The sequence below is a fragment of the Amycolatopsis umgeniensis genome (assembly GCF_014205155.1).
In the GTDB taxonomy this organism is placed as follows: Bacteria; Actinomycetota; Actinomycetes; order Mycobacteriales; family Pseudonocardiaceae; genus Amycolatopsis; species Amycolatopsis umgeniensis.
Genome location: NZ_JACHMX010000001.1, coordinates 2,863,294 through 2,919,097, shown reverse-complemented (window position 1 = coordinate 2,919,097; position 55,804 = coordinate 2,863,294). Strand labels below are relative to the sequence as shown.

The following is a 55,804-nucleotide window of genomic DNA, read 5'->3' as shown; positions in this document are numbered from 1 at the left end:
GTCGGCAAGGTGCTGACGACACACGACGAGCCCGCTCGCGCCGTTGAGGAAGGTCTAAAGAGGACACTCGCCGAAGCCGGACTGGACGCGGCCGACGTCGAGCAGTTCGTGCACGGCACCACACTGGTCACGAACGCGCTGATCGAACGCAAGGGATCGCGGACCGCCCTGCTGGCGACAGCCGGTTTCCGTGACGTGCTGGAGATGCGGCGCGAACATCGGTACGAACTGTACGACCTGCTCATCGAGTTGCCGACGCCGCTTGTCCCGCGCCATCTGCGGTTCGACGTCCCCGAGCGGATCCTCGCCGACGGCTCCGTCCACACAGGACTGGACGAGGAGTACGTCGCTCGTCTCGGCCGCGAGCTCGACGCTCGTGGGATCGACGCGGTGGCGATCTGTTTCCTGCACGCCTTCACGAATCCCGCGCACGAACGGCGCGCCGCCGAGGTGCTCCAGGATGTCGCGCCGAGGCTGCGGATCGCGTTGTCCAGCGAGGTCGTCCCGGAGATCCGCGAGTTCGAACGCGCGTCCACCACGGTCGCAAACGTCTATGTGCAGGACCTCACCGAACGCTACCTGCGCGATCTGGAACGGCGCCTGCACGCGGCAGGGGTGCGCCCGTCGCCGCACATCATGCTGTCCAACGGCGGGATCGCGACCGTCGACACGGCCGCGCGCTACCCGATCCGCATCCTCGAATCCGGTCCGGCGGGCGGGGCACTGGCCGCGTCCGCGATCGGTTCCGCGACCGGTGTCGAGGATTTGCTGGCCTTCGACATGGGCGGCACGACGGCGAAACTGTGCATGATCTCCGGTGGTACGCCGCTGGTGACGCACGAGTTCGAGGTCGACCGGAAGTACCGGCTGCTGCCGGGGTCGGGGCTGCCGGTCAAGGTGCCCGTCACCGACATGATCGAGATCGGCGTCGGCGGCGGCTCGATAGCCCGTATCGACGCGCTCGGCCTGCTCACCGTCGGCCCGGATTCGGCGGGGTCCGAGCCCGGCCCGGTCTGCTACGGACGAGGTGGCACCGAGCCCACCGTGACCGACGCCGACCTCGTGCTCGGCTATCTGGATCCCGGATATTTCCTCGGTGGCGGAATGACTTTGGACGCCGAGGGCGCACGCGAGGCGATTCGCGCGAAGATCGCCGGGCCGCTCGGGGTCAGCGTCGAAGAGGCCGCTTGGGGTATTCACACGAGCGTCAACGAGGACATGGCCAACGCCGCGCGTGTCCACGCCGTCGAGCGCGGCAAGGATCCGGCGAAGTTGCCGATGTTCACTTTCGGCGGCGCCGGACCGGTGCACGGTGTCGGCGTGGCGCGGGCGCTCGGCGCACCCGAAGTGGTCGCCCCGCCGGCAGCCGGCGTGCTGAGCGCGGCGGGATTCCTCACCGCGCCACTGGCCTTCGACTTCGTGCGCTCGGAGCGTTCGGCGATACTCGATCTCTCTGGGGAACAGGTCGACGCGCTGTTCGCCGAGATGGAGGCCGAGGGCGGGGAGCTGCTGGAGAAGTCCGGTGTGGACGGTGCGGAGGTGACGCACCGGCGGATCGCCGAGATGCGGTATTCCGGGCAGGGCTACGAAATCCGCGTACCGGTCGAGCGGGGGAACTGGCCGGAGTCGCTGGTCGCCGCTTTCACCGAGACCTATCGGACGCTGTACCGGCGGACCGGGCCGGACGTCGCGATCGAGGTGCTCAACTGGCGGGTCGTTTCCCGTGGCCCGGTGCCCGAAGTCACTCTGAAACTCGCGGACGCGGTGGCCGAAGGCGACGCGCGCAAGGGGAGTCGTCCGGCGTACTTCCCCGCCGACGGTGGCTTTGTCGACACGGCGGTGTTCGACCGGTACCGACTGAAGCCGGGTGATCGCGTCGAAGGCCCGGCCATCGTGGAAGAACGCGAGTCCACCGTGGTCGTTCCTCCGGGCGCTCACTGCGTGGTCGGCGAGGATGCCAGCCTGGTGGTGACGGTATGAGTGTCGACCCGATCCTCGTGGGAGTGCTGGGAAACCGGCTGCATTCGATCCTCGCGGAGCAGCAGAACGCGCTCGTCAACACGGCGTTCTCTTCCGTGGTGCGGGAATCGCTCGATCTCGCCTGCGCGGTGTTCGACTCGCGCGGCGAGATGATCGGCCAGTCCGTCGGCGGGACTCCCGGCCACATCAACGCGATGGCGACCGGGATGCACCATTTCGTCGCCGCGTACCCGCCGGAGACCCTGGCACCGGGCGACGTCCTGCTCACCAACGATCCGTGGCAGACGGCGGGGCAGATCAACGACATCACCGTCGCCACGCCGGTGTTCCTGCGGGGACGGTTGGTCGCGTGGTTCGCTTCCTGTTGTCACGCACCGGACATCGGCGGGCGGCTGGTTTCGGCCGAGGCCAATGAGGTCTTCGAAGAGGGTTTGCGCCTGCCGATCATGAAGTTCCTCCGCGCGGGCGTGGTCAACGCGGATCTCGAATCGCTGATCCGCGCGAACGTCCGCACCCCGGAGGAGACCATCGGCGATCTGTACGCCCAGGTCACCGGGAACGAGGTCGGGGCCGCCAGTTTGGTGCGGCTGCTGGAGGAATTCGGCCTGGACACCCTCGACGACATCGCCGCGGAGATCATGAACCGGTCCGAGCGGGCGCTTCGGGACGCGCTGGCGAAACTGCCGGACGGCGCTTACACCAGCGAGCTGGTGACCGACGGGTTCGAAGACGAGGAGGTCGTCCTCAAGGTCACCGTGACGATCGACGGTGACGAGATCCACCTCGACTTCGACGGCTCGTCGCCGCAGAGCCGCCGCGGGATCAACGTCGTCCTCAACTACACCCGCGCGTACGCCTCATTCGCGGTCAAGGCGGCCATTTCCCCGGAAGTGCCGCACAACGCGGGTTCGTTCCGGCCGGTGCGCGTCACCGCTCCGGAGGGTTCGGTGCTGAACTGCACACCGCCCGCGCCGGTCGCGTCCCGGCATCTGATCGGGCACTTCCTGCCTTCGCTGCTGATCACCGCGCTGCACGAAGTGATACCCGGCACTGCCTTGGCGCACAGCGCGGACGCGTTGTGGATGACGATCTGGCGTGGTATCGACGCCGAGGGCCGCGAGTTCATGCTCAACGTCTTCCAAACCGGCGGGATCGGCGCACGGTCCACAAAGGACGGACTCAATACGACCGGATTCCCGAGCGGGCTGCGGTCCACGCCGACGGAGGTCATCGAGACGATGGCCCCGCTGATCCAGCGTGAACGTGTGCTGCGCACGGATTCCGGAGGCGCGGGACGGTGGCGCGGCGGCCTCGGCCAGTGCACCACGATGGCTGCCCGTGGCGAGATCTCGTGGAGTGTCAACGGGAACGTCGACCGGGTGCGCCGACCGGCGTCCGGTGTGGACTCAGGGCAGGACGGAGCCGTCGGCCGGTTCGAGCTGACGCGAGGTCCCCTGCCGTCGAAGACCCGGGTGAACCTGAGCCCGTACGACGTGGTGAACGTGTTCCTGCCGGGCGGCGGTGGTTACGGCGACCCGTTCGAGCGGGATCCGGAAGCCGTGCTCGCCGACGTCGTCGACAGGTACATCTCGCCGAGCGCGGCGCGCGAGCTGTACGGCGTCGAAGTCACCTATCACGGAGATCCCGAGGCGCTCGTGCGCCTTCCGGAGGACTACACGGCTGTTTCGTCGAGAGGGAGGACATGAGCATGGGTCGGCTGGCAGACAAGGTCGCGGTGGTCTTCGGGGGCGCGAGGGGTATCGGTCTCGCCACCGTGAAGGAGTTCGTCGCCGAGGGCGCGACCGTGTTCTCCAGCGACATCCGCGAACCCGCCGAGTCCGTCGAAGGCGTCACACACTCCCTTGTGGACGCCACCGACGAGGGTCAGGTCGACGGGTTCGTCCGCGGCGTGCTGGCCGAAACCGGCCGGATTGACGTGCTGTTCAACAACGTCGGCATCCACCTCGGCAAGCCATTGTCGGACACCACGCTGGCGGAATTCGACAACATCTTCGCGCTGAACGTGCGGGCGGCCTTCCTCGGCATCCGGGCGGTGCTGCCGCATATGCTCGCGCGGAAGGCGGGCAGCATCGTCACGACGTCGTCCAACGGCGGCGTGATGGGCCGCCCCGGCGACCCCGTGTACAACGCGACGAAGCACGCGCTGGTCGGCATGACGAAGTCGATCGCCGTCGCGCACGCGCACCAGGGGATCCGCGCGAACACGGTCAACCCGGGCGCGATCGACACCGACATGCTGCGCGGCACGCTCGCGTCACCGGAAGAATTCGAGGCCAAGCAACACCAGTTGACCGCGAGCACACCCGCCGGGCGGGTCGGCGAGGCGTGGGAGGTCGCGAAGGCCGTCGTCTTCCTGGCCAGCGACGAATCGCGGTTCGTCAACGGGGTCGCGCTCCCGATCGACGGCGCCAAAGCCGCCGGTGCCATGCCGGGGAATCGGTACAGTCTCGACTTCGAACTCGGCGTCAGGTAACGCTGTGTCCACTGTGGATGCCGAGGAGACGCTTGCCCGCGACAGACCACTGCTCGAACGGAGCGGGACAGCGGAACGGGTCGCCGAGATCCTGCGCCAGCGCATCACCGAAGGCGTCTTCCCACCTGGGTCGAGGCTTTCCGAACCGTCGATCAGCGCCGCGCTGGGCGTTTCGCGCAACACCTTGCGGGAGTCGTTCCAGCTGCTGGCGCACGAACGGCTCGCGGTACACGAACTCAACCGAGGCGTGTTCGTACGGGAGCTGACGGCGCAGGACATCTCGGATCTCTACGTCATGCGGCGGGTCACCGAATGCGGTGCGCTGCGGCGCGCGTCCGAACTGTCCACTGTGGATCTTTCTGCTGTCGCCCGAGCGGTGCGGGAGGGGCGTGCCGCGGCCGACGAAGGCGACTGGCAGGCCGTCGGGACCGCGAGTATCGCGTTCCATCAGGCGCTCGGCGATCTGGCGGACAGCGAGCGGGTCAGCACGACGATGCGCCAGGTGCTGGCGGAGACACGGCTCTTCTTCGTGCTGGCGGAGAACACGCGCGCGTTCTTCGAGCCGTTCCTGGAGCGGCATGAGCGGATCCTGCGGGATCTGGAGCGAGGGCGGTTCGGGCCCGCGGAGACGGCGCTGGAGAAGTACCTGCGGGATGCGGAAAAGCAGCTTCTGGCCGCTTACGATCGCCGCGGCTCGTGAGTGGTGAGGGTGTCTACGGCGTCTGCCGGATGTGGCTGGCGGTGGATCGCACGTCCGTGAAGGCCTCCTTCCCTACGCTCAAGGTAGGGAAGGAGGCCTTCACGGACGGCTTTCGTGAGTGGCTAGGACGGTTCTCGCGAGGCGTCAGCAGTTCAGCGTCGCACCCGCCCAGTCGGCGTGGTCGGAATCGACGCCGTCACCGCCGTCCGTCACGACCAGATCGAGCACCCGCACCCCGCTCAGCGGCACGGAAAGCTTCTGCGCCGCCTGGCCGCGCTTGAGCACACCGGTGTTCGCCAGCCGCTTGCCGTCACCGACGATCTCGAACGCCACACTGCCCCCGGCCTTCTCGTCGTCGACACCGACGGACGAACTGAACGACGCGCATCCGCCGCCGAGGTAGAGCCGGACCTTCGACGGCGCGTGGACGCCCAGCCCGTCTTCGTAGGTCACCCCGCCGATGCTCATCTCGTGCCCGTCACCGGCACTCGATTCACCGTTGCTGGTCCCGCGTTCCACCGGCCCGTAGCCGTTGTCCGCCGTCATGAACGCCGCCTTCGACAGCGCGCTCGTCCCGGCGGCGGGCGGTTTCACGAGGGGAGCGCTTCCGTGGACGGACAAGGATCGCGCACCCGATGACGTCCGGTAGTCGATCCGGCCGGAGACCTCGACGCGGTCGCCGACCGGGGACGACGGGCGCACGGTCCAGCTCCGCTCCCACGACTTTCCCGGCGCGACAGCGGGAATCCTCACCTCGGTGCTGCCGTCCGGCTTCCAGCCCGCTCCGACGGTGAGCTTCACCTTGCCCTCGGTCAGCGGTGTCCTGCCGTCGTTGAACACCTGGAGTGTCGTGGTGAACGGCTTGTCGGCGGCGGCGAATTCGGGAGACCGCAAGGAAAGCGTCGTATGCGGCGCGGCCTTGGGCTGCTTCGACGGCCAAACCCGGAAGGCCGCGGAACCGTGGCTCGGCAGCCCTGCCCGCAGGACTCCGGCGGAATCGGTCTCGGCGCCTGTCCACAGATCCCGGACACGGTAGCCCGCCGCGGCCGGGGCACCGATCTCCTTGGCGGTGGCGGACAGGGTCGCCGGCGCGCCACCGCGATTGAACAGCACGACGACGTTCGAGCCGTCCGACATCGGCTTGGCCCAGACTTCGGTGTCGCCGTCGTCGCGGACCTTGCGGCCCTGCTTGCCGCCCCAGTCCTGGTTGACCGCGAGAAGATCCTTGTTCAGCAAGATCTTCTTCGTCGCTTCGGACATCGAGCGCAGGTCGTTGCCCGCCAGCAGCGGGGCGTTGAGCAGCGACCAGAGCGCGAAGTGGGAGCGGTACTCCGTGTCGGTCATGCCGCCGTTGCCGACCTCGAGCATGTCCGGGTCGTTCCAGCCGCCGGGCCCGGCATAGCCTTCCAAGCCGACCTGCTGGTCGAGGAGGTTCGTCATGCTCGACCAGGTGTCGCTGATGTCGCCGGTGGTGCGCCACAACTGCGCCCCCGCGCCCTTGCCCCATTCCCAGGGCTTGTTCTCGCCCCATTCGCAGAGGGCGTAGACGATCGGGCGGCCGGTCTTCTTCAGCGCCTCACCCATTTTCGTGTACCGCTCCAGCGCGGGACGGCCCTGGTTGTGGCAGTTGTCGTATTTGAGGTAGTCGACTCCCCAGTCCGCGAACGTTTGCGCGTCGACTTCTTCGTGGTCGAGCGAACCCGGCATGGTCCGCGCGCAGGTTTCCGTGCCCGCGCTGGTGTAGATGCCGAGCTTCAGGCCTTTGCCGTGCACGTAGTCGGCCAGGGCCTTGATGCCGCTGGGGAACCTTGTCCGGTGTGGTTCGTATTTCCCGTCGGGGGTGCGGTTCTTCTCGGCCCAGCAGTCGTCGAGGTTGACGTACTGGTAGCCCGCGGCCTTCATCCCGGACGACACCATGGCGTCGGCGGTTTCGCGGATCAGCTGTTCGGTGATGTCGCAGCCGAATTTGTTCCAGCTGTTCCAGCCCATCGGCGGTGTCGCGACAGGTGGTGGGCTTTCGGCCGCTGTCGCCGGGACGGCGCAGAGGGCGGTGAGCGTGCAGGCGGCGACGAGCGTGCCGGCTAGACGACGCATAAGTTCCTCCAGAATGCTCAACTTTGAACAAACTCACCCATCAAGCAACAGGATCGGCCACCGCTGGTCAAGGGCCGATGGGATGGTGTGGGAAATTCACCGGAGGTTGCGGCGACAGACCGGACAGGTCCGCGGCGCGAACTGTGCACGATGGAGTGTTCGCGTCCCGGCCGGATCCGGGTGAGGATGGGGGCACGAGCACGAGGAGGAAGATCATGGTTTCGTCGGCGTCCGCGCGCAATCCGTTGTGGCACCCCTTCGCGGACATGGGGGCGGTCGACGGAGACCGGCTGGTCATCGCCCGCGGTGAGGGTTCCTATGTCTGGGACGACGAGGGGAAGCGCTACTTCGACGCGACCGCGTCGCTCTGGTACGCGAACTTCGGGCACGGGCGCGAGGAGATCGCGCAGGCCGTCGCGGACCAGTTGCGGACGCTCGACTCGTACAACCTGTTCGGCTACAACGCCAACGAGCCCGCGCTGAAGCTCGCCGAGCGGGTTTCCGCGCTGGCACCGGAACCGGGTTCGAAGGTGTTCTTCGGTTCGGGCGGCGGCGACGTCATCGACACCGCCGTCAAGATCGCGCGAGCGCATTTTTCGCATACCGGGCGTCCGGAGAAGGTGCACGTCATCGGGCGGGTGCAGGGCTACCACGGCACGCACGGTTTCGGTACGGCCGTCGGCGGCATCGCGGCCAACGCGACGGGCTTCGGGCCGCTGCCGAGCGACATCTCGCACGTGCCCTACGACAGCGCGGAAGCGCTCGAAGCGGAGATCCGGCGGGTCGGGCCGGAGCGGGTCGCGGCGTTCTTCTGCGAACCGGTGATCGGCGCGGGCGGGGTCCTGCTGCCGCCGGACGGGTACATCGAGACGGTCGCGGAGATCTGCCGCGAACACGGCGTGCTGTTCGTCGCGGACTGTGTGATCGCCGCGTTCGGGCGGCTGGGGACCTGGTTCGGCATCGACCGGTGGGCCGTGAAGCCGGACATGATCACGACCGCGAAGGGCATCACCGGCGGGACGATCCCGCTGGGCGCGCTGATCGTCGCGCCGAAGGTGGCCGAGCCGTTCTTCACCGGCAAGCCGGGCGCGCCGGTGCTGCGGCACGGCGCGACGTACGCGGGGCACCCCGTCGCCTGCGCCGCGGGGAACGCGACGTTGGACATCTACGAGCGCGACGGGCTCATCCCGCGCGGGCGCGAACTGGAGAAGCCGCTGGCGGACGCGCTTTCCGGACTGGCTTCGCATCCGCTGGTCGCGGAGGTCCGGGCCGGGCTCGGCTTCCTCGGCGCGGTGGAACTCGAGGCCGATTTCCTCGCGTCCGACGCGGGCGCGCCGAACCGGCTGCAGCGGACGGCGCGGGAGGAGGGCGTCCTCGTGCGGAACCTCGCCAAGGGGATCGCGGTCTCGCCGCCGTTGATCGCGGGGGAGGCCGAACTGGATCTGCTCGCTTCGGCCCTGCCTCGAGCGCTGGACCGGCTGGTCTGACGGCTACGGGAGTTCGAGCAGCGGCATCGGTGCCGCATCTGGCTTCCAGGTGTTCAGGAAGCCGTCTTGTGCGGAGAGATCGACCAGTTCGACTCGGGCGCCGATGCTGTCGATGCGGTGGTAGAAGTGGTTCACCAAGCAGGTTCTACCAGCGTGACGGGGAAAGGGGAGCCGGGTGGCCGGATTGAGCGAGCAGGTCCGTGACTGGGTCGTGGCGCCGAACTTCTGGCATCTGGCCACGGTGAACCAGGACGGTTCGCCCCAGGTGTCGCCCATGTGGATCGACGTCGAGGGCGAGCACATCGTGTTCAACACCGCCGTCGGCCGCGTGAAGGAGGAAAACCTGCGCCGCGATCCGCGGGTGTCGCTCTCCTGCGTGGACGCGGGCAATCCCTATGACCGGGTCGTGATCCACGGCCGCGCCGTCGAGTTCGTCGAGGGTGACGAGGCGGACCGCTGCATGGACCGGCTGGCGAAGAAGTACGTCGGAACCGACCGGTTCGAATGGCGGATCCCCGGCGAGCGGCGGGTCAAGATCCTCGTCGAGCCGGATCGCGTTCGCCACGTGGTCGGAGTCGAGCCCTTCCGGCGCGGAATCCTGCCGGAGTCCTGAGGCGAGGCGCGAAGTGCCGACGCGATGAAGGGGCCTCCCACGGCGAATTCAGCCGTGAAAGGCCCCTTCATGTCACGCCTCGCGACGTGCACGAGGGCTCGAACTCGGTCATGAGGGGCACAGCCGACGGGACCAGGTCCCTTCATGACACCGCCGGTCTCAGCGGAGACGGAGTTCGTCGCCCTCGTTGTCCGCGGTGGTGATCCACGCGGACGGTCCGGGTGTCACCGGGAGGTCATCCGCCATACCGGCACATGGACCACCCGTCCCGACATTTCCGGGAGCTCATGCCCGCTGACCACGGTGAACCGCCATTTGTCGACGCCGCCGCCGATGATCTCGGCATAGCGCCGGGCGCCGTCCGCGTTGGCGAAGCGCACCTGCTGGCCATTGGTGAGATGGGTGATCTTGACCGCCATCCGTGTCTCCTCTGCTCCGGTGCCGGCCCGCGGAGCTTCCCCCTCCGGGGCCGGCGCGCACAGTAGAACACACGTTCGATAGGCGTGGCCAATCGAACCCCCCGTGCGGGTCATCGCCGCATGGTCACCCTCGGCCACGCGTCCAGGCCACGGGCGATTTCGTGGGTTCGGATGGCTCGCAGACCGTCGGTGAGGTCGTCCTCGTCGAGCGTCGCGAAGCCGAGCCGGGCGTAGTACGGCGCGTTCCAGGGCACCTCGGCGTACGTCGTCAGCGTCAGTCCGGCGAGCCCTTCGCGCGAAGCCCACTCCGCCGCGTGCTCGATCAGCCGTCGTCCGAGACCTCGCCGCGCGTGGTCCGGATGGACGGACACCTGCTCGATGTGGCCGTGCCCGTCGACGACCTCGGCGAGCAGGTACGCCACCGGGCCGTCGCCGGTGTCGCAGACCCAGGCGTGACCGACGCTCTGGTAGGCCGCGAGATCGGCGAGCGAAGGCGGGTCGTCGTCGGCGATCGCGGCCATGCCGAGCGCGCGGAACGGCTCGCCCGCGGCTCGTTCGATGTCCTGGAGCGCGGGCAGGTCTTCGGGTGTCGCCGGTCGGATCACGAGTCGAGTTCTACCCCTCGGCGGGAGCGGTCGCGCGCGAATTAAAGAGAGAACGACGAAACGGCGCGGTGGATCCGGCTCGCGTACGACTGGAGCGCGACGATGGCGGCCCGCTTCGCTTCGTCGCTGATGCGGGTCGCGGGGGCGGCGAGGCTCAGCACCGCGGGCCGGTGCCCGGTGCTCGGGATCGGCACCGAACACGACCAGACGCCGTCGTCCAGTTCGCCCCAGCTGACCGAATACCGGTTGACACCGGCGCGTTTGACCTCTTCCCGCACGCTGGGCCCGCGACGCTGCACGATCGACGAAAGACGTCTTTCGCGTTCGCCTTCCGGCAGCATGGCGAGCAGCATCTTGCCCGACGCGCCGGCGCCGAGCGGGACGGAATGGCCTGGCTGGAACGTGAAGCGCATCGCGCGTTCGCATTCGACCCGGTCCGCGCAGACCGCGGAATCGCCGAAATGCTGGAACAGCAGGACCGTCTCGCCGAGGTCGCGCGCCGCCTCCTCCATCGCGGGACGTGCCAGCCGGGCGAGGTCGTTGGCCAGTTGCGCCGCCCGCGCGAGCGGCATCACCTGGCTCGTCACGTGATAGCGGCCTGTCTTGCCCTCCTCCAGTAGTTGGAGTTCCTTCAGTAGCGCGACATAGCGATATGTCGTGGCCACGGGGGTGCCGATCCTCGCGGCGAGTTCGGCGACACTCGCGTCCCACCGGCGTTCGGAAAAGGAGAGCAGCAGCTGGAGGACTTTGCGTGAGCTGCTGGCGCCGGGGGTGCGTTTCGGGGGAGCGGTGGTGTCCAGGGATCGTGCGGCAGGCGTCATCTCGACCTCTCGCCGGGGCAATCACAAAGAGTCAAGAAAGTAGCACATTGTGTGAATTGCCGACCAGGGACTTTGGTCCACGAACAAACGGACTTCTTGCTAGGTTCGGAGGATGGAAAAGCCATTGGCGGGCAAGATCGCGTTGGTCGCGGGCGCGACTCGCGGGGCCGGGCGGGGAATAGCGGTGCAGCTGGGGGCCGCGGGCGCGACCGTTTACGTGACCGGCCGCAGCACCGGTTCCCGGAGATCCGAAATGAATCGCCCGGAGACGATCGAGGAGACGGCGGCGCTCGTCGACGAAGCGGGCGGGCACGGCATCGCGATCGGCGTAGACCATTTGGAGGCCGATCAGGTCCGCGAGCTGGTGGAACGGATCGACGCCGAACAGGGTGCGCTGGACGTCCTGGTCAACGACATCTACGGCGCGCCCATCGAATGGGGTAAAACGGTCTGGGAGTCCACTTTGGACACCGGGCTGCGGACGCTGCGGCTCGCGATCGACACCCACGCCATCACCAGTCATTTCGCTCTCCCGCTCATGATCAAGAGGCCGGGTGCGCTGGTCGTCGAGGTGAACGACGGGACCACCGAGTACAACTCGGGTAACTACCGCGTTTCGTTCTTCTACGATCTCGCCAAGACCGCGGTGAACCGGATGGCGTTCGCGCTCGGGCACGAATTGGAACCGCATGGTGGTACCGCGGTGGCGGTGACGCCGGGCTGGCTGCGTTCCGAGGCGATGCTCGACGCTTATCAGGTCACCGAAGAGAATTGGCGGGACGCGACGAAGGTGCAGCCGCACTTCGCCATTTCTGAAAGCCCGGCGTTCGTCGGCCGGGCCGTCGCGGCACTGGCGGGCGACGCGGAAGTGGCCCGCTGGAACGGGAAATCGGTGTCCAGCGGTGAATTGGCGAAGGAATACGGATTCACCGACCTCGACGGCAGCCGTCCCGACTCCTGGCGTTATCTCGTGGAGGTCCAGGACGCGGGCAAACCGGCGGACGTCACCGGCTACCGCTGAGTCTCCCGCTGCAAGAACGGCGTGAGCAGGCCGGGCGCGGCCTGTTCCGCCATCGCCAGCCCGGCCGATTCGCCGACGTCGACCACCAGATAGCCGCCCCTGCCCGCCGCGATCGGGGCGGTCACGGTGATCAACCCGCCACGGCGCTGGAAGAACGACCGGCTGACGACGATCCCGGTGAGCCCTTCGCGCCGGATCGCCACCGTCGAGCGCGCCAGTGAACCGGAGCGGCTGACCAGGTACCGGCCGACGATCGCGTGGCCGAGGTTGCGGTAGCCGTCCCAGCCCACGAGCGCCGCGAACGGCACCAGGCCGAGCGCGACCTGCCACATCCACCCCGGCAGGAAATCGATCCACGCCAGGCCGAACAGCGCCGCCGCCAGGATCAGCACGCCGCCGATCGCCCTGGTGAGCCGCCTGGTCAGCGCGCGTCGCGGATGCCGGTTCAGCGGCACGGTGGCCGGGTCGAAGTTCTCCCGCAGCACCTCGGCCGCGACCTCGTGGACCCGGCCGACGGGCGCGGGCGGCAGCAGAAGCCCGCCGCCCTTGTCCCCGCCTTTGCCCTCGCGCAGCCCGCCCGCGATCGCGGTGAGCCGCGCGCCGCCCGCGATCCGCAGCGGCAGCGGTTCCTTCACCTCGACGCCGCGGAGCCTGTCCTCTTCGATGGACACCGAACGCGTGGTGATCAGTCCGCGCCGGATGTGCAGGGTGCCTTCGGTTTCCCTGGTGAGCTTGAAGTTCCAGAACGAGAGCACGTATCCGCCGACGGAAAGCAGCGAGACGACCACCAGCAGGGCGATCGCGGCGACCACGACGATCAGCCAGACCGCGGTGTTCGCCAGATCGTCCATGAGATCCCGCAGCGGTCCGACGTTCTCCGGGGCGATGTTCAGCTGATGCGCGAAATGCCAGACCGCGGCGAACACCGCGCCCACCACGGCGAGTCCGGACAGGGTGAACGGCGCGTACCGCACCCACTTCCGGTCGACCTCCGCCACGATCTGCTCCGGCGGCGGGGCGGTCTCGGCTTCCGCGACGATTTCCCTGCGGTGCAAGAGAACCGTGCGCAGCCGGTGTGCCTCGGTCTTGCTGACGGCGTCGAGCACCAGCTGGTCGCCGCTCGCGCCCTGCCCGATGGAATGCCGTCCGGTGCCGATGCGCACGGCGCTGAGCGAGAACAGGCGGTGCTTCGGCTCCGAGGTGACGTCGACGGTGCGGATCCGGTCCAGCGGGATCGCGCGATGTTTGCGCAGCAGCAGGCCCGTGGTCCATTCGACCTGGCCGTCGGTGATGCGATACCGCGAAGTGAGCACGTGCGAGATGCCGACGAACACGGTCAGCGCGGTGACGCCGAGCCCGATCCACTCCCAGCCGTTGCCCCGGCCGAGGATCACCGTCCCGATCAGCACCGGCAGCGATTTGACGACGTCGAGCACCGGCCGGATCAGCAGCATCCGGCGGTCGAGGCGGTGCCACGGGCCGACGACGGCTTCCGGTGGTGCCTCGGTGCTCATGTCGCGTCACCGGGGGTGGACTGCGTGGTCTTCGTGAGTTCCGCGGCGAGCGCCAGCGCGTCGGCGTGGTCGAGACCGGCGATCTTGACCGGCCCCGCGGCCGACGCGGTCGTCACGGTGATCTTCGCCAGCCGGAACAGCTGCTCGACCGGATCCCGCTCGATGTCGACGGTCTGGATCCGCGAGATCGGCGCGATCCGCCAGTCCTGTTTGAGCCAGCCCTCCTGGGTGTACACGGCCTCGCCGGTGACCTCCCAGCGGTGGATCCGGTAGCGCCACTGCGGCATGACCAGCAGATGCAGGGGACCGAGCACACAGGAGATCGTCAGCGTCACCGTGAGCCACGTCGGCGGTTCGTCGCTCGTGAGCACGAACACCGCCTGCACGCCGATGAGCACCACCCAGCCGACCGCGGCCCACATCGTCCAGTACCCGATGGCGCGACGGCTGACCCGGTTGGCGGGCGGGCGCAGGGTGAGTGTCTCTTCTGTCACCCCTTCAGCCTGCACCACCTCGGCGCGCACCGCCCACGACAACTGTCACGGACCGATAGGATCTCGGCCACCATCGGCGGAATGGATGCCCCCTATCGGGGCGTTGCCACCCGTAGACGGTTGTACGCACGAAACCTGGAGGATCTGGTGGCGCTGGACCCGGAAGACCTGTACGAGGTGGACTCGGACGTCCCTGACCTCGGCGGGGCCGTGCTCCTGCACTACTTCGACGGGTTCATGGACGCGGGTTCGGCGGGCAAGCTCGTCGCAGAGCACCTCCTGAACTCCCCCGAACGCCGCGTGATCGCGCGCTTCGACGTCGACCGCCTCATCGACTACCGCTCGCGCCGCCCGACGATGACCTACTCCATCGACCACTGGGAGGCCTACGACGCCCCCGAACTGGTCGTCCACCTGCTGCACGACGCCGACGGCGTGCCGTTCCTGCTGCTCACCGGCCCGGAACCGGACCACGACTGGGAGCGGTTCTGCGCGGCCGTGCGGGCGCTGGTCGAACGCTGGGACGTCCGGCTCACCACCGGTTTCCACGGCATCCCGATGGGCGCGCCGCACACCCGCCCGCTCGGCGTGACAGCGCACGCGACGCGGGACGACCTGGTCGGCGAGCACCGGCCGCTGCCCAACCGGATGCAGGTGCCGGGCAGTGTCGCCGGACTGCTGGAGTTCCGCTTCGGCGAGTGGGGGCACGACGCGTCCGGCTTCGCCGCGCACGTGCCGCACTACCTGGCGGACTCGACGTACCCGAGCGCCGCGTTGCACCTACTCGAGGCCGTCGCCGAGGCGACCGGGCTGAACCTGCCGGACGGCGACCTGCGGGAGGCCTCGCAGGAGGCGGAAGCCGAGATCGCGCGCCAGGTCGCCGGTTCGGAGAAGGTCGCCGACGTCGTGCGCGCGCTGGAGCAGCAGTACGACACGTTCATGGAGGCGTCCAGCAAGGAAAGCCTGCTCGCGGAGTCGGTCGAGCACATGCCGACCGCGGAGGAGCTGGGGAGCCAGTTCGAGCGGTTCCTGGCGGAGCAGCAGAACGGTGGCGACACACCGGAGCGCTAGTCCGACCGGCGCCGGCTGGTGCCGCGAAAGCCACTTTCGGGACATCAGACGTCCCGAAAGTGGCTTTCGCGGCATCCTCCTCCTGCAGGTGGGCGTGGCCGGGAGTGGAGTCGTGAGGGCGGTTCGGGCTGAGAGGGCGTTGCGAAAGCCACTTTCGCAACGTTGAAGGTTGCGAAAGTGGCTTTCGCGGCATCCTTCCGTGGCGCCACGAGCCAGACGAGAGTCGACGGTGAAGGAATTGGGACGTTGAGTGTCCCAATTCCTTCACCGTCGCGGGGGCATCGAGGTCCGCGAGCTCACCGAGACCCAGGTCAGTGCCAGCCGAGGGAAGCGATGACGCCCCAGGTGCTCTGCAGGCCACTCGAGCTGCCGAGCCCGGAAGTCAGCATGCCCGGCGTCCCGGGAACGGCGGCGAAACCGAGGATCGAGCTGCCCTCGGCCGTCTTCGCCACCTCCGGCGGCAGCGTGTCCTTCCGCCATTCGATCCCGTTCCACACGGCCATCAGGACATGGCCGTCACCGGGCAGCCAGCCCGCGGTCCACAGCTTCCCGGAACCGTCGAGCGCGGCGGCGTTGATCTCGTCGAACGGAACGGACGGCAGGGAACTCCACTTCTGGCCGTCCCAGCGCGTGACGAAGGCGGGGATGCCGGTCGCGTTCCATTCGTTCACCCTGCCGACGACGTAGGCCGAGCCGCGGCCGTCGGGCACGACGTGGTTGACCACCCAGCCGGTGCGGTAGTCCGAAGGCACGGGAACCTCGACCTGCCGCCAGCCACCACCGGTCCGGTGCAGCAGGAACGGCGTCTCCTTCCCGTCGGCCGCCACCGACGTCGCGGAGACCCACAGGTCGTCGTCGCCGGTGCCGCTGACCCGGGTCGGCAGGAGCGGGCGGCTGCCGGTCTGCGGGATCTCGACCGTCTCCCACGTCTTCCTGGTCCAGTGCTCGAGATGATGGGCCGACTTGCCCGTCTTGAGGTCGAAGTCGACCGAGACCAGCCAGACCGAGCTCGGCGAGAACGCGGCGATACCCGCCGTGAACCCTTCCATGCCCGCCGGCGGTTTCGGGCGTGCGATGTCGGTCCACGTCTTGCCGTCCCACCGCTGGACCACGGTGGACGTCGACGCGGCGGCCCGCGGACCCGCCGCGTTCGGCAGTCGCGCGGGCCGACGCGTGCCCGCTTCGGCGCTGCGGTCACCGGCGACCCAGACGTTGTCCGGTGCCGAGGCGGAGATCTCGGTGAACCGGGCGCTGGTGCCGGTGACCGGGGCCGGGGTGGTGTCGGCCCATTTCGCGCCGTCCCACCGGACCGCGACCGGGACTTCGGCGCTGCCGGTCCAGGCACTGCCGACGGTCCAAGCGTCGCCCGCGCCGGTGGCGGTGACGTCGAAGTAGATCCGGTTGCCCGTGCTGTCCAGTGGTTGTTCCAGCCGCCAGCCCTCGCTCGCCGAGGCCGTACTCGTGAGCAGGCCGGACAGGCCGAGGACCAGACCGGACACGGTCAGCGCTGATCGTCTTGCTACGCCTTGCATCTGGGACCCTTCCAGTTGTCGCAGGGAGTGCATGTGAACTCCTTACGAACCACCCGCCCGGAAGGTTGCCCGGTCAGTGGTCGACGGCGACCATTTCCCTCGAATGCCCGGGCCGTTCGATCTCGTCGACCAGCGCGACCGCGAGATCCGCGTAGGAGAACGGTCCTGCGTCCTCCGCGCGCGGCAGCACCCGGTGGTCGCCGCTGCGGTACTCGCCCGTCCGTTCGGCGTGCTCGTCGATGATCGCGGGCGGCGGCGCGATGATCACCCAGTCCAGCTCGCCGCCGGAAGCACGGAGGACCTCCAGTTCCGCCGTGTGCCCGAGCGAGAACTCGCGGTGCGCCGACGGCCAGCCCGGCTGGTCGTGGAACGCGACGCCCGGCGAGATCTCCAACGCCGATCCGACGCCGACGACGACCAGCCTCGTGACACCGGCCTCGCCGAGGCCGTCGATCAGCGCGTGCGCGGCGGCCGGGTAGTACTCCAGCGCGGGGAGATCCGCGCGGTAGACGGAACTGATCGCGGCGTCGTGCCCGGCGGCGGCCTTCGCGACGTCGTCGGCGACCGTGACATCGGCGGCGACCAAGGTGACGTCGGTACCGGCGAGATCCTTGTGACGCCGGGGATCCCGGACAGCGGCGGTCACCTGATGCCCGCGGCTCACGGCTTCGGCGACGGCACGGCGTCCTCCACGTCCGCCTGCCCCGAAAATGACGATTCTGCTCATCGCGCTCCTTTTTCCGTGCCGGTACCCGATCACCGGCGGTGAACGCGATGGTAGGAGCGGACCCCTCGGTTACCGCAACGAAACCGGCTCCCGGGCGTTCTGGGCCCGTTCACTCGAATGGTGCTGGTGTATCGTCCCGGAATGCTTCACCTGGCACCCCATTCAGCCCTGAAGACCTTGGGCCGATCGGCCCGCGGCACCCTCGGCCGGGGCCTGCACCGGCTCGCCCGGCGATTCCATGATCCTTATACCGAGGAACTGAACCGGGTCGCGGCGGAACTGCGCGCGGAGATCGTCCGGCAGGGCGATCGCTGTTTCGATCGCGTCATCGAGTTCGAGATCCGGAGCCGCCGCGACATCATCTACGCCGGCGATCAGGACGCGGCGCGCGAAAGCAACCGGTTCGCCCGTGAGCACCTGACCGGAACCCGTCACTTCGCACGTCCACAAGAGACTCTCGCGTACGCGCTTTCCCTTGCCCCGTCAGGGGGAATGGCGCTTGAATTCGGGGTCGCGAGCGGGAACACGCTGCGTGTGATCGCCAAGGCGCGAGGCGACGTCGAGACCTACGGCTTCGATTGGTTCCAGGGCCTGCCGGAGAACTGGCTCAACGGGATGCCCGCCGGTTCGTTCGCGCGTGAGGATCTGCCGGACGTCCCCGGCGCCGAACTCGTCGTCGGTCTCTTCGCGGACACGCTTCCCGGCTTTCTCGAGCAGCACGAAGGCGTCGTCGATTTCCTTCACGTGGACGGCGATCTGTACAGCTCGGCGAAAACCGTGCTCGATCTGGCGGGCCCGCGTCTGCGGCCGGGCAGCATCGTGCATTTCGACGAGTTCTTCAATTACCCCGGCTGGCAGAATCATGAGCAGAAGGCGTGGCTGGAATACGTCGAACGCACCGGGACCGAATTCGAATACGTGGCCTACACCTACGCCGACAACCAGGTCACCGCCCGGATCACCGGCTAGAGCATCTCACGGACTTCGATCGTCCCGATCGCCGACCAGGGATGACTTTTCGCCGCCTCGACGGCTTGTTCGCGAGTGTCGCAGTCGAGGATGGTGATGCCGCCGATCTGTTCCTTCGTCTCGGCGAACGGGCCGTCGGTGAGCAGTGCCTTGCCGTCGCGGACGCGGACGGTCGTCGCCGATTCGGGCGCGTGCAGGCCCATCCCGTTGACGCGCATGCCGCGTCTCGTCCTCTCCGCGGCCCAAGCGCGGCAGGGCTCGGTGATGTCCGTGCCGAGCGATTCGTCGCCGACGGTCCCGCGGAGCATGAGCAGGTAGCGCACCGGTTCTCCTAGTCCGTGAGCCCGTCTTCGTAGGCCCGCAGCGTATCGATGAACAGCCGGCGCTGCGCGGGTGTCAGCGGCGCGAGCGCCTTCTGCCAGGCGCGGGCGCCCTGTGCGAGCCAGCCGTCGATTGCGGGGCGCATGCGCTCGCTGATGGCGACGATCCGCCTACGCCGGTCTGTCTCGTCCTCGCGCCTGTCGAGAACGTTCTTCTTGGTCAGTTCGCCGACCATCAGGCTGACCGTGGTCGGAGCGACCTCGAGCCGTTCGGCCAGTTCGTTCACCGTCATCGGCCCGTCGAAGAGCAGATACGACAGCAGCGACAAGTGGCGTGGAGCGAGCGACAGCGACTGGAGCTCGTCGGGGATCTTGATCCGCTTCGCGCGGCCGACCATACGCGGCATGAGCAGCAGCAAGGCGCGCACGGCGTCGTCGACTTCCATGTCCTCGGTTGACACCGGGCACCCTCCTGGATACCTTTGCAAGCAAAGAGACTTTGCTTGCAAAGCAAAATAGCTTTCAGGACGATGTTACCTGGGGAGTACCGTGAAATCGCTGTCGATGACCACCGTGGAAGCCGGGACGGGACGTCCCCGCACGACCTCCGTCGCCTGCCGCCGCCAGGGAGGCCGGTACCTGGCGTTCGCGCCGGATGTCGATTCGGCGTGGTATCAGGACCTTCTCGACAGTCCACAAGCGACACTCGAGATCGACGGGGTTCCGCACGCCGCGTATGCCGTCCCCCTCGAAGACACGGAGCGGGGTGTCGCGCTGCATCTGCTGGAAGTCGACGCCGCCCGTGGCCGGGCGATCGCCGATCAGCTGCTCGTCCACCACGGCGAACTCCGCGAAGCGCTGGCGGACGCGCGGGCGGAACTCGACGGCGCGCCGGTTTCGGGTCGGCCTGCCGTACGGCGCGAACTGCTCGGTCATTGCGTGACGTTCTGCAACGGCCTGCGGATGCATCATCTTCGCGAGGACGGCGCGTTCACCGCGATCGAGAAGGCTCATCCCGGACTGGCACCGGCGCTGAACCGGCTGCGTGAAGAACATGAAACCGTGTCCCGCGCGTTGCTCGACCTTGATGATTTGCTGCAAGGCAAGGGGGAGCTCGAAACCGCCGCGTTGCGTGAGGAATTCGAGCGGGTCGCCAAAGGACTCGAGGCGCACTTCGCCTACGAGGAGGCGAATCTGGTCCCGGCCCTCCGCGGAGAGGGAACGCCGTCGCCGTGACCTGGGAACACGTGGTGGGGTTACTCCGAGCGGGTGAGATCTCCGGGCCACCTGGCGGGAGACACTGGTAACGAATGTCCGTTCCTGGGCGACTGATCGTTGTCCGCACCGATCGGCGCGACGCCCCCGACCGGAATAGTGAGAACCGATGAAGCTTCGAAGAGCCTCACTTCTGTCTCTGGTGGCCGCTGTGGCCACGATCATGCTCGTGGCGCCTGCCTCCGCCCTCGCGGCCCCGCCGACCAGCGCCGTGGAGGTCTCGCCGACAACCGTCCAACGTGGACAGACGTTCACCGTCTCGCAGACCGTCTACAACGCCGACGCGACGTCGACCATCGAAGGCGGCAAGGCGACGCTCTACGGCAAGGAATCCTCGCTGCCGGGCATCGTCGACCTGGTGTCCTGCCCCGGCGCGTTCGCCTGCGACATGCTGGGCGGCAGCATCCGCGGCGGGGTCGGCACCGTGACGCCCGGTCAAAGCAAGACCGTGCTGTTCACCTTCCGGGTCAAGGACGACGCCCCGCTGGGCAGCGTCACCCTGCAGCACCAGTTCGTCGGTGACAACTACAGCTTCGAGATCCTCGACGGTCCCGTGCTGACCGTCACCGGCGCGCAGAGCGCGGCGGATCTCGGTGTCACGCTGACGGCGTCCCCGCGCGGGATCCTGACGTCGTCGATCGAGTACACGGTCAAGGTCGCGAACGCGGGCCCGGGCGCGGCGTCCGGTGTCCGGGTGGCGTCGACCCTCGGTAACGGGCTGCGGTTCACCGGCTCGTCCACCTGCTCGAACCCGACCGGTACGAAGGTCGTCAACTGCGACTTCTCGTCGCTCGCGTCCGGTTCCAGTGGTACGGCCAAGTTCACCGTGGCCGCCGGGCTGCTGACCATCGGGCCGGTCAAGACGACCTCGAAGATCACGCAGAGTTCGGTCGCCGACCCGAACGCGGCCAACAACACCGCGTCGTCGACCTGCACCGCGATCACCGGGCTCCTGCTCAGCTGCTGAAGCAGTACGTGAAGGCCTCCTTCGTCGCGCCAGACGCGATGGAGGAGGCTTTTACTGCGCCAGTCGGGCGGCGCGGGAGTGGAGATAGCGTTGGTGCGGCAGGCTCGTGGCGCGCCGCGCGGCCTCCACATAGGACTCGATGGCGCCGGCGGTGTCACCGTCCAGCTCGAGCAGATGCGCGCGGGCGGCGTGGAACCGGTGGTCGCCGGAGATCCGGTCGCCGAGCTTTTCCAGCGCCGCCAACCCCTCCCGGGGGCCTCGGGCCATCCCGACGGCGACAGCGTGGTTCAGCTCCACCACGGGATTGTCGGAGAGCCGCAGCAGGAGTTCGTAGAGGGCCTCGATCTGCGGCCAATCGGTCTCTCCGGCGCTCGGCGCCTCGTCGTGCAGCGCGGCGATCGCCGCCTGGATCTGGAACTGCCCTGTCGGCCCGTGCGGCAGCGCCTCGGAAAGCAGCGCGACCCCTTCCGCGACGTACCCGGCGTTCCAGCGGCTCCGATCCTGTTCGGACATCGGGATCGGGGCACCATCCTGTGCCGTCCTCGCCGGACGGCGGGCGTCGGTGAGCAGCATCAGCGCGAGCAGCCCGGTCACCTCGCTGTCCTCCGGCAAGAGCCGATGGACGATCCTGGTCAGCCGGATGGCTTCGGCGGAAAGCTCACTTCGCGTCAGCTCGGGGCCTGAGGTGCTCGCGTAGCCCTCGTTGAAGATCAGGTACAACACGTGGAGCACCGCGTCCAGCCTCGCCGCCCGCGCGGCTTCCGGCGGCATGCCGAACGGGACACCGCTGCTCTTGATACCGGCCTTCGCGCGGCTGATCCGCCGGGTCATCGTCGACTCGGGCACCAGGAACGCGCGGGCGATCTCCGCCGTGGTGAGGCCGCCGACGGCCCGCAGCGTCAGCGCGATCTGCGACGCCGGTGACAAGGACTGGTGACAGCACAGGAAAAGCAGGATGAGCGTGTCGTCGGAGTCGGCGCCCCGCCCGTCCGCCGCGGGCGCGAGGTGTTCCTCCGGCAAGGCCCGCTGGACGACGGTGTCCTCGCGACGGCGCCGCGCCTGCTCGGCGCGGAGCAGATCCGTCAGCCGCCGCGAGGCGACCGTGATGAGCCACGCGCGCGGTTCGTCGGGCAGCCCTTCGGCGGGCCACTGCGTCGCGGCCGCGAGAAGCGCCTCCTGCGTCGCGTCCTCCGCCAGGTCGAAGTGACCATAGCGACGGACGACGGCGCCGAGGACCTGCGGCGAAAGCGTGCGCAGCAGGTCCTCGATGCCGTTGTCCGGCACCTAGAGCTCCAGTTCTTCGAAGCTGTCGGCGCACGGCCGGATGTCGACGTACCAGTCGCGGCCGAGGTCGGTGCCTTCCGGATACGGGGTGTCCGCCAGCTTGGCCGCGATCTCGGTCGCGCGGTCGTAGCTCGCGCAGTCGACGGTCGTGTAGCCGACCAGGACCTCCTGAGTCTCGGCGTAAGGCCCGTCCGTGACCACGGGAGCGCCGTCACGCAGGGAGATGCGGCGGGCGTGCGCCGGCTGGGAGAGGCCCTGCGCGTCGACGAACTCACCGGACTCGACCAGGTCGTTGTTCCATTTGCCCATGAACTCGTGCAGGGCGGTGACGTCTTCGGCGCTCCACTTGCCGCCGATGCTCTCGAGATCCTGCTGCGACCCGAACATCATGATCATGTACTTCACGGTTCTCTCCTCTCGGCGGGCACCGGCTCGGTGCCTTCTGCCGGAGACGTCGGAGCCGCCGGACAGGACCGGACATCGTTCGCCGAGATTCTCCCTCAACCGCGGTCGGCGGCGGTGTTCATCGCGTCGGCCGGTTCGAGGATTCGCCCGCCGGTGATCTTCGCGTAGAGGTGGGCGCCGCCGAGGACCGGCGGATACTTCGGCGGATTCTCGGGAGAATGGCAGGTCGGAAGGCATTCGAAACGCGCGTCGTGGTCGCCGTCGAAGAAGAACGCCACGCTTCGCCGCCGTGACGGCCCCGGCCCGGACGGGGGCACGACCCGGTGCAGCGTGGAGCGCCAGCGGTCGTTGGTCCACTGCGCGGTGAGGTCGCCGAGGTTCACCACCAGCGCGCCCTCGGCGGGGATGACGTCGTGCCAGACCCCGTCGGGGCCGTGGATCTGCAGGCCGGGGACGGGATCGGCGTAGAGGACGGTGACGATGCCGTAGTCGGTGTGCGCGCCGAGCCGCATCTGCCCCGGCAGCGGTTCGGGCGCTCCGGCGCGGCGTTCGAAGTGATTCACCCGCAAGGTGCGCGTCGGATGCCGGGTGTACGCCCCGAGGTAGCCCTCGGGGAGGTCGAGCGCCATCTCGAAGATCTCCAGCAGTACCTTCGCGACGCGGTGGGCTTCCGCCTCGTATCCGGTGAGCGCGGGCCGCAGGCTTTCCGGCAGGCCGGGCCAGATGTTGGGGGCGAAGAAGCCGTACGGGTCTTCGCCGTCGATGTCCTCCGCGCCGATGACGAACGACTCCGACAGGTCGGGCGGCGTGGTCTCGCCGAGGCTGTACGCCAGTCCTTCGGTGCCCTCGGCCGCGTAGCCGCGATCCGAGGCGCGGTCGGAAGGCGCGGAGCGCAGCTTCTGCTCGACAGAGAGCGCGAAGAAGGCTGCGGTCGCTTCGCGCATCCCGTCGATCGTCGCCCGCGGGATGCCGTGCCCGACGAGCTGCAGGAACCCGACGCGCGTCAAAGCCTCGTCGACGGCGTGCGCGAGCTTCGCGCGGTCTCCGTCGGCCCAGGTGCTCAGGTCGATCGTCGGTACGAGGGTCATGAGTCGACGGTAGTCAGGCCGGAGCCGGTGATCACGGGGCCGCGGTCATCCGATCGGGCGATCCGTTCCGCCCGATCGGCCGTGGTTCCACCCTGGAACGGCGCAGGGCAGCCGCGCACAGCAACCCGAGGATCAGCGTGCCGACCGGGAGCGAGAAGGCGACCTTGACCGCGTCGGTCAGCGCGGCGTGGGTGACCTGAGAGGCGAGCTCCCGTGCCTGACCGGCGATCTCCGGCGGGAGCGCGGGCACGTCCGCGGCGAGGCCGCTGACGAAGCGTTGCCGGAACTCGGGAGGCAACCCGGCCGCGGCCTCGTTCGCTCTGTCGGCGATCGAGGCGCTGGTCCGCGCTTGCAGCACCAACCCGGCGGCCGCGCCGCCGAGGACCCCGCCGATCTGCCGCGCCGTGTTGAAGATGCCCGAGGCGCTGCCGACCAGCGAGCGCTCGACCGAGTTGAGGGTCACGTTGCCCATCGGGGAGAAGATGAACCCGACACCGAGACCGCACAGCAGCAGCCCGGGGATCAAGGCGGGCGGCGAGCTCGCCGGGATGGTCACCAGCGAGAGGACGCACAGGCCACCGCACAGCGAGAACAAGCCGAACATCAGCGGGTACTTGGGGTTCGCCCGGTCCGACAACCTCCCCGCGAACGGCGCGACGGCGCCCGACATCAAGGCCAGCGGTGCGGTGAGCAGACCGGCGCCGGTCGGTGACAGGCCGAGCACCGACTGGAGGTAGACGGCCAGCACCAGGAGCGTGCCGGTCATCGCGAACCCGACCAGCACCGCGGTCGCGGCCCCCAGGGAGAAGCCGCGGTCGCGGAAGATCCGCAACGGCAGCAGCGGTTCACGGCGGTTGACCCGTTGCCACAGCACGAAACAACCCAGCAGCAGCACTCCGGCTCCGGCGCACTCCCAGCCGTATGTCCATCCACTTTGGATTCCGAAGACGACGCCGAAGAGGCCCGCGCCGAACAGCAGGATGCCGAGAAGGTCGAAGCGGTGCGAGTTTCCCGGTCGCCAGTCGGGCACGTGGATGGCGGTGAGCGCCAAGGCGATCAGTCCGATCGGAACGTTCGCGAAGAAGATCCACTCCCAGCCGAACCGGTCGACGAGCACCCCGCCGAGCACCGGACCGGTGATCATGGCGACGCCCGCGACACTGCCCCACGCCCCCAGCGCCGGGCCGCGTTCGTCCGGCGGGAACAGATGCGTGATGAAGGCCGTCGTCTGCGGTGTCATCAGCGCGGCGCCGAGACCCTGCACCGCGCGGGCGGCGATCAGGGTTTCCACGCCGCCGGAAAGACCGCACCACAAGGAAGCCCCGGTGAACACCACGAGCCCGGCGACGAAGACGCGTTTCGGGCCGAGCCGGTCACCCAGCCTGCCGGCGGGCAAGATCGGGACGGCGTAGGCGAGCAGGTACACGCTGGTCACCCAGATCACCGCGGTCAGTTCGGTGCCGAGTTCGCGCACCATCGACGGCACCGCGGTGTTCACGATGGTCATGTCCAGCATGACCATGAAGAAACCGAGGCACAGCGCGAAAAGCGCGGACCAGGGCTTGATTGCCTTCGTCATCGGTCTTCCCGTTCTCGACAGTGAGGGGACGACGAGTGAGGCTCGGGGGCGGACCACTCGCCGTCCACCCCGGTCAGCCCGCCCGCCGGACCATGTCACCGGTGCTTGGCAGGGCCGCCGGGCGGCCGATGCCCTGGTAGGAAAGGCCCGTCCCGGCCACGACGAGCGGATCGAGGAGGTTCCGGGTGTCGATGACGGACCGGCCGTCGAGCCGGTCGGCGATCCGCGCCCAGTCGAGGGCGCGAAACTCCGGCCATTCGGTCAGCAGCACGATCGCCGCCGCGCCGTCCGCCGCGTGATAGGCGGTTCCCGTGATCCGCACACCGTCCGTCACCCCCGGCACCGGGGCGTGGACGCCGGGGTCGTAGCCGAACAGTTCCGCGCCTTCGGCGGCCAGGCGTCCAGCGACCGCCAGCGCCGGGGAGTCCCGCAGATCGTCCGTCCCGGCCTTGAACGTCAAGCCCAGCAGGCCGATCCGGGCGCCGGCCAGTTCGCCGCCGACGGCCTTGCGCACCTTGTCGACCACCAGGTCCTGCTGCTTCAGGTTGGTTTCGATCGCCGCCCGCAGCAGGGCGAAATCGCTGCCGGCCGACTCCGCGGTGCGCAGCAGGGCGAAGGTGTCCTTCGGCAGGCAGGAGCCACCCCAGCCCGGGCCCGGCCGCAGGAACGACTTGCCGATCCGTTGGTCGTATCCCATTCCCAGTGTCACGTCGTCGATGCTCGCGTCGAGGTACTCGCACAACTCGGCGACGGTGTTCACAAAGGACAGACGGGTCGCCAGGTAGCAGTTGGACGCGTACTTGATCATCTCGGCACTCGCGGAATCGGTCACCAGTACGGAAGTGTCGAGTTTCCCGTACAGATCGGCGACTCGCCGGGCGGGGGCAGGGTCACGATCGGCCGAGCCGACCACGATCCGGTCGGGGTTCAGGAAGTCGTGGACGGCGGCTCCTTCGCGGAGGAACTCGGGATTGGACACCACCGCCACGTCCGCCCGGTCGATCAGTTTCGCGACGCGGGCCGCCGTGCCGACGGGAACCGTCGACTTGTTCACCACGACGCATCCGGGCGGCAGCAACTCCCGCACTTCGGCCACGACGAACTCCAGTGTCGTCAGATCAGCCGCGCCGGTGGCACCCATCGGTGTCGGCACGCAAAGGATCACGACGCTCGCCTCGGACACCGCCGCGCTCGCGCCGAGGACGAATTCCAGCCTGCCGGACGCCAGCCCGTCCACCACCAACTCGCAGATACCCGGCTCCCGGATCGTCGCCTCACCGCGGCTCAAGGCGTCGACCTTCTCCCGGTCCACGTCCGCGCACACGACCTGGTGCCCGAGTGACGAGAGGCAGGCGGCCGTGGTCAACCCGACATAGCCCGCGCCGATCACGGCGACCTTGGTCCCGAACATTGCACTCATTCCCTTCGACCCTCCTGTTTTCGATGCCACCGGGCAGGACGGAGCCGTCCTGCCCGGTGGCATCGAGAGATGCGGATTCCGTTTTCGGATGCGTTACTTCGCGTGCGGGATCGCCCGGATTCCTTCGTAGGGCGTTTCCCGGCCGAGGTAGTCCACCGTTTCGAACAACCCGATCGCGTCCATCGGATAGCGGGCGCCCGCCTCCGCCGCGAAGATGCACGGAAGGATCTGCTTCCGCTCCGAAGCGGCGGCCTGGTCGCTCTTGCGGATGTGCTTGTGGGTGTGGATCAGAATGGGCATGTAGCCCCCGCCGAGGAACGACCCCGCCTGCAGGACCGCCCCGCCGACGCAGTCGATCACGCAGCCCTTGCCGAGGATCGCGTCGCGGCCTTGGTAGTAGTAGGAGGGCGTGGCGAGCGTGCCGTGCTCCACATGGAACACGCCGGCCGCGAGACCGATGATCGAGCGGCCGCCGGTCCGCAGCACCGAGCGGTAGAAATCGACCAGGATCGGTCGCACGGTCGTGTCCGGAAGCTGGAACTCCCCGCACATCAGCGTGATGCGCATCAATTCCGCGAGCGTGAGGTTGGTGCCGTTCTCGCCGGGGAACTCCTGATCCCACGGCACCAGGTAGTCCGACGGCGACACCATGGTCGTCCCGACGTCTTCGAGGATCAGCCGTTCCGGCTCACCCGCCGGCGCCGTCTCCTCGACTCCGTTCCCGAGGATCCGCCCGGCGAGCAGATACCGGCTCTCGAGCGTTTTCGCCCTACTGGCCGCTATCAGGATGTTGAGCCTGCCGGTCACCGTGTCCGGGATGTCGAAAAGGTGATCGATGCCGTCGGTGGGGACGGCGATCTTCGCCTGCAGGCCGCGGACGGGCAACGGTTCGTACGAGTCCACGACCTCCTCGAGGGCACCGGTGAACTCGCCTGTTCCGAGCCGGGCGAGCTTCTCCGCGGCCAGAGCCCGGTAGTCGTAAGGGATCGAGGTCGACGTCGAAAGCACGATGTCGGCGAGTTGGGCGCGATACCGGTCGTCGTCCAAAGACTCCGCCGCCAGTTCCAGGGACAGGTAAGGGGAGTCGTCACCGGGGCCGTGGACCCAGCTCGCGGTGAAGGGAGCTTCGAAACGGCACGCCTGCGCGAACAGCGCGCGGGCGGCGGCGTCGGTTTTGATCTGGCTCGTCACCTGCGCCAGTGCCGCTTCCCTGTCCGATACTTCGGCCAGCATGTCCTTGGCCGGTCGCAACAGTGTCGAAAGGTCTTCGATGGTTCGCGTCATACTTCGCTCCCAATCAGTACGGGCTTCTCTTCGTTTTCCCGGTGCTCGGTTTCCGTTGTGCGGGGGAAGGCGCCGGTGGCCATGGCCGAACCCAGCGCCGCGAGGAACCGGTGCTCGGCAGGCCGTATCGCCGTGGTGCCCTCGTCGATGTGGTGCAAGAGTTCCAGCTGGGCCAGGAGTGCCTCCTCGAAATGGTTGACGGCGATCACGGAATGGCGCGCGGCGTTCCGGACGTGGACGACGTGCAGGTTCTTGTAGTCGGGTTCCGAGTCGAAGAACGGTTCGAAAACCAGCGTGACGTGTTCGCCGGAAGCGAGTTCCACGTCGGCGAAGCGATACCGGAACTCGGAGCCGTAGGGAATGACGCCCGGGGTGAGATAATTCCTCGAAACACCTTCGGAGAACGCGAATCCCGCGAGGCCTGCAAAGGCGATGGTTCCGGTCGACGATGTGTACAGCTCGATCTCCGGCAGGCCCGGCGCCGAGGTCCGGACCCGCATTTCCGCGGTCACCGACTCCGGCACCGTGCGCAGGTAGGTTCGATATTGCTCGGCCGGAAGGATCGCGCGCAGAATGCTCAGCATGTGGAAGCCCTCGTAGCCGGCTTCGCCGTACCGGGTGTCGACGAACCTTCCTTTCGCGACGTCGAGTTCCCGGTTCTTGGTGAACTCCACGGTGATCTTCTTGACGGGATCGGATTCGGCGAGTTGCCGTACTGACTCCGCGAAGTGCCGCACGGCCCCGCTGTGGGAGTACACGTCGTTGACGATGATCCGGGCTCGGGGATTCCGCCGGATCATGCGCCGGAGACCGACGAGATCTTCCGGGTAGCAAGCCGGTTTCTCGAGCAGGATGCGCGCATCCGGCTGAATCCGCAGGATTTCGCCGACGACGGAGAGATGCGTGGCCGTCGGCGTGGCGACCACCCAGGCATCGACGCCCGAGGGATCGGGCGCGTGAGCCACCTGATCCCAGTCGGCACTTTTCCCGGTGTCGACGGTGCGGATTCGATGACCCGCTTCGCCGTAGCACGCGGCGTACAACGACCCGATCTTGCCGAGCCCGACGATCACGATCCGCGGTTCATTCGGCGGCGGTGCCTGCATGGGCTTTGCCTCCCCGCGAACGAAGGACGTGACCCGCGGCCGCCGTCCCGGCCGCCCGGCCCAGCACGGCTCCCGCCATCAGTCCGGTGCCGCCCGGATATCCCTGGTCGTAGAGGCCGCCGACGATCACGCCCGCCGCGTAGAGGCCGCTGATGGGTTCGCCACCGCCACGCACTTCGGCCCCGGTGGTCACGGACAGCCCGCCGTAGGTGAAAGTCAGGCCGCAGACCACCGGCATGAACAGGAACGGGGGCGTGTCGAGGCGTTTCGGCGTCTTGCCGGAATTCAGGCGCCGGACTTCGGCGGTCAGGTTCGCGGCATCGATACCGAGCCGCCGGGCGCCCTCCTCGATCGAGGAGACACTCGCCGCCGCCGGGTCGCCGAGGTAGCCGTCCGGGAGCGCGCCGGCCGCGACGACCTTGTCGTCGAAGATCTGAAAGGCGATCTTTCCCGGCTGCTCCTGGATCTTCTGTCCCAAGGTGACGTAGTTCAGGTTGCTGTAGCCGGATTCGTCGAAGAACCGGCGCCCTCGCCGGTTGACCACGATGCCCAGCGGATAGGCGTACCTGGCCAGGCCGTGGGATTTGTGCATCTGTCCCGGCAGCATGTGGTCGGGCAGCTTCACGCCCTGGGGTGTGGTGTGGCACTTTTCCCAGTTGCCCGCGGTGTCGGCGCCGAGTTCGACGGCCGCCGTCAGCGGAGCGCCTTCGTTGAACGGGACGCCTCTCAACTTGACGTCCCGCCAGTCCTCCCCGAGATGGAGTTCACGCAACCGCGTGTTCGCTTCGAAACCGGCCGATGCCAGCACCAGCGCGTCGGCGAGCATCGGGAACGCGGGCCCCGATCCCCGGAGCAGATACCGGCCGTCAGTGGTCCTTTCGAAGCCGGTGACCGCGCTTTCGTAGAAAACCGTTCCGCCGAGCCGCTCGAACCGGACGAAATTCCGGTCTTGCAGGCTTTGGCCGCCGCCGTCGAGAACGATCGGCACATCGCCGGGAAGGGGAGTGGGCCGCGGCGCCCAACGGTGGCCGGAATCGCGCATCCAGGTGATCGTTTCCGTCGAACGGTGAATGATCGATTCGATGAGTGCGACGTCCACCTCACTTCCGGACACGCGCAGCCAGTCGCCGAGATACTGTTCGTCCGTGTATTCCGATCGGCCGGCCAGTATCTCTTCGGCCCGGTCCTTGTCCGCCTCCCTGAGCAGGCCGGAGATGTATGATCTTCCTTGCCAGGAGAAACGCATGGTCCTGGTCAAGGAACTGTTCCCGCCGCGGAGTTCCTTCGGTGCGGCTTCGAGGACGGTGACGGAGGGCGCCCCCGCCTCCAGCGCGGCCATCCCCGCGCAGAGACCGGCATTCCCCGCTCCGACAATGACGACCCGTCTCGCGGCGACATCACTTTGCCCGCTGTGCATCAACAACGCTCCAGGTAATCCGGTGTTCGCCATTTCTGATTGACCGAGTTGGAACCGGGCCGTCGGCAGGCATGCCGAGTAACGGTGCACATGCGCACCGTTATCGGCTCGCCGTCAGCGAGCCGATGTGATTGTCAGGAGCGTGGCCCGGCCTTCGAGGCGGAAATTCCAGTGGATGCCCCGAGAGGTAACCCTGGTGTTTCCGTCGAGTTTCCCGCCGCCACTGACGATGATCCCGCCGGTTCTTTTCGATTGCTCACTTTCGGAGCCCTGGCATTTCCGCACCTCCCCCGGTGCGGTCGATGTGGGACCAACAGGGGCAAGCCTGACTTCCTGACCAGCGCGTGGGCAACCTCCGGCCAGTTCGAGCTTGTTCGAAACCGTTCGAGCGCGCCCGAACAGCAGATTCCGGCGCCGCTGATTGGCGGTATCGCCGCCGAGACAGCCTCAGTCAATCTAGAGCGATGATCGTTGAAGAGGGGGGCGACGACGGGGAGTCGCCGGCGGAAGTCCTGCCACCGAAATCGGCCACATCACCGGCTGAGTTCACGGCAGCACTGCGCGTATTGAGAACGTGGTCCGGACTGACTTATCGGCAGTTGTCCACAAGAGCTACGGAACTCGGGGGAGTGCTTCCGGCGAGCACGATCGCCACTACTCTCGGCCGTACCACATTGCCTCGCGAATCTTTCGTGGAATCGTTCACGCGCGCGTGCGGACTCGGTGACGAGCAAGTGCGGCGGTGGCTCGACGCCAGGACGCGTATCGCGATGGGCAGCCCGCCGCGCGTCGATGAACGAATTACCGACGACGAAAGGGTGAATGTCGTCGTGCTGCCGGAACCGCGGCGCCGGCAGCGCTGGCGCGCGCCGTTGATCGTGGTCGCGATCGTGGGGATAGTCCTCGTCGGCGCACTGGGATATCTGACCTGGCCCTTCGGCGCGGCTTCGAAGAGCAAGGTCGCCGAGGCCACGGTGCCGGGGCTCGCCCTCCGCGAGATAGGCAGCTGGGCGCAGATCCGGCCGGTCCGTTCTCCCGAGTTCTGCCTCGCCGAGGGGAAGGACAGGACCCAGCTCTACTCCGGAACCATCGTCGCCCAGCAGCCCTGTGGGGAGGCCGCCTCTCCCCGCGTGTTCATCGACCCCGTCGGGGAGGTGAACGCCGTGCAGATCCAGTGGCACCATCCGGACACCGGGGTCGGCTGCCTCACCGTCGTGAACGAGGGAATGGGGCACGACCTGGTCGAACCCCGCGACGACTGTGGCGACGACAACATGGAGTCGCTGTTCACCATCGGCCCGGCAGGACCGCCCGAGGCGGCGCATTACGTCATCAGCCCGATCGGGACCAGCCAATGTCTCGGCCTGCGTGACCAGGACACCGTCGCGGGGACCGAGGTCGTCCGGGAACGCTGCTCCGGGGCGCCCGACCAGATGTTCCTCATCGACCTGATCCCGCCTCCTTGACCGGTCCAGACCACTCGCATCCTCACCGAGCGTGCCGATCCGCGCATCCGTGATCACTCCACGAGAAAGCTCGAAAAGTCGGGAACCAAGGACGGCTTTTCGACGACTTGTGGGGCTGAATCACGCGGCCCGGCGAGCGGAGAGAAATGCACTGGTACGAGGACGACGACCTGTGGGTCGGCTTCGCGGACGTGATGTTCCCGCCCAGCCGGGCCGAAGAGGCCGAACGCCTGACGGCCACGTCGCCGCTGCTCGCGGTCACCGAAGAGACGAAGGTGCTGGACCTGGCCTGCGGCCCGGCGATCCACGTCGTCCCGCTGGCGAAGAGGGGCGCCGACGTGACCGGCGTCGACCTCAGCCCGGCCATGCTCGAACGCGCGCGCGAGGCCTGCGAAAGCGCGGGAGTCGCCGCGAAGCTGATCGAGGCCGACATGCTCGAGTACATCGAGCCCGGCGCGTACGACCTGATCATCAACATGTACACGTCGTTCGGCTACTTCACCGAGCCCGGCGACAACCTCACCGTGCTGCGGAACGCCTACGCCAGCCTCGCGCCCGGCGGGAGGCTCCTGATCGACGTGCTCGGCAAGGAGGTGCTGGCCGGCTGGGTCGGCCGCCCGCAGGCTGTCGACATCGACGGCGGCACGGTGTTCATGCGCGACACCATCCTCGACGACTGGACCCGGCTCAAGACCGACTGGACCCTGGTCCGCGGCGGTGAGGCGAAACAGGCGTCCATCCTGTCCTTTCTCTACAGCGCCGCGGAACTGAAGGCGCTGTTCGAGTCGGTGGGCTTCACGGACGTCGAGTGCTTCGGCGACTTCGACGGCTCGCCTTACGACAACCACGCGCGCCGCCTGATCGTGCGCGGTGAACGTGCCGGCTGAAACGCTCCGCCTGTTCGCGGAGCCCGACGACGTGACCGCCCGCCCGCTGCGGCTCACCGGACCGGTGATCCTGTTGTCGGCGGCGCTCCTGCTCTCGCTGATCGCGGGCATCGCGCTCGGCCCGACCACCGTCGCGCTCCCGGATGTCCTGCGTTTCCTGGGAAAGGCGATCACCGGCGGCACCATCACCGGCGACGAGGTCACCGGGTACTCGATCGTCTGGCAGGTCCGCACGCCGCGAGTGCTGCTCGCGGCCGTGGTCGGCGCGGGACTCGCGGTGGTCGGGGTCGCGGTGCAGGCCCTGGTCCGCAACGCCCTCGCCGATCCGTTCGTACTCGGCATCTCCTCGGGTGCCTCGGTCGGCGCCGCCGCCGTCGTGGTGTTCGGCCTGTTCGCCGGGCTCGGTGTGCTGGCGCTGTCGACGGCCGCGTTCCTCGGGGCGCTCGGCGCGACAGCGCTCGTCTATCTGGCAGCCCGCAGCAAATTCGGCCTGACGCCGTTGCGTCTGGTGCTCACGGGAGTCGCTCTCACCTACGCGTTCCAGGCCGTGATGAGTGTGCTCGTCTACCTCTCGCCGAACGGGCAGGCCGCGCAGACCGTGCTGTTCTGGCTGCTCGGCAGCCTCGGCGCGGCGACGTGGGCGTCCTTGCCGCTGGCCGCGCTCGGGGTGACCGTCGCGATCGTGGTCCTGCTGCGGTACGGCACCGCGCTCGACGTCCTGTCCATGGGCGACGAGACCGCGATGAGCCTCGGCACCGACGCGGCCGCGTTGCGCCGCTGGCTCTTCCTGCTCACCGCGGTCGTCACCGGCCTGCTGGTGGCGGTGAGCGGCTCGATCGGATTCGTCGGGCTGGTCCTGCCGCATGTGGTGCGGATGGTCGCGGGTTCCGGGCATCGCCGCGTGCTGGCGCTCGCGCCGCTGGTGGGCGCGGTCTTCCTGGTGTGGGTCGACCTGCTCGCCCGCACCCTCGTCGCGCCGGAGGAGCTGCCGCTCGGCGTGATCACCGCGCTGATCGGGGTCCCGGTGTTCCTCGTGGTGATGCGGCGCCGCGGCTACGCGTTCGGGGGCCGCTGATGCTGTCCCTGAAGGAACTTTCGGTCGAAGTCGCGGGATCGACGCTGATCCGTGAGCTGCGTCTGGATGTCGGAGCGGGCGAGGTCGTCGGCCTCCTCGGCCCCAACGGAAGCGGTAAGTCGACAGCGTTGCGTTGCGTCTACCGGGCGTTGACACCGTCCGGCGGCGCCGTCCTGCTCGACGGGACCGACCTCGCGGAACAGGGCCTGCGCGACACCGCCCGCCGGATCGCCGCGCTCACCCAGGACAGCCGCGCCGATCTGGACTTCACCGTCGAGGAGGTCGTCGCGCTCGGCCGGTCGCCGCATCAGCGCGGCAACCTCCGGCTGTCGGCCCGTGAACGCGCGCTGTGCCGGGACGCGTTGCGGCGGATGGACATCACGCATCTCGCCCAGCGCAGCGTGCTGACGCTTTCGGGTGGCGAACGGCAGCGCGTCCTGGTGGCGAGGGCGCTCGTACAGGAACCCGAGGTGCTGGTCCTCGACGAGCCGACCAATCACCTCGACGTCCGCCACCAGGTGGAACTGCTGAAGTTCCTGCGCGACTGCGGGCTGACCGTGCTCGTCGCCCTGCACGATCTCAACCTCGCCGCCGCCGTCTGTCACCGGATCGCGTTGCTGCGCGGCGGATCGCTCGCCGCCTGCGGCACCCCGGCCGAAGTGCTCACGCCCGAAACGGTCCGCGCGGTGTTCGGCGTCGAGGTCACCCAGGTGACCCATCCCGTGACCGGCGCGCTCCAGCTGCTCTACGACCTTCCCGCCGAAGAAACCGAGGGGATCTCACGATGAAGCCGTCCAAGGTGGCCGCGCTCTTCACCGCGGCACTGCTGTCGAGCGCTTGCGGTGCCCAGGTCGAGGCCGGGCCCGCCGCGCCGGCACAGGCCACGGTGACCAACTGCGGCGCGCAAGTCACCTTCCCGGCACCGCAGCGTCCGGTGGCCTACGACGTTTCCGGCGCGGAGAAGATGTTCGCGCTCGGGCTCGCCGGTCGGATGCGCGGCTACGTCATGAACTCGCTCGGCGACCCGTCGATCGCCGGTTCGCCGTGGAAGGACGACTACGCCAAGGTCGAGCGGCTCGGCACTTCCCGGGTCACGCGCGAGATCCTGGTCAACGCCAAGGCGGACTGGGTGATCGCCGGCTGGAACTCCGGCTTCAGCGAGGAACGCGGGATCACCCCGAAACTGCTCGACCAGGTCGGCATCCGCAGCTACCTGCACACCGAGACCTGCTGGGAGTACCCCACCGCCAAGGCCGAGGTGACGCCGCTGGAGGCGCTCTACACCGACCTGCGCAACCTCGGCGACATCTTCGGCGTCCGCCAGCGGGCCGACGAGCTGGTCACGGAACTCGAGGGCCGCTTCGACAAGGTCCGCGCCGGGGCGCCGAAAACCCCGCCCGCCAAGGTGTTCGTCTACGACTCCGGCACCGATCAGCCCTTCACCTCCGGGAAACACGCCGCCCCCAACGACATCATCGACGCGGCGGGCGGGACCAACGTCTTCCGCGATCTGCAGGACGGCTGGGGCAGCGTCGGCTGGGAGGCGGTGGTGAAGGCCGAGCCCGAGGTGATCGTCGTGGTGGACTACGCCGACCAGCCCGCGCAGGACAAGATCGCGTTCATCAAGTCCTCGCCACAGTTGAAGAACACGCCCGCCGTACGGGACAACCGGTTCCACATTGTTTCCTACGGGGATCTCGTGAGCGGCCCGCGCAACGCGGCGGGCGCCGAGTCCCTGGCCGCGTATCTGCGATCGATCGGCCGGTGAGCGCGATGCCCGCGCTGGTTCACGAACACGTCACCGACGCGATCAAGACACCGGCGCTCATCCGGCTCACGCCGAACGTCGTGCTGATCCGCTTCGAAACCCTCAAGGTCTACGCGGCGCTCGGCGCTGTCCGGTCGCTGCTCGCCGCCGGTACCGTCCGAAAAGGACAGACGCTGATCGACAGCTCCAGCGGGATCTACGCGCTCGCGCTGGCGATGGCCTGCCACCGCTACGGCCTGCGCTGCCATATCGTCGCGTCCACCACGGTCGATCTCACCATGCGTTCGCAACTGGAGATCCTGGGCGCGACGGTGGACCAGATGCCGCCGTCCGAGGATCTCCGCCTCGACCAGCGGCGCCGGGTCGCGCGCGTGCACGAGCTGCTGGAGCGTCATCCGGACATGCATTGGATGCGCCAGTACCACGATCCCGTGCACTACCTGGGTTACGGCGAGGTCGCCGACCTGGTCGCCCGCGCGCTGCCGTCCGGGCCGCTGACCGTCGTCGGCAGTGTGGGCACCGGCGCGTCGACCGGCGGGATCGCGCGGTCGCTGCGCGAACGCGATCCGGACGTCCGCCTGACCGGGGTCCAGCCGTTCGGGAGCGTCACCTTCGGCAGTGAGCGGTTCACCGACCCGGACGCGATCATCGCGGGTATCGGGTCCGCCATCCCGTTCGGCAACGTCGATCACGAGCTGTACGACCGGATCCACTGGCTGGACTTCGTGCACGCCATGGCCGCGACCGTCGGCCTGATGCGCGAGCACGCCGTCTTCGCCGGGCTTTCCACCGGTGCCGCGTATCTCGTCGCGGGCTGGGAGGCGGCGCGGAATCCGGATCGGACGCATGTCGTGATCGGCGCCGACACCGGACACCGTTACACGGCAAGGGTTTTCGCCCGGCATCGGGAAGCCGTCGATCCGGCAGGGCTCGCGCCGCGCGAGATCGCGTCCCTCGACGACCTCGCGCTGCCGTGGGCGGCGATGGACTGGCGCCGCCGCCGATTCGGGGTCCCCGCGCAGTCGTCGTACCGGAAGGAACGGGTGTCATGACCGTCGTCCTGTTGGAAGCACTCACCTTCGGCCTCGGCAGGCTGGCCGACGCGGCGGCGGAAGCCGGGCGGAAACTGGTGCTGTTCACCGGAAACCGCGACATCTACCGCTACGAACTCGGCACGCTCGGGCCGGACAGGGTCGAGGTCGTCGACATCGACACCACCGACATCGCGGCCTGCGAATCAGCGTTGCGCGCCATTCCGGACCTCGCCGGGATCATCAACTCGACCGACACCTGGGCATTGCCGGGCGCGGAACTGACCGCCCGCCTCGGCCTGCCCGGTCCGGACGCGGCGGCCGTCCGCGTGCTGCGGGACAAGGGCGCGGTGCGTGATCTGCTGTACGAACATGGGCTCACCCGGGGACGACCGGTGCCCGTCATGGTCGCCGAGGAACTCGGTTTCCCTTTGGTGGTCAAGGATTCTTCGGGAACTTCGTCGCGAGGAGTGTGGCTCGTCCGCGACGAGGCCGAACTCGAGCGTGCCAGACTGGAGGCGAAGGACACGCCGCTCAAGGGGCACCTGATCGCCGAACCGTATTTCGCGGGCCCGCTCTACAGCGCGGAAACCGTCACCTGGCAAGGAAGGACCCGGCTGCTCGGGATCCTCTCCCGTCAGCTTTCGCCCGAGCCCGTGCGGCGCGAGGAAGCCGCCGCGTTCCCGGTGGCCTTCCCCGAGACCGAGCACGCCGGACTGGCCGATTGGATCGGTCAGGTGCTGAAGGCCGCCGGGCACGAGCAGGGCTTCGCGCACACCGAGTTCGTGCTCACCGCCGAAGGGGCGGAAGTCGTCGAGATCAACATCCGGATCGGCGGGGCGATGCTCGGCGAGGCACTGTGCCGGTCGCTGGACACCAACGTCTACTCCGCGATGATCTCGATGGCGCTGGGCGAGGAACCCGCCTTGCTCACGCAGAAATTCAACGAAGGCCCGGGTGTCGCGTTCGTTCTGGCATACCCGGCCGCGGAAGGTGTGCTGAAGGGCTGGTCCGGGCTCGACCGGCTGTCCGGGCTGCCCGGTGCGCCGGAGTGGTATCCGACAGCGAGCCCCGGTGACGAGATCCGGCACCTCACGGATCAGCGATCCTGCACCGGGATCGTGCTGGCCGAGGGGCCGACGGCGGAACTCGCGCTGCATCGCGCGCTCGCGGCGGCGGGCGGGATCACCCCGGAGATCGGTTCTTGAGAGTCCTCTCAGATGGATAGCTCTACTTTCTGCTTTGGGAAGTAAAGCTATCCATCTGGAGGGACTGTGGGCGAAGCAGTGGGCAGGCGTGCGGTACTCGGGGGCGCGGCCGCGGCGGGTGTCGCGATGCTGGCCGGGAACACCGCCACGGCACAGGAGAACCGGCGGCGGTTCTCGGGCAAGGTCGTGATCGTCACGGGGGCGACGTCGGGGATCGGCCGGGCGGCGGCCATCGCCTTCGCCGCGGCCGGCGCCAAGGTCGGTTTCTGCGGCAGGCGGGAAGAACTCGGCCGCGAAGTCGAACGGGAGATCCGGCGCGCGGGCGGCGAAGCGACCTATCTCCGCGCGGATGTCCGGATCCCCGAACAGGTCCAGGCGTTCGTGGACGGCGTCGTCCGCCGATACGGCAGGCTCGACATCGCGTTCAACAACGCCGGGATCCACATCGGCAAACCGCTGCACGAGATCTCCGTCGACGAATGGGAAGACGTCCAGCGCACCAACGCGCGCGGCGTTTTCCTGTCGATCAAGTACGAGGTGCCGCACCTGCTGAAAGCGGGAGGCGGGGTGATCGTCTGCACCGCGTCGGCGCAGGCCGAACAGACCAGGCCCGGGCACGCCGCCTACACCTCGAGCAAACGGGCCGTGCAAGGTCTGGTGCGCGCGGCCGCGCTGGACTACGGCGCCAAGGGGATCAGGGTGCTGTCGATCGACCCGGGGACGATCGACACGCGGCTGGTGCGGCCGCCGGGCATCCCGGACGACCTGTGGGCGCAGTTCAAGAAGGCCTGGGGACCGCTGAACGTCCACGGTCTGCCGCGGATGGGCGAGGCGGCCGAGATCGCTTCGGCCGTGGTCGCGTTGGCGTCACCGGATTTCGCCTATCTGACCGGGACTTCCGTCCTCGTCGACGGTGGCCTGAACACCGGACGTCCGATGGTCATGCCGCCCGGGTTCACCCCGCCCGGCTGAGTGGCTGAACAGGGGGCGTGGCCTGGTGGGTCGCGAGTTGCGTCGCCAACTCGCACCCCCCCTCGGCCCTTGTCGGGTGTGAAGTCTTGGGTGGCATGGTCGCGGAGGGGTCGCGCGGGGATCGCTCAAGATCCGCCGGGCACGCACTTCTTGGCGGCGGCGATCGAGGCCACCAGTGCCGGTGTCTCCAACTTGACCGACGCGAACGGATCCGTGGTCTCCAAGAGCGGCTTCTGCGCCGACTCCAGGGCTTTGAGCCCGGCGTCCAGCGCGGTCTGGCTCTGGGAGGCGTCCAGCTTCCGTTTACCTTCCGCAGCCGCGTCCCGCGCGGTCGTGTAACTGTCCACAAGGGACTTCTTCGCCGCGTCTCCGCCGGGAATCGGCGACGCGGGCAGCGCGTTCAGTTCGTCGACGACCTTGCCCGCCAGTTCGGCGCGGACCCCGAGGTTGTCGCTCAGCCACGGCCTGGTCACCTCGACGCCGGCACCCTGACGGCTCGCGTGGTCGTTGCTGGCCTTCACGAAGCCGTAGATCGCGCCGCACATCCCTTCCAGCCAGGCCACCGTCCTGGTGTCCGGTGCGGCGGACGTCGGGGTGACGGTGACCGTCGGCGGAGCGGGAGGTGCTTCTCCCGAACAGGCTGTCACCGCGAACAGGGCCCCCGCAAGGGAAACGAGTAGAAGTTTCGGCTTCATGGGGCTCCGTTCGCGGTGACGCTCTGGTCAGTGGGGAGACGCGCAGTTCTTGGCCTCGGCGGCCGCGGCCATCAGTTCCGGTGTCTCGATCTTGAGTGCGGGCATGAGGTCGGGAGTGTCCGTGACCGGCTTCTGGACGGCGTCCATCGCCTTGATCGCCGCGTCCATGGCGGCTTCGTTCCCGGACTTCTCCAGGCGCTGCTTCCCGGCGGCCGCCGCGTCCCTCGCCGCGACGTATTGGTCCACAAGGGACTTCTTCACCGCGTCACCGCCGGGAATCGGCGATGGGGGCAGCGCGTTCAGGTCGTCGACGACCTTGCCCGCGAAGCCCGCGCGAATCCCGAGTTCTTCCTTCAGTGCGCCGCGGGTCACTTCGACCCCGGACTGCTGTTTGCGCGAGTACTCGTCGTGGGCCTTCATGAAGCCGTACACCGCGCCGCACACCCCGTCGAGCCACGCGACGGTCTTGGCGTCCGGCCCGGAAGGCGGCGCGGGCACCGTGGACGACGGGGCCGCGGTGACCGTCACGGGCGCGGGTGGCGGCTCCCCGGAGCAGGCCGCCGTCGCGAAAAGGGCACCCACCAGGGAAACGAGCAGTAGTCTTGTCTTCATCGGATCTCCCCTCCGGGGTGAACACGTTCCGGAGGGGCCGGGGGTTGCCTGCCGGTTTCAGCCGCAGTCGTCCATGATCCGCGCCAGCTCCCCGGGCAGCAGCGGCGGTTCCGGCAACGGGTTCGCGGCGGGCGCGCGCATCCCGTCTAAGAGCAGGGCGAGATGGCGGCGCCAGACCTCCGGCCGGACAGTCGCTGTCGCCTCCACCGTGCGCGCGATCCCCCAGGTCAAGAAGGCCATGTCCTCGAGGGTGAAGTCGGCGCGCAGCGCCCCGCTCTCCTTGGCGCGTTCGACGACACGGGTCATGAGTTCGTAACCGCGTTCGGGATCTTCGGTCTGCGGCGGCCGCGTCGAGGCCAGTTCGTTGTAGCCGCGATCGGCGGCCTGCAGTTCGCAGATCCGTTCGACGAAGGACGTCAACCCGGCCCAGGCGTCGTCGAGGGTCAGCGCGTGCTCGGCCAGCTTCGCGACTGTCTCGGTCCTTTCGGCGAACACGGCGTTCACCAGATCCGCGCGCTGGGGGAAGTGGTTGTACAGCGTGCCGATGCTGACTCCGGCGGTCTTGGCGATCTCTTCGAGCGCGACGTCGAGGCCACGCTCGGCGTAGAGCCCCCTGGCGGCCTCGACCAGCAAGTCGCGGTTGCGCTGGGCGTCCTTCCTCATGACCGACAGCGTAGCCAACTTGAAGGTGGCCTCAAGTTGTGTGTACCTTCGAAGAAGTTGAGGAAAGCCTCAACTTAAGGAGGAGTCATGACCAAGACGCTCGCGATCTTCGGCGCCGGACCGGTGCTGGGCTTGTCGCTCGCCCGCCGCTTCGGCCGGGAGGGGTTCCGTGTCGCCCTCGTCGCGCGCACCACCGAGAACCTCGACGCGCTCGTCGCCGCACTGGACGGCGACGGCATCGAGGCGAGCGGGTTCGTCGCCGACGTCTACGAAACGGCCCAGATCGCGGCAGCCGTCGTCGCCATCGGCCGGATCGACGCGGTCGCGTTCAACCCCGGCGGCGGCGACATGGGCGAGGGCATCGCCCCGGTGCTCGACGTCGACCCGGAGAACCTGCGGCTGGTCCTGGACAGGTTCCTCGTCTCCGCGGTCGCGCTGGTGCGGGCTGTCCTGCCGGGCATGACCGAGCGCGGCGACGGCGCGATCCTGTTCACCGCGGGCCAATCCGGCCTGCACCCGGCGCCGTTCCTCGGCAACATCGGGATGGCGCAGGCCGCGTTGCGGAACTACTTCCACAATCTCAACGCCGTGCTCGCCGAGAAGGGCGTCTACGCCGGAGCCGTCAATGTCGGGGCGCTGATCGAGGGCAGCGTCCCGCATCGGGTGCTCACCTCGAGCCCGCTGGACTTCGAGCCCGAGGTGATCCACCCGGATGTCTTCGCCGACGCCTTCTGGAAGCTCTACGCGACGCGTGAGGCTCCCGAAGCGCTGGTCGGGTCTTTCGGGAAGTAGTTACTTCTCGATGGCGTACGCCTCGATCTCGACCTTCATCTTCGGGTCGAGCAACGCCGAGACTCCGACCATGGTGGCCGCGGGCAGCACATCGCCGAAGGCCTCGCGGTGGGCCCGCGCCACCAGGTCCGCGTCCTTGATGTCGGTCACGTAGGTGACCGTCCGCACCACCGCGGCGAGGCTCGAACCGGCCTCCCGCAGCGCGGTCTCGATGATCGAAAGCACGGCCGACGCCTGTTCGTACGCGTCTCCCGAACGGAACGGTTCACGCGCCGTCGTCCCGGAAACATGGATGTGGTCGCCGACGCGCACCGCCCGGCTGTAGCCGAAGATCTGCTCGAAATCCCCACCGGAGGAGATGTTCACCCGCTCAGTCATGACCCGAACGAAAGCACAACGGCGGCCGGAGCGGAACCGGATTCGACTCACCCATGATCGAACACGTTCAGGTGGTGCCCCGGCTTTCGAGTTGAGGGTCCTGGTGCGGCTTGTAGCGTCGGGCTGAGTTCGCTCGTCACCGGGAGGCTCTTCGTGGTCGTCGCACAGCGTCGGCGCCGTGCACCGAAATCGTTGTCACGACGGGTTTTGTCGTTCGGCACAGTGGCGGCCATCCTGTTCGGCGCCCTGGTCCCGGCCGGGACGGCGCAGGCGGCGACGTGGCCGGTGCAGGGCGAGAACGATCCGTCCACATTCGACTGCGATCACCTGTACTACAGCAACTTCCGGTCCGGTATGCAGTTCCGCTCCGGCGCCTCGGGTGCCGCGGAGATCCAGAACACGGTGATCAGCAAGCGGGCGGGCACGGCCCCGCCGGACTACTGGTCGACGAACATGGCGCTGGGCAAGGATCCCGACAGCGGCCGGGTCGCGGCCTTCTACTCCAGCTACACCACCGGGAATCTCACGCTCTACAAGCATGTGTCGGGGACGAACACGGTCACCGACGAGATCGCCGGGGGAGCGACCCGCAAACTCCCCGCCGGGGTCAACTGGGGCGGGCTCGGCGCCGACCCCGCGACCGGAAAGCTCTACGGCGCGCAGAACGGCGGGGCGCCGGTGCTGTTCGCGATGGACCTCGCCGGCGGCGAGACGAAGACCTACTCCCGGGGATCCACCCTGAAGCCCGTTCCGGCGAACGACCCCGTGTTCGCCGGGGGAACGCTCGTCCCCGACCTGTTCGTCGATTCCTCCGGCGGCGTCTACTACGGGATCGTCTACGGCGGACAGAGCTACGTCTACCGCTTCGATCCGGACACCGGCGAGACCACCCAGGCGGTGAAGGTCACCGGCGCCGGCTCGTCCAACGGCTTCAACAACTACGGCATGGCCTTCCTGAACGGCTCGATCTACCTCGGCTATTACGGCGGCGCGCTGTACAAGGTGGACCCGAGCACCGGCGTGTCCGTGCAGGTCCCCGGCGGCAACGCGCACACCAACCAGGTCGGCCGGATCACCTCCGAATCCGGCGGGACCTGGCCCATCACCGACCTCGCCAGCTGCTCGATCGCCCCGGATCTGACGAAACGGCTCGTGGTCACCAAGAAGGCGGACAAGACCGACGCGAAACCGGGCGAAAGGGTCACCTACACCGTCACCGTCGCCAATGAGGGAACGGCGCCGGCAGCCGGGACGTCCGTCACCGACGATCTGTCCGGGGTGCTGGACGACGCCGCCTACAACGACGACGCGAAGGCCCTTTCGGGTGGCTCCGAGCTGGCGAAACCCCAGTACGACGCCGAGGGAAAGCGCCTGACCTGGACCGGTGACCTCAGCCCCGGCGCGACCGTGACGATCACCTATTCGGTGACGGTCGGTTCGCCGCCAGGTGGCGACAAGAAGCTCGACAACGTCGTGACCGTGCCGGGCAGCAACTGCGCCGCGGGTTCGAAGGACCCGGACTGCGCCGCGCTCGTCCCCGTGGCGACGTTGAAGATCGTCAAGAGCAGTGCTCCGAAGAAGCCCATGCCGGGCCAGAAGGTCACCTACACGGTCAAGCTCACCAATGACGGCACGGCCGACTGGACGGACGCCACCGCCGTCGACGATCTGTCCGATGTGGTCGATGACGCGGCGTACGACGGCGACGCCACCGCGACCACCGGTGCCGTGAACTACTCCGAGGCCGAGAAGACCCTGCGCTGGGCGGGCACGGTCGGGAAGGGCGGCACGGTCACGATCACCTATTCGGTGACCGTCGCGAACCCGCCGGGCGGGAACAAGCGGCTGACCAACGCGGTCGTCGGACCGGACGGCTCCACCTGCCCCGAAGGCGGCAAGGATCCGGATTGCGGCACCGACGAGCCGATCAGCGGCGTCGTGATCACGAAGTCGACCGCCCCGACCTCGGCCAAACCCGGCGACGTCGTGACCTACACCCTGACCGCGCGGACCATCGACGGTTCGGCCGCGGCCGGTGTGACGCTCACCGACGATCTGTCCGGCGTCGTCGACGACGCCACCTACAACGGTGACGCCGTCGCCACGGCCGATGGAGTGCCCACCCCGGCACAACCCGCCTACGACAGTCCGACGTTGACGTGGACCGGGGACATCCCCGCCGGGAAGACCGTCACGATCGTCTATTCGGTGAAGGTCGGCACGCCGCCGGGCGGGGACAAGGTGCTGCGCAACGCCGTCACCGGACCGGACGGCTCGACGTGCCCGCCGGGCAGTGCGGATCCGGCCTGCGGCACCGCGACCCCGATCGGTGCCCTGGAGATCAAGAAAACGGCGAGCCCCGCTTCGGCCATGCCCGGGGACAAAGTCACTTTCACCGTGAAGGTCACCAACGTCGGCCAGGCCGCGTACCTCGAAGCCTCGTTCACGGACGACCTGACCGGCGTCCTCGACGACGCCTCGTGGGATGGCGACGCTTCCGCCACCTCGGGCGCGGCCACCTTCGACGAGCCGGGCCGGAAACTCACCTGGACCGGTGACGTCGCCGCGGGAAGCACGGTGACCGTCACCTACTCGGTCACCGTCGGCAAACCGCCGGCCGGGGACCGCCGGCTGACCAACGTCGTCGTCGGCCCGGACGGCTCCACCTGTCCGCCCGGTGGTGGTGACCCCGACTGCGCGACCGAAACCCCGATCGGTGTCCTCGTCCTGGCCAAGACCGCGGCACCGGCGAGCGCGAAGCCGGGCGAGGTCGTCACCTACACCGTGACAGCGAGCAACCCCGGAACCGGCGTCTATCGCGGCGCCCGGTTCACCGACGATCTGAGCGGAGCCCTGGACGACGCGACCTACAACCGGGACGCGCGGGCCACCGCGGGCACCGTCGCGTACGCGGAGCCGAAGCTGACGTGGACGGCGGACCTTCCGGCGGGCACCACCGTCACCATCACCTACTCGGTGACCGTGAACAAGCCGCCCGCCGGTGATCGGACGTTGCGCAACTCCGTGACCGGCACCGAAGACTCGACCTGCCCGCCCGGCTCGACGGACCCGGACTGCTCCGCCGTCACGCCGGTCGCCGCCTTGCGGATCGTCAAGACCGCCGCGCCGTCCGCTCCCCGGCCGGGCGAGCGGCTCACCTACACGGTGCGCGTCGAGAACACCGGGACCGCGGCGTATCCGGGGGCCCGGATCGCCGACGATCTGACCGGGGTCCTCGACGACGCGACCTACAACGACGACGCCGAGGCGACCGGCGGCACCACCGGCTACGAGGCCCCGGTGATGACCTGGACCGGTGACGTCGCGGCCGGTGCCACCGTGACCATCACCTATTCCGTCACCGTGAACCGCCCGCCCGGCGGGGACAAGAAGCTCTCCAACGCCGTCACCGGAACCGCGGACGGCAACTGCCCGCCGGATTCGGCGGACCCGGACTGCGGGACGGTCACGCCGGTGCCGTCGCTGAAGATCCGCAAGTCGGCCACCCCGGAAGAGGTCAAGACCGGCGACACGGTCACCTACACCGTCACCGTCGAAAACGTCGGTGCGGCAACGGATCCCGCCGCGTCGTTCACCGATGACCTCTCCGGTGTGCTGGACGACGCCACCTACAACGGCGACGCGAAGGCGGACACCGGCACGGTGACGGTCGCCGTCGCCCCGCCGGCCTTGACCTGGACCGGCTCCCTCGCGGCCGGTGACAAGGCCACGATCACCTATTCCGTCGTCGTGACCAACAAGGGCGACAAACGGCTGGTCAACGTGGTCACCGGCGCGGGGTCCAATTGCGACGAGGGCTCCGAGGACCCCGACTGCCGCAACGAACTGCCCACACCCGCGTTGCGCGTCACGAAGTCGGCCGCCCCGGCGGTGGCCGCGCCCGGCGGCAAGGTCACATACACCGTGGTCGTGCGCAACACCGGTCAAGCGCCGTATCCCGGTGCTTCGATCGCCGACGATCTGACCAAGGTCCTCGACGACGCGACCTACAACGACGACGCCCGGGCCACCGCGGGCACCGTGGCGTACAAGGCGCCGAAGCTGACCTGGACGGGCACAGTCGCACCCGGTGCGTCGGCGACCATCACGTACTCGGTCACCGTGGCGAAACCCGTGCGCGGGGACCATTTCCTGGACAACGCCGTCACGGGTGACGAGGGGTCCAACTGCCCACCGTCACAAGCCGATCCGGCCTGCTCGACGCGCACCCCGGTGCTCTCGATGAGCATCGCGAAGACCGCGTCGCCGGTTTCCGGTGTCGCACCCGGCGGCAAGGTCACCTACACGCTCTCGATCACCAACACCGGCACCGGCATCTATGACGACGCCGCCGTGACCGACGACCTGGCCGGAGTCCTCAGTGGAGCGACGTACAACGGTGACGCGAAGGCGACGAGCGGATCGGTCGCGCTGAGCGGAAAACTGCTCCGCTGGCACGGCAAACTCGCCGTCGGACAGAAGGTCGTCGTGACGTATTCGGTCACGGCCGGTTCGGGGAAGCTGCGCAACGCGGTCACCTCCACCACTCCCGGCGCCAACTGTCTCACCCCGGACGAACCCGGCTGCTCGACCGAAACACCGGTCACTCCTGGCGAGCCACCGACACCGCCCGACCCGGTCGAGCCCGATCCGACGGCGCCGGTCCGGCCACCCGGTACGGGGCCGCTGGCCTCCACCGGATCGCCTACCGCCGACCTGCTGGCGCTGGCCTTCGCCGCGCTGCTGGCAGGCGCCTGGATGCTGCGGTACACGCGCCGCCGGGTCCGCCGCTGAGCGGCCGGATTGCGTTCTCGGGCAGTGAGGCTTGTTCGTACGGGCAAGCCTTGCGGCCCGGTGCTCCGGGGGATCCGCGGTGCTGCCTAGGATGCCTTTGCAGAAACAGTGTTTTATGCTCTTTTCCGGCTTTGAGGCGTGGTGAACGGCCTGCGGCTGTCCGCGTCGCCGAGTCGTGCCCCTGTCCAGATAGAGCAAGGCGGCCCATGCAACCCAACTTCGACGCCGGTGAGGATTTCGCCCTCCTCCTGGAGCGGGAAGCCAAGAAACTCGAGGAAAAAGCCAGCGCGCTGACCGCCGCGTTCGCCGCGTCCGCCTCCACCGCCCAGTCTGCGGACGGCTCGGTGACGGTGAAGGTCGAGGCCAACGGCTCGCTGAGTTCCATCGAGTTCAGCAACCGGGCGCTCACGCTGGGACCGGCCAGGCTCTCTTCACTCGTCATGCAGACCGTGCGCGAGGCCCAGCGCAGGACCGTCGAGAAGGTCACGGAGTCCTACACCGAAATCAACGGCAACGACGAAGCCGCGGAGCTGGTCCGCACCTTCATGCCGAAGGTCGAGGACGAAGAGGGCGGCGCGCAGGACAGCCCCGAACAGGACAAGTGGGCGCCGGAGGCGCACAACGAGGACCGGCCGCCGCCGCCGGGCCGGTGGGCACCACCGCCACCGCCGCCGCCGGGTGGCGCCAGGCCGCAGGCCGGCCCCCCGATGCCGCCGCAGCCGGGCCGTCCCGTGCGGCCCCCGAACCCGCCGGCGCCGCCGCCGCGCACCCGGCGGCCGTCCACGCCCGACGACGACGAAATGAGCCCATGGTGAGTGGTGGACGCGCGGTAACGACAGAGGCGCTGAGGGAATTCGCCAAACACCTCGACCGGCTCGAGGAATCGCTGCAGAAGAGCGCCGACATGGTGGGCAGCTGCGTGGCCGACCCCGGCCTCTTCGGCATCTTCGGCGGCCAGGCCTACGGCGCGGGCGCGAGCATGCACTGTGGCAAGGCACGGGACCAGCTGAACAAGTACGCGGAGAACATGCAGAAGTTCTCCGACAAGATGCACGAGGCCGCGAAGCTCTACGAGTCCAACGAACAGGACTCGGAGAAGCTGATCACCGCCGCCGGCGACGGGATCGAGGAGGTGAAGGTCAAGTGAGCGAGTACCACCGGAACGATTTCGGGAGTAATAGCGGCGTCAGCGCCGAAGACTTCAAAGACGAGAAGAACAACTTCCTCGCGGGCAGTGGTGATACCGCGGGCGCGGGCTTCTTCGATTCGGCGTTCGCGCTCAAACGGGCGACCAACGAAGGTGACGCCCTCTCCATCACGATGGCCTCGATCGGGATGGGGATCGAGATCCTCGGCATGGTCCTCGACCCGATCGGGTCGTTGCTCACCGCCGGGATCGGCTGGCTGATGGAGCACGTCGTCATCTTCCGCTGGCCGCTGGACTTCCTGCTGGGGGACCCGAAGGGCATCGAGGCGGCCAAAGAGGCGATCTACGAAGAGGGCAAGACGGTCAAGCAGTGGTCGGAAGACCACAAGATGTCCACCAAAACCCTCTTGGAGACTTGGCAAGGCGACGCCGCCGAAGCGTTCCGGTCCGACATGGAGGGTGTCGCCGAGCAGCTCGACGCGCTCGCCGGCTATATCAATCTCGCCGGCAAGCAGATGGGCATCGCGGGCGCGATCATCGGCGCCGTCCGCGGCATCGTCCGCGACATCATCGCCATGACCCTTGCCGGGATCCTCAAGGCCGCGATCGTCGCGGTCGCGCTGGCGCCCGTCACCTTCGGTGCCTCGATCATCGCGGCGATCACCTCCATCATGGCCACGGTCGGCGTGGCGATCGCGAAGATCGCCAAGCAGATCGCCGACATAGCCAAGCGGCTCGCCGAGATGCTCAAGATCCTGGCCAAGACGCGCGGGGCGGCCGACGACGTCGTCAAGATGAAGCTCAGCGGCAACATCGACAAGATCAAGGTCCCGGTGGGCGGCGGCAAGAAGCCGCCGGCGGAAGCCGCCCCGCCCGGGGCGCCGCGGATCGAGGACGTGAAACCCGACCCGCTGGCCAAACCCAAACCGGACAAGCTCGGCGACCAGGCCGGCTGGATCGTGCGGGAAAAGCTGTTGAAGGAACTGCGGGCCAAGGGCGAGCTGAAAGAGCCTCAGATGGAGGCCCTGATGAAGCGGTTCGACTACTGGACCAGCTGGCCGATGCCCGAGTTGACCAAGAGGATCGGCAAGACCGCGGCGGAAAACATCGAAAAGGTCACCAAGATCCTGAGCGACCCGACCTACGGTGCCTCGGGCATGGCGGGGAAGACCATCGTCGAGTTGACGAAGGGCATCCCGCCCGCGGCGAACGAAAAACCGCCGAAGGACGAACCGAAGGAATGACGGCCACCGGAGCCCCGCACCGATCGAGGTGCGGGGCTCCGGTCACGAAGGGGGAACCTGATGGGAAGCGGACCGGTCGTGCGGCCAGCCCGCCGGGACGACGTGATGGCCATCTGCCGCTTCGGCGAGGAGCACGTCCGAGCCCACTACGCGCCGTTGATCGGCGAGGAAGCCGCAGTCAAACAGGTCCGGATGTGGTGGCACGAGACGAATGTCGCCGGAGCCGTCGCCCGCGGTTCGGTGGTGGTCGCGGACTCCGGCGAGAACCTCGCCGGTGTCGGGCAGCGCGGTCTCGACGGCGAAGACCACGTGATCTACAAGCTCTACGTGCATCCAGGTCATCGCGGCGGCGGGCTGGGTGTCCGGCTGCTCGATGCCCTCATCGGACAGTTGCCCTCGGACGCCGAACGGTTGTACATCGAGCATTTCGTGGCCAATGAGCGCGCGGGCGCCTTCTACGAGCGCGAGGGCTTCACCGTGGATCGGATCGAACCGAGTTCCACGGGCGACCCTCGGCTCGGCGTGGTGTGGCGCGTCCGGAATCTTCGCTAGCGGAGGTTCCGGGCGAAGGCCCCGTCGAGCCAGCGGTCGACCTGGCGCTGGCCGCGCAGGCGGACGATGACGAGGTCCGGATACCGGTTCTCCTCGATGACCTTGTGCACGCGAGCCCGGATGAGCGGGTGGTAACGCCAGGCGAGCTTGACGATGTGGTCCGGGTCGGTGAAGAACGTGCGCAACGGGCCTTCGACGTTGCCACCGGCGATCTTCGAGCCGCGTCCGGCCCGTCGTTTCAGCGTGCGGACGATCGCGCGGGTCACGGTCATGGCCCGCGGATGATCGAGCCAGACCAGGATGTCCAGCCGTTCGGTCATCCGCTCCCGGACTTCTTCGCCCTGCCACTCGATGGCCCACTGGTCGCCTTCGAGGAACTTCAGGACGTCGGTCTGCCAAGTCTCCCGCACCGTCCAGTTCGGACCGTGGAAGAAGGACTCGAACTCGACGAACGGCAATCCCATGCGTTCACTCAAAGTTCGAGCCAGCGTCGACTTCCCGGATCCGGCGGGGCCCGCCACCGCGGCCCGCCGGACCCGCCGCCCGGGCAGGGCGTCATCCGGCCCGATGATCTCCATGCCGGGAGCATAGGGAGCGGCCGGAGCGGCTCCTACCGGTTTTCAGCGGCCTTCTTGAGGTCTTTCAGCCAGATTTCGAGACCCTGCCCCAGCATTTCGGTGGAGCCGGGCACGTCTTTGTCGACCTGCGGGCCGGTGTGGCTCTCTTCGGTGCGGACAATGACGCCGCCCGGGACCTTGACGAAGTTCCAGACGTGGACGCCGTCGATGTGCATGCCACCAGGGCCGTCCAGGGGGCCGGTCCAGCGGAGGCACTTGCCGGGCTGGAGTTGCCGGACGGTGGAAACGATGGTCACGTCGCCAGGCGGGTAAGGCATGCCGGGCGGGACGGGAATCGTCCACTGGAACCGGGAATGCTCGCGGAGCGGGCCGGGGTCCAGGCGCCTCATGGTGACGGGGATGACGGGGTTCTGCCAGGACGGCCAGGCCTCGACGTCGGTCTGCAGGTTCCAGATCTTGCGCAGGGGCGCCTTGATGAAGGTCTCGGTCCGGTAGTGCACCTTGGCGGCCCGGTCGATGCCTTTTCCTTGGCAGGTGAGCGAAGTCGGTTTGCCGTGTGCGGGAGTGGTGGCCTGGGCGGGCGCCGTGGCGCCGAGGACGCCCGCGATGGCCAGCGGGACCGCGAGGAGGGCGGCTCGCGCGCCGATCCGGCGACGTGAGGTGAGTGAGGTCGTGGAGCGAGTACCGAACATGATCCTTCTCCTTGCTTGACCGGCTTGTTAGTACTTATCGCTACAGTTAGAAGCTATAGCGGTACCTGATGGGCGTCAAGGGGAAGGAGAGGAGGCCTGAGCAGCTAAGGCGGTTTAAGGGGTGTCATGGGTGGGCTGGGGGTGCGTTGTGAAAGTCGCGTTCGCAACGGTGAAGGTTGCGAAAGTGGCTTTCGCAACGCCTGTCCGTGGCGACGCGCTGGGAGACCCGACCCGACCCGACACGCCTGCCGGAAGTCCGTGAAGGCCTCCTTCCCTACCTTGAGAGTAGGGAAGGAGGCCTTCACGGACTGGGAAAGGTGCCCGCCTCAGGCGGATCGGCCGAGGAAGGCCAGGAACCGGGTCTGCTGATCGGCACCTGGCGCGGGTTTCACCTTGGGCCCGAAGGTGCCCGGCGTACGGGAGATGATCAGCCGCGCGAGGGAGAACGACGGCGCGACGATGTCGGCCTCCATGGTCACGTCCACCCCGAGCGCCGAGCCGACGTCCCAGGTGTGGACGAGGGTGTCGAAAGTCAGCAACGCCAGGTAATCCGTGACAGTCACATCAGGACGGTTGGCCAAGTACCACGCCGGAGCGGGCCGGTCGAGGAACTCGTCGGTGACGACGGCGTCCGTCGCTTCGCGGGTCGCGCGCCATTCGGCCAGCGGGTCTTCGCCCGCCAGCTCGCCGGGAGTTTCGGAGCCCGCCGGCCCGTTCCGGACCGTGTACTCCTCGCCCGCCGCGTGACGGCGCAGCACCTCCACGCCCCAGATGACGTGACCCGTCACGTCGCGCACGGTCCAGTGGTCGCACGCCGAAGCCGCGTCCCACCGCCCCGCCGGGACAGCGGCGAGAACGGCGTCGAAGCCGTCTTGTGTCCGCTGGTAGCGGTCCACGATCTCTTTGGTTTCCGTCATTTCGACACCGACTTCAAGGTCGCTTCGACGGCGTCGGTCAGCTGCTCGGCACCCGGCACCAAGGCCTTGTCGAGCGCGAGCGCGTACGGGATGACCGTGCCGTCCGGACGGCAGACCCGCCTCGGCGGCGCCACCAGATCGAACTCCTCGGCCGCCGTCGCGACGATCTCCGCGCCCAGCCCGCACATCCGGTTCGAGTCGTCGATCACGACGAGGCGACCGGTCTTGTTGACCGATTTGCGCAGGCAGTCCCAGTCGAAGGGGTAGACCGTCCGCGGATCGACGATCTCGATGTCCACCCGGTCACCGAGGCTCTCGGCGACCTCGATCGCCGTGCCGACGTGCTGTCCCACCGCCACGATCGTCAGGTCGGCGCCCTCGCGGACGACATTCGCTTCGCCCAGCGGCACGATCTCCTCTTCGCCGCCGTAGGCCGGATCCGTCGCCCCCAGCAGCGAGGAAGGAGCGAAAACCGCCACCGGGTCAGGATCCTGGATCGCCGACCGCAGCAACCCGTACGCGTCCGACGGCAGCCCGGGGACCACGGTCTTGATCCCCGCGTGGGCCAGCAGGCTGTACGGGTTGTCCGAATGCTGGCCCGCCCAGCCGAACCTCGAACCCGAACCCGACACGAGATACGTGACCGGGATCCGCACCTGCCCGCCGGTCATCAGCGAGAACTTGTGCGCCTGGTTCACGATCTGCTCGAAGACCAGGTAGATCAGCGAGGAGATCTGGAACTCGATCACCGGCTTCTTCCCGAGCATCGCCGCGCCGGTCCCGAAACTGGTGAAAGCCTGTTCGGACAACGGGGTGTCCAGCACCCGCTCCGCGCCGAACCGGGGCAGCAGCCCCGAAGTGACCCCGCTCGCGCCGACGCCCACGTCTTCACCGAGCAGGAAGACGTCCTCGTCCGCCGCCATTTCGGCGTGCAGGGCGCGATTCATCGCGTGCATGTAACCGAAGTTCTCCGGAGAGGGCAGCTCGCTCACAGGATCACCCCCGGCCGGACAGCGGTGGCTCCCGCGTACAGATACATCAGCGCGTCCTTCGGCTCGGGCGTCGCGGCGTTCTTCGCGAACTCGACCGCGTCGTCGATTTCCTTCTTGATGGCTTCCTCGATCGAGGCGACGACGTCGTCGCCCAATTTCGCGCCCAGCAAGGGAATCGGATCCCGCTCGCGCCATTCGGCCACTTCGTCGCGATCGCGGAACTCGACACCCAGCAGTTCGAGTACGGAATGATGGCCGAAGAACCGGTAGGTCGAACACTCCAGGAACGCGGGCCCTCGGCCGGCCCGGCAGTGTTCGATCAGGTCCTTCGTCGCGGAGGCCACGGCCTCGACGTCCATACCGTCGACCGTGCGCGCGACCATCCCGAAGCCTTCGGCGCGCCGTGCCGCGTTGCCCGCGAGCCCTGATTCGAGTTTGAGGCTCGTCGCGTACATGTTGTTCTCGCAGACGAAGAGCACCGGCAGCGACCAGATCGCGGCCAGGTTGAACGCTTCCAGCAGGACACCCTGACTCATCGCTCCGTCGCCGAAGAAGCTGACGACGACCTGGGAGTTCCCGCGTGCCTTGGCCGCCCATGCGGCGCCGGAGGCGATCGCTCCTCCGGCGCCCACGATTCCGTTGGCGCCCAGAATGCCCAGCTTCATGTCCGCGGCGTGCATCGACCCGCCGCGGCCCTTGTTGAAGCCTTCAAGGGTGCCGAGGAGTTCGGCGAGCAGACGCCGGGGATCCGCGCCCTTCGCCAGCACGTGCCCGTGTCCCCGGTGGGTACTGGTGAGGAAATCCTGGTCCGTCAGATTCGAACAGACGCCGGCGGCGACGGCTTCCTGTCCGATGTACGGGTGGATTCCCCCGTCGATCTCGCCGTCGATCGCCATCGCCAGGCAGCGCTCTTCGAACTCGCGGATCAGTTTCATGGACCGGTAAAGGGCCCTTCGGTGTTCACGGGTCATTTTCGCAACAGCCCTTCGTGGTCGACGGTCATACGGGGCCGGACGAGCATCCTGTCGACGTAACGGAGCAAGGCGCCGTCGTCGGGATTCGGCACGACGATCGGGGCGAATTCCTCACTCGGCCGCTCGTCGCCGCCGGAGTCGAAAGAGGACTCGAAGATCAGCCTCAGGATGGCGTGTTCCTCGGAGGAATGCGCTTCGAGCTCGGAGAGCCAGTCGGCCAACGGCAGTGTGGCGATCGCCGTTCCGTCGCCGCGCAAGAGATCCAGCAGATGCGCGAGACGCATCGGCCGCCGGCTCGCGAGTACGAACCGGCTGCCGTCCCGCGGCTGCTCCGCGCCGAGCCGGGCGAGCTGCCCGGCCGTCTCGTCCACCGCGATCCAGGGTTCCTCCAGCTCGGTTTCCGGCGCGGCACCGAGTTCGAGGATCACCCGCAGCACCCGCAGCATGATGTCCCGCGAGTTCCCTTGTCCCGTGCGCGAATCCCCGACGATCCGGGGCAGCCGGTAGGTCGCCGCCGGTATTCCGCGTTCGTACGCGGCGGTGATCAGCTGCTCGGCATGCGCTTTGGTCTCCGCGTACCCGCTGCGGGCACCGGTTTCGGCGCCGGCGGAAATGGTCGACACGAACTGCATCGGCTTGAGCCGGGTGGTGGCCGCCAGCCGGATCAGCTCACGGGTACCACTCACGTTGGCGCCCTCGAGTTGTTCGTAGCTGGAGAGCGCGTCGACCCGGGCGCCGTTGTGGCAGATCAGGTCGATCTCGCCCGCGAGCCGCTCGAAAGTCGCGCCGGTGAGCCCGAGCCCGGGCGCCGCGAGATCACCGGGAACGATCGTGATCCGCTCGTGGTCGACTTCGTTCGACAGGCCGTAGCGGTCGAGATTTTCGCGCAACCGCCGCCATCCCACGGTTTCGTCCGCGGCCCGCACGAGACAGTGGACACGCACTCCGGGCCGCTTCAGCAACTCGCGGACCAGGTACACCCCGACGAAGCCGGTCGCTCCGGTGAGCAGGATGTCCGAAACCTCGCCGGGGGAGCGAGGCGGCAGCGTGCCGGGGAGGACGTCGCGCAGGATCGACAGGGGATCGAACGAGCGGACGCCGTTCGTCCGCCGCCCGCCGGTGATCTCTTCGGCCAGCTTCGCGATGGTGGGCCGCTCGAACAGTGTCCGCAACGGCAGGTCGATCTGGAGCGTCTCCCCGATCCGGACGGCGAGTTGCGCGGCCTTCAAGGAATGCCCGCCGACATCGAAGAAGCTTTCGTCCCTGCCGACGGCTTCGCGATCGAGGACCTGGGCCCAGATCGCCGCCAAGGTTTCCTCGGTCGGGTTCCGCGGCGGTGCGGCCACTGCCGCTCGAGGGCCGTCATCGGGTTCCGGAAGTGCCTTGGAATCGAGCTTTCCGTTGATGGTCAACGGGAGTTCGGGCAGGGACACGAACGCCGCGGGCACCATGTACTCCGGCAGCACACCGCGCAGCCGGGCTCGCAGAGCGGCATCGTCGAGAACGCCCGAGACCTTGAGATACGCGACGAGCCTCTTCTGCCCGGACGTGTCTTCGCGCGCGACGACCGCGGCCTGCGCGATGTCCTCATCGGACAGAAGCGCGGCTTCGATCTCCCGCGGTTCGATGCGGAAGCCGCGGATCTTGACCTGATCGTCGACGCGCCCGAGGTACTCGATGT

At 68.2% G+C, this 55,804-nt stretch carries 54 protein-coding genes (2 of these 54 running past the window's edge); 25 read left to right on the top strand and 29 right to left on the bottom strand.

Going from position 1 to position 55,804, the window contains the following annotated elements; translation table 11 throughout:
- The 4 genes in view from HDA45_RS13315 to HDA45_RS13300 are tightly spaced (at most 4 nt apart) and all read left to right on the top strand, a layout consistent with a single transcriptional unit that may run on beyond the window.
- A protein-coding gene (locus HDA45_RS13315) for a hydantoinase/oxoprolinase family protein (protein WP_184895138.1) crosses the window boundary here: on the top strand, nt 1–1,980 show its 3' portion. Its footprint begins 81 nt before the window's first position; 1,980 of the gene's 2,061 nt are visible here — the last part of the coding sequence; its start codon lies off the left edge, out of view; the stop codon is at nt 1,978–1,980.
- A complete protein-coding gene (locus HDA45_RS13310; RefSeq protein WP_184895135.1) occupies nt 1,977–3,686 on the top strand; it encodes a hydantoinase B/oxoprolinase family protein in 1,710 nt (569 codons plus the stop codon). The genes HDA45_RS13315 and HDA45_RS13310 overlap by 4 nt, the downstream gene beginning before the upstream one ends.
- Before the next feature lie 2 nt (nt 3,687–3,688).
- A complete protein-coding gene (locus HDA45_RS13305; RefSeq protein ID WP_184895133.1) occupies nt 3,689–4,474 on the top strand; it encodes an SDR family NAD(P)-dependent oxidoreductase in 786 nt (261 codons plus the stop codon).
- A gap of 4 nt (nt 4,475–4,478) precedes the next feature.
- The gene (locus tag HDA45_RS13300; RefSeq protein WP_184895131.1) at nt 4,479–5,174 is read left to right on the top strand and encodes an FCD domain-containing protein; all 696 of its coding nucleotides are present in this window, start codon (nt 4,479–4,481) and stop codon (nt 5,172–5,174) included.
- Nucleotides 5,175–5,318: 144 nt separating this feature from the next.
- On the opposite strand, the gene HDA45_RS13295 is transcribed toward HDA45_RS13300, so the two are convergent.
- Nucleotides 5,319–7,268 (bottom strand): NPCBM/NEW2 domain-containing protein, encoded by a 1,950-nt coding sequence (locus HDA45_RS13295; RefSeq protein ID WP_184895129.1) that lies wholly within the window; start codon nt 7,266–7,268, stop codon nt 5,319–5,321.
- Nucleotides 7,269–7,483: 215 nt separating this feature from the next.
- On the opposite strand from HDA45_RS13295, the gene HDA45_RS13290 reads away from it, so the two are divergent.
- Nucleotides 7,484–8,755 carry an aminotransferase family protein gene (locus HDA45_RS13290; protein ID WP_184895127.1) on the top strand — a complete coding sequence of 424 codons (1,272 nt, stop codon included), beginning with the start codon at nt 7,484–7,486 and terminating at the stop codon, nt 8,753–8,755.
- 3 nt (nt 8,756–8,758) lie between these two features.
- Here the strand turns inward: HDA45_RS13290 and HDA45_RS42790 are convergent, their stop codons facing one another.
- Nucleotides 8,759–8,890, bottom strand: a complete 132-nt coding sequence (locus tag HDA45_RS42790; RefSeq protein ID WP_281400740.1) for a hypothetical protein — start codon at nt 8,888–8,890, stop codon at nt 8,759–8,761.
- Nucleotides 8,891–8,930: 40 nt separating this feature from the next.
- On the opposite strand from HDA45_RS42790, the gene HDA45_RS13285 reads away from it, so the two are divergent.
- Nucleotides 8,931–9,368: a TIGR03618 family F420-dependent PPOX class oxidoreductase gene (locus HDA45_RS13285; protein ID WP_184895125.1), complete on the top strand. Its 438-nt coding sequence runs from the start codon at nt 8,931–8,933 to the stop codon at nt 9,366–9,368.
- 224 nt (nt 9,369–9,592) lie between these two features.
- Here HDA45_RS13285 and HDA45_RS13280 read toward each other — a convergent pair whose 3' ends face one another.
- The 3 genes from HDA45_RS13280 to HDA45_RS13270 all read right to left on the bottom strand — a co-directional run bounded on the left by HDA45_RS13280 (nt 9,593) and on the right by HDA45_RS13270 (nt 11,213).
- Nucleotides 9,593–9,787: a hypothetical protein gene (locus tag HDA45_RS13280; protein ID WP_184895123.1), complete on the bottom strand. Its 195-nt coding sequence runs from the start codon at nt 9,785–9,787 to the stop codon at nt 9,593–9,595.
- A gap of 110 nt (nt 9,788–9,897) precedes the next feature.
- Complete coding sequence (locus tag HDA45_RS13275; RefSeq protein ID WP_184895121.1) at nt 9,898–10,392, bottom strand: GNAT family N-acetyltransferase; 495 nt, start codon at nt 10,390–10,392, stop codon at nt 9,898–9,900.
- 41 nt (nt 10,393–10,433) lie between these two features.
- Nucleotides 10,434–11,213 (bottom strand): IclR family transcriptional regulator domain-containing protein, encoded by a 780-nt coding sequence (locus HDA45_RS13270; protein ID WP_184905589.1) that lies wholly within the window; start codon nt 11,211–11,213, stop codon nt 10,434–10,436.
- A gap of 112 nt (nt 11,214–11,325) precedes the next feature.
- On the opposite strand from HDA45_RS13270, the gene HDA45_RS13265 reads away from it, so the two are divergent.
- Nucleotides 11,326–12,234, top strand: a complete 909-nt coding sequence (locus HDA45_RS13265) for an SDR family oxidoreductase (protein WP_184895119.1) — start codon at nt 11,326–11,328, stop codon at nt 12,232–12,234.
- Here HDA45_RS13265 and HDA45_RS13260 read toward each other — a convergent pair.
- Together HDA45_RS13260 and HDA45_RS13255 are read right to left on the bottom strand one after the other, a co-directional pair.
- Entirely contained in the window at nt 12,225–13,748 is a 1,524-nt protein-coding gene (locus tag HDA45_RS13260) for a PH domain-containing protein (RefSeq protein WP_184895117.1), read from the bottom strand. The two genes, HDA45_RS13265 and HDA45_RS13260, sit on opposite strands and share 10 nt — an antisense overlap.
- Complete coding sequence (locus HDA45_RS13255) at nt 13,745–14,284, bottom strand: PH domain-containing protein (RefSeq protein WP_184895110.1); 540 nt, start codon at nt 14,282–14,284, stop codon at nt 13,745–13,747. The genes HDA45_RS13260 and HDA45_RS13255 overlap by 4 nt, the downstream gene beginning before the upstream one ends.
- Nucleotides 14,285–14,389: 105 nt before the next feature.
- On the opposite strand from HDA45_RS13255, the gene HDA45_RS13250 reads away from it, so the two are divergent.
- Nucleotides 14,390–15,313: a PAC2 family protein gene (locus HDA45_RS13250; RefSeq protein ID WP_184905587.1), complete on the top strand. Its 924-nt coding sequence runs from the start codon at nt 14,390–14,392 to the stop codon at nt 15,311–15,313.
- Between the two features lie 311 nt (nt 15,314–15,624).
- Here the strand turns inward: HDA45_RS13250 and HDA45_RS13245 are convergent, their stop codons facing one another.
- Both HDA45_RS13245 and HDA45_RS13240 read right to left on the bottom strand, forming a co-directional pair.
- Entirely contained in the window at nt 15,625–16,878 is a 1,254-nt protein-coding gene (locus tag HDA45_RS13245) for a hypothetical protein (RefSeq protein ID WP_246480695.1), read from the bottom strand.
- A 40-nt stretch (nt 16,879–16,918) separates the two neighbouring features.
- Complete coding sequence (locus HDA45_RS13240; RefSeq protein ID WP_184895103.1) at nt 16,919–17,572, bottom strand: NAD(P)-dependent oxidoreductase; 654 nt, start codon at nt 17,570–17,572, stop codon at nt 16,919–16,921.
- A gap of 141 nt (nt 17,573–17,713) precedes the next feature.
- Here HDA45_RS13240 and HDA45_RS13235 point away from each other — a divergent pair, with 141 nt between their 5' ends.
- Entirely contained in the window at nt 17,714–18,541 is an 828-nt protein-coding gene (locus HDA45_RS13235) for a class I SAM-dependent methyltransferase (protein ID WP_246480693.1), read from the top strand.
- Here the strand turns inward: HDA45_RS13235 and HDA45_RS13230 are convergent.
- Together HDA45_RS13230 and HDA45_RS13225 are read right to left on the bottom strand one after the other, a co-directional pair.
- Nucleotides 18,538–18,864 carry a YciI family protein gene (locus HDA45_RS13230; RefSeq protein WP_184895101.1) on the bottom strand — a complete coding sequence of 109 codons (327 nt, stop codon included), beginning with the start codon at nt 18,862–18,864 and terminating at the stop codon, nt 18,538–18,540. The two genes, HDA45_RS13235 and HDA45_RS13230, sit on opposite strands and share 4 nt — an antisense overlap.
- 8 nt (nt 18,865–18,872) lie before the next feature.
- Nucleotides 18,873–19,307: a MarR family transcriptional regulator gene (locus HDA45_RS13225; RefSeq protein WP_184905581.1), complete on the bottom strand. Its 435-nt coding sequence runs from the start codon at nt 19,305–19,307 to the stop codon at nt 18,873–18,875.
- Between the two features lie 118 nt (nt 19,308–19,425).
- Between HDA45_RS13225 and HDA45_RS13220 the strand changes: the two genes are divergently transcribed.
- Nucleotides 19,426–20,097 (top strand): nitroreductase/quinone reductase family protein, encoded by a 672-nt coding sequence (locus tag HDA45_RS13220; RefSeq protein ID WP_184895099.1) that lies wholly within the window; start codon nt 19,426–19,428, stop codon nt 20,095–20,097.
- Between the two features lie 148 nt (nt 20,098–20,245).
- Complete coding sequence (locus HDA45_RS13215; RefSeq protein ID WP_184895091.1) at nt 20,246–21,103, top strand: DUF11 domain-containing protein; 858 nt, start codon at nt 20,246–20,248, stop codon at nt 21,101–21,103.
- Nucleotides 21,104–21,154: 51 nt separating this feature from the next.
- Here HDA45_RS13215 and HDA45_RS13210 read toward each other — a convergent pair whose 3' ends face one another.
- From HDA45_RS13210 to HDA45_RS13175, 8 genes are all read right to left on the bottom strand, one after another.
- Entirely contained in the window at nt 21,155–22,387 is a 1,233-nt protein-coding gene (locus tag HDA45_RS13210; RefSeq protein WP_184895089.1) for a sigma-70 family RNA polymerase sigma factor, read from the bottom strand.
- On the bottom strand, nt 22,388–22,783 hold the full coding sequence (locus tag HDA45_RS13205) for a YciI family protein (protein WP_221471905.1): 396 nt from the start codon (nt 22,781–22,783) through the stop codon (nt 22,388–22,390). It lies immediately after the preceding gene.
- Between the two features lie 104 nt (nt 22,784–22,887).
- Nucleotides 22,888–23,880: an isopenicillin N synthase family dioxygenase gene (locus HDA45_RS13200; RefSeq protein ID WP_184895085.1), complete on the bottom strand. Its 993-nt coding sequence runs from the start codon at nt 23,878–23,880 to the stop codon at nt 22,888–22,890.
- Between the two features lie 31 nt (nt 23,881–23,911).
- Complete coding sequence (locus HDA45_RS13195) at nt 23,912–25,459, bottom strand: MFS transporter (RefSeq protein ID WP_184895083.1); 1,548 nt, start codon at nt 25,457–25,459, stop codon at nt 23,912–23,914.
- Between the two features lie 73 nt (nt 25,460–25,532).
- Nucleotides 25,533–26,870 carry a UDP-glucose dehydrogenase family protein gene (locus HDA45_RS13190; protein WP_184905579.1) on the bottom strand — a complete coding sequence of 446 codons (1,338 nt, stop codon included), beginning with the start codon at nt 26,868–26,870 and terminating at the stop codon, nt 25,533–25,535.
- Between the two features lie 102 nt (nt 26,871–26,972).
- Entirely contained in the window at nt 26,973–28,163 is a 1,191-nt protein-coding gene (locus HDA45_RS13185; protein WP_184895081.1) for a hypothetical protein, read from the bottom strand.
- A complete protein-coding gene (locus HDA45_RS13180) occupies nt 28,160–29,269 on the bottom strand; it encodes a Gfo/Idh/MocA family oxidoreductase (RefSeq protein WP_184895079.1) in 1,110 nt (369 codons plus the stop codon). Before HDA45_RS13180 ends, HDA45_RS13185 begins: the two co-directional genes overlap by 4 nt.
- Entirely contained in the window at nt 29,247–30,686 is a 1,440-nt protein-coding gene (locus HDA45_RS13175) for an FAD-dependent oxidoreductase (RefSeq protein ID WP_184895078.1), read from the bottom strand. Before HDA45_RS13175 ends, HDA45_RS13180 begins: the two co-directional genes overlap by 23 nt.
- 464 nt (nt 30,687–31,150) lie before the next feature.
- On the opposite strand from HDA45_RS13175, the gene HDA45_RS13170 reads away from it, so the two are divergent.
- The 8 genes from HDA45_RS13170 (at nt 31,151) to HDA45_RS13135 (ending at nt 39,093) form a co-directional block, all read left to right on the top strand.
- Nucleotides 31,151–32,152: a helix-turn-helix domain-containing protein gene (locus tag HDA45_RS13170; protein ID WP_343072063.1), complete on the top strand. Its 1,002-nt coding sequence runs from the start codon at nt 31,151–31,153 to the stop codon at nt 32,150–32,152.
- A 146-nt stretch (nt 32,153–32,298) separates the two neighbouring features.
- Complete coding sequence (locus HDA45_RS13165) at nt 32,299–33,039, top strand: class I SAM-dependent methyltransferase (RefSeq protein WP_184895076.1); 741 nt, start codon at nt 32,299–32,301, stop codon at nt 33,037–33,039.
- Nucleotides 33,029–34,114 (top strand): FecCD family ABC transporter permease, encoded by a 1,086-nt coding sequence (locus tag HDA45_RS13160; RefSeq protein ID WP_184905576.1) that lies wholly within the window; start codon nt 33,029–33,031, stop codon nt 34,112–34,114. Before HDA45_RS13165 ends, HDA45_RS13160 begins: the two co-directional genes overlap by 11 nt.
- The gene (locus HDA45_RS13155) at nt 34,114–34,902 is read left to right on the top strand and encodes an ABC transporter ATP-binding protein (protein ID WP_184895074.1); all 789 of its coding nucleotides are present in this window, start codon (nt 34,114–34,116) and stop codon (nt 34,900–34,902) included. Before HDA45_RS13160 ends, HDA45_RS13155 begins: the two co-directional genes overlap by 1 nt.
- Nucleotides 34,899–35,882, top strand: a complete 984-nt coding sequence (locus HDA45_RS13150) for an ABC transporter substrate-binding protein (RefSeq protein ID WP_184895072.1) — start codon at nt 34,899–34,901, stop codon at nt 35,880–35,882. The genes HDA45_RS13155 and HDA45_RS13150 overlap by 4 nt, the downstream gene beginning before the upstream one ends.
- Nucleotides 35,879–36,934: a pyridoxal-phosphate dependent enzyme gene (locus HDA45_RS13145; protein ID WP_184895069.1), complete on the top strand. Its 1,056-nt coding sequence runs from the start codon at nt 35,879–35,881 to the stop codon at nt 36,932–36,934. The genes HDA45_RS13150 and HDA45_RS13145 overlap by 4 nt, the downstream gene beginning before the upstream one ends.
- Nucleotides 36,931–38,121, top strand: coding sequence for an ATP-grasp domain-containing protein (locus tag HDA45_RS13140; RefSeq protein ID WP_184895067.1), 1,191 nt, complete (start codon nt 36,931–36,933; stop codon nt 38,119–38,121). The genes HDA45_RS13145 and HDA45_RS13140 overlap by 4 nt, the downstream gene beginning before the upstream one ends.
- Nucleotides 38,122–38,187: 66 nt before the next feature.
- Nucleotides 38,188–39,093: an SDR family oxidoreductase gene (locus HDA45_RS13135; protein ID WP_184895065.1), complete on the top strand. Its 906-nt coding sequence runs from the start codon at nt 38,188–38,190 to the stop codon at nt 39,091–39,093.
- Nucleotides 39,094–39,218: 125 nt separating this feature from the next.
- Here the strand turns inward: HDA45_RS13135 and HDA45_RS13130 are convergent, their stop codons facing one another.
- From HDA45_RS13130 to HDA45_RS13120, 3 genes are read right to left on the bottom strand one after another with little or no spacing between them, the layout of a single operon-like run.
- Nucleotides 39,219–39,788 carry a hypothetical protein gene (locus tag HDA45_RS13130; protein WP_184895063.1) on the bottom strand — a complete coding sequence of 190 codons (570 nt, stop codon included), beginning with the start codon at nt 39,786–39,788 and terminating at the stop codon, nt 39,219–39,221.
- Between the two features lie 27 nt (nt 39,789–39,815).
- Nucleotides 39,816–40,400 (bottom strand): hypothetical protein, encoded by a 585-nt coding sequence (locus tag HDA45_RS13125; protein WP_184895061.1) that lies wholly within the window; start codon nt 40,398–40,400, stop codon nt 39,816–39,818.
- A 57-nt stretch (nt 40,401–40,457) separates the two neighbouring features.
- Nucleotides 40,458–41,063: a TetR/AcrR family transcriptional regulator gene (locus tag HDA45_RS13120; RefSeq protein WP_184895059.1), complete on the bottom strand. Its 606-nt coding sequence runs from the start codon at nt 41,061–41,063 to the stop codon at nt 40,458–40,460.
- A gap of 87 nt (nt 41,064–41,150) precedes the next feature.
- Between HDA45_RS13120 and HDA45_RS13115 the strand changes: the two genes are divergently transcribed.
- Nucleotides 41,151–41,855, top strand: a complete 705-nt coding sequence (locus HDA45_RS13115) for an SDR family NAD(P)-dependent oxidoreductase (RefSeq protein ID WP_184895058.1) — start codon at nt 41,151–41,153, stop codon at nt 41,853–41,855.
- Here HDA45_RS13115 and HDA45_RS13110 read toward each other — a convergent pair whose 3' ends face one another.
- Nucleotides 41,856–42,233, bottom strand: a complete 378-nt coding sequence (locus HDA45_RS13110) for a RidA family protein (protein ID WP_221471107.1) — start codon at nt 42,231–42,233, stop codon at nt 41,856–41,858.
- A 222-nt stretch (nt 42,234–42,455) separates the two neighbouring features.
- Between HDA45_RS13110 and HDA45_RS13105 the strand changes: the two genes are divergently transcribed.
- The 5 genes from HDA45_RS13105 (at nt 42,456) to HDA45_RS13085 (ending at nt 49,970) form a co-directional block, all read left to right on the top strand.
- Nucleotides 42,456–47,027: a DUF7927 domain-containing protein gene (locus HDA45_RS13105; protein WP_343072062.1), complete on the top strand. Its 4,572-nt coding sequence runs from the start codon at nt 42,456–42,458 to the stop codon at nt 47,025–47,027.
- A gap of 206 nt (nt 47,028–47,233) precedes the next feature.
- Entirely contained in the window at nt 47,234–47,842 is a 609-nt protein-coding gene (locus tag HDA45_RS13100; protein ID WP_184895054.1) for a YbaB/EbfC family nucleoid-associated protein, read from the top strand.
- A complete protein-coding gene (locus HDA45_RS13095; RefSeq protein ID WP_184895047.1) occupies nt 47,836–48,174 on the top strand; it encodes a type VII secretion target in 339 nt (112 codons plus the stop codon). Before HDA45_RS13100 ends, HDA45_RS13095 begins: the two co-directional genes overlap by 7 nt.
- Nucleotides 48,171–49,418, top strand: coding sequence for a WXG100 family type VII secretion target (locus tag HDA45_RS13090; protein ID WP_184895045.1), 1,248 nt, complete (start codon nt 48,171–48,173; stop codon nt 49,416–49,418). Before HDA45_RS13095 ends, HDA45_RS13090 begins: the two co-directional genes overlap by 4 nt.
- A 60-nt stretch (nt 49,419–49,478) precedes the next feature.
- Nucleotides 49,479–49,970 (top strand): GNAT family N-acetyltransferase, encoded by a 492-nt coding sequence (locus tag HDA45_RS13085; RefSeq protein ID WP_184895043.1) that lies wholly within the window; start codon nt 49,479–49,481, stop codon nt 49,968–49,970.
- Here HDA45_RS13085 and HDA45_RS13080 read toward each other — a convergent pair.
- The 6 genes from HDA45_RS13080 to HDA45_RS13055 form a co-directional block, all read right to left on the bottom strand.
- On the bottom strand, nt 49,967–50,548 hold the full coding sequence (locus HDA45_RS13080; protein WP_184895041.1) for a P-loop NTPase family protein: 582 nt from the start codon (nt 50,546–50,548) through the stop codon (nt 49,967–49,969). The two genes, HDA45_RS13085 and HDA45_RS13080, sit on opposite strands and share 4 nt — an antisense overlap.
- A gap of 32 nt (nt 50,549–50,580) precedes the next feature.
- A complete protein-coding gene (locus tag HDA45_RS13075; RefSeq protein ID WP_184895039.1) occupies nt 50,581–51,240 on the bottom strand; it encodes an SRPBCC family protein in 660 nt (219 codons plus the stop codon).
- Nucleotides 51,241–51,566: 326 nt separating this feature from the next.
- Nucleotides 51,567–52,157, bottom strand: a complete 591-nt coding sequence (locus HDA45_RS13070; RefSeq protein WP_184895036.1) for a TIGR03086 family metal-binding protein — start codon at nt 52,155–52,157, stop codon at nt 51,567–51,569.
- Nucleotides 52,154–53,149, bottom strand: a complete 996-nt coding sequence (locus HDA45_RS13065; protein ID WP_343072061.1) for an alpha-ketoacid dehydrogenase subunit beta — start codon at nt 53,147–53,149, stop codon at nt 52,154–52,156. Before HDA45_RS13065 ends, HDA45_RS13070 begins: the two co-directional genes overlap by 4 nt.
- On the bottom strand, nt 53,146–54,084 hold the full coding sequence (locus HDA45_RS13060; RefSeq protein ID WP_246480692.1) for a thiamine pyrophosphate-dependent dehydrogenase E1 component subunit alpha: 939 nt from the start codon (nt 54,082–54,084) through the stop codon (nt 53,146–53,148). The genes HDA45_RS13065 and HDA45_RS13060 overlap by 4 nt, the downstream gene beginning before the upstream one ends.
- Nucleotides 54,085–54,116: 32 nt before the next feature.
- Nucleotides 54,117–55,804: the 3' end of a non-ribosomal peptide synthetase gene (locus tag HDA45_RS13055; protein WP_184895031.1), read on the bottom strand. 3,109 nt of this gene lie beyond the right edge of the window; the window shows 1,688 of its 4,797 coding nt (coding positions 3,110–4,797); its start codon lies beyond the right edge, outside the window — the gene reads right to left on this strand; the stop codon is at nt 54,117–54,119.

Bases quoted from the DNA above. Each gene is read 5' to 3' on its own strand.
- HDA45_RS13310 (WP_184895135.1), top strand. From the start codon at position 1,977: ATGAGTGTCGACCCGATCCTCGTGGGAGTGCTGGGAAACCGGCTGCAT.
- HDA45_RS13305 (WP_184895133.1), top strand. From the start codon at position 3,689: ATGGGTCGGCTGGCAGACAAGGTCGCGGTGGTCTTCGGGGGCGCGAGG.
- HDA45_RS13295 (WP_184895129.1), bottom strand. From the start codon at position 7,268: ATGCGTCGTCTAGCCGGCACGCTCGTCGCCGCCTGCACGCTCACCGCC.
- HDA45_RS13290 (WP_184895127.1), top strand. From the start codon at position 7,484: ATGGTTTCGTCGGCGTCCGCGCGCAATCCGTTGTGGCACCCCTTCGCG.
- HDA45_RS13280 (WP_184895123.1), bottom strand. From the start codon at position 9,787: ATGGCGGTCAAGATCACCCATCTCACCAATGGCCAGCAGGTGCGCTTC.
- HDA45_RS13270 (WP_184905589.1), bottom strand. From the start codon at position 11,213: ATGACGCCTGCCGCACGATCCCTGGACACCACCGCTCCCCCGAAACGC.
- HDA45_RS13265 (WP_184895119.1), top strand. From the start codon at position 11,326: ATGGAAAAGCCATTGGCGGGCAAGATCGCGTTGGTCGCGGGCGCGACT.
- HDA45_RS13260 (WP_184895117.1), bottom strand. From the start codon at position 13,748: ATGAGCACCGAGGCACCACCGGAAGCCGTCGTCGGCCCGTGGCACCGC.
- HDA45_RS13245 (WP_246480695.1), bottom strand. From the start codon at position 16,878: ATGCACTCCCTGCGACAACTGGAAGGGTCCCAGATGCAAGGCGTAGCA.
- HDA45_RS13240 (WP_184895103.1), bottom strand. From the start codon at position 17,572: ATGAGCAGAATCGTCATTTTCGGGGCAGGCGGACGTGGAGGACGCCGT.
- HDA45_RS13235 (WP_246480693.1), top strand. From the start codon at position 17,714: ATGCTTCACCTGGCACCCCATTCAGCCCTGAAGACCTTGGGCCGATCG.
- HDA45_RS13225 (WP_184905581.1), bottom strand. From the start codon at position 19,307: ATGGAAGTCGACGACGCCGTGCGCGCCTTGCTGCTGCTCATGCCGCGT.
- HDA45_RS13220 (WP_184895099.1), top strand. From the start codon at position 19,426: ATGACCACCGTGGAAGCCGGGACGGGACGTCCCCGCACGACCTCCGTC.
- HDA45_RS13215 (WP_184895091.1), top strand. From the start codon at position 20,246: ATGAAGCTTCGAAGAGCCTCACTTCTGTCTCTGGTGGCCGCTGTGGCC.
- HDA45_RS13205 (WP_221471905.1), bottom strand. From the start codon at position 22,783: ATGATCATGATGTTCGGGTCGCAGCAGGATCTCGAGAGCATCGGCGGC.
- HDA45_RS13200 (WP_184895085.1), bottom strand. From the start codon at position 23,880: ATGACCCTCGTACCGACGATCGACCTGAGCACCTGGGCCGACGGAGAC.
- HDA45_RS13195 (WP_184895083.1), bottom strand. From the start codon at position 25,459: ATGACGAAGGCAATCAAGCCCTGGTCCGCGCTTTTCGCGCTGTGCCTC.
- HDA45_RS13190 (WP_184905579.1), bottom strand. From the start codon at position 26,870: ATGTTCGGGACCAAGGTCGCCGTGATCGGCGCGGGCTATGTCGGGTTG.
- HDA45_RS13185 (WP_184895081.1), bottom strand. From the start codon at position 28,163: ATGACGCGAACCATCGAAGACCTTTCGACACTGTTGCGACCGGCCAAG.
- HDA45_RS13180 (WP_184895079.1), bottom strand. From the start codon at position 29,269: ATGCAGGCACCGCCGCCGAATGAACCGCGGATCGTGATCGTCGGGCTC.
- HDA45_RS13175 (WP_184895078.1), bottom strand. From the start codon at position 30,686: ATGCACAGCGGGCAAAGTGATGTCGCCGCGAGACGGGTCGTCATTGTC.
- HDA45_RS13170 (WP_343072063.1), top strand. From the start codon at position 31,151: ATGATCGTTGAAGAGGGGGGCGACGACGGGGAGTCGCCGGCGGAAGTC.
- HDA45_RS13165 (WP_184895076.1), top strand. From the start codon at position 32,299: ATGCACTGGTACGAGGACGACGACCTGTGGGTCGGCTTCGCGGACGTG.
- HDA45_RS13155 (WP_184895074.1), top strand. From the start codon at position 34,114: ATGCTGTCCCTGAAGGAACTTTCGGTCGAAGTCGCGGGATCGACGCTG.
- HDA45_RS13150 (WP_184895072.1), top strand. From the start codon at position 34,899: ATGAAGCCGTCCAAGGTGGCCGCGCTCTTCACCGCGGCACTGCTGTCG.
- HDA45_RS13140 (WP_184895067.1), top strand. From the start codon at position 36,931: ATGACCGTCGTCCTGTTGGAAGCACTCACCTTCGGCCTCGGCAGGCTG.
- HDA45_RS13130 (WP_184895063.1), bottom strand. From the start codon at position 39,788: ATGAAGCCGAAACTTCTACTCGTTTCCCTTGCGGGGGCCCTGTTCGCG.
- HDA45_RS13125 (WP_184895061.1), bottom strand. From the start codon at position 40,400: ATGAAGACAAGACTACTGCTCGTTTCCCTGGTGGGTGCCCTTTTCGCG.
- HDA45_RS13120 (WP_184895059.1), bottom strand. From the start codon at position 41,063: ATGAGGAAGGACGCCCAGCGCAACCGCGACTTGCTGGTCGAGGCCGCC.
- HDA45_RS13115 (WP_184895058.1), top strand. From the start codon at position 41,151: ATGACCAAGACGCTCGCGATCTTCGGCGCCGGACCGGTGCTGGGCTTG.
- HDA45_RS13110 (WP_221471107.1), bottom strand. From the start codon at position 42,233: ATGACTGAGCGGGTGAACATCTCCTCCGGTGGGGATTTCGAGCAGATC.
- HDA45_RS13100 (WP_184895054.1), top strand. From the start codon at position 47,234: ATGCAACCCAACTTCGACGCCGGTGAGGATTTCGCCCTCCTCCTGGAG.
- HDA45_RS13095 (WP_184895047.1), top strand. From the start codon at position 47,836: ATGGTGAGTGGTGGACGCGCGGTAACGACAGAGGCGCTGAGGGAATTC.
- HDA45_RS13085 (WP_184895043.1), top strand. From the start codon at position 49,479: ATGGGAAGCGGACCGGTCGTGCGGCCAGCCCGCCGGGACGACGTGATG.
- HDA45_RS13080 (WP_184895041.1), bottom strand. From the start codon at position 50,548: ATGGAGATCATCGGGCCGGATGACGCCCTGCCCGGGCGGCGGGTCCGG.
- HDA45_RS13075 (WP_184895039.1), bottom strand. From the start codon at position 51,240: ATGTTCGGTACTCGCTCCACGACCTCACTCACCTCACGTCGCCGGATC.
- HDA45_RS13070 (WP_184895036.1), bottom strand. From the start codon at position 52,157: ATGACGGAAACCAAAGAGATCGTGGACCGCTACCAGCGGACACAAGAC.
- HDA45_RS13060 (WP_246480692.1), bottom strand. From the start codon at position 54,084: ATGAAACTGATCCGCGAGTTCGAAGAGCGCTGCCTGGCGATGGCGATC.